52 protein-coding genes (2 of these 52 only partly in view) are annotated in these 57,505 nt (G+C 60.8%); 21 read left to right on the top strand and 31 right to left on the bottom strand.

Features of this window, described 5'->3' with window-relative positions; all coding sequences use genetic code 11:
- A protein-coding gene (locus tag AC1RS8_RS20510) for a S41 family peptidase (protein WP_489339973.1) crosses the window boundary here: on the top strand, window positions 1-115 show its final stretch. It extends 1,319 nt beyond the left edge of the window; only the last 115 of its 1,434 coding nucleotides appear in the window; its start codon lies beyond the left edge, outside the window; the stop codon is at window positions 113-115.
- A gap of 61 nt (window positions 116-176) precedes the next feature.
- On the opposite strand, the gene AC1RS8_RS20515 is transcribed toward AC1RS8_RS20510, so the two are convergent.
- Complete coding sequence (locus tag AC1RS8_RS20515) at window positions 177-1,064, bottom strand: LysR family transcriptional regulator (RefSeq protein WP_349737029.1); 888 nt, start codon at window positions 1,062-1,064, stop codon at window positions 177-179.
- Window positions 1,065-1,223: 159 nt separating this feature from the next.
- Here AC1RS8_RS20515 and AC1RS8_RS20520 point away from each other — a divergent pair, with 159 nt between their 5' ends.
- The gene (locus AC1RS8_RS20520; protein ID WP_008018228.1) at window positions 1,224-1,868 is read left to right on the top strand and encodes a hydrolase; all 645 of its coding nucleotides are present in this window, start codon (window positions 1,224-1,226) and stop codon (window positions 1,866-1,868) included.
- A 134-nt stretch (window positions 1,869-2,002) separates the two neighbouring features.
- On the opposite strand, the gene AC1RS8_RS20525 is transcribed toward AC1RS8_RS20520, so the two are convergent.
- On the bottom strand, window positions 2,003-3,301 hold the full coding sequence (locus tag AC1RS8_RS20525; RefSeq protein WP_489339974.1) for a mechanosensitive ion channel family protein: 1,299 nt from the start codon (window positions 3,299-3,301) through the stop codon (window positions 2,003-2,005).
- A 192-nt stretch (window positions 3,302-3,493) separates the two neighbouring features.
- Between AC1RS8_RS20525 and AC1RS8_RS20530 the strand changes: the two genes are divergently transcribed.
- Complete coding sequence (locus AC1RS8_RS20530; RefSeq protein ID WP_489339975.1) at window positions 3,494-4,834, top strand: DEAD/DEAH box helicase; 1,341 nt, start codon at window positions 3,494-3,496, stop codon at window positions 4,832-4,834.
- A 128-nt stretch (window positions 4,835-4,962) separates the two neighbouring features.
- Here the strand turns inward: AC1RS8_RS20530 and AC1RS8_RS20535 are convergent, their stop codons facing one another.
- The gene (locus tag AC1RS8_RS20535) at window positions 4,963-5,697 is read right to left on the bottom strand and encodes a DUF899 domain-containing protein (RefSeq protein WP_489339976.1); all 735 of its coding nucleotides are present in this window, start codon (window positions 5,695-5,697) and stop codon (window positions 4,963-4,965) included.
- Window positions 5,698-5,887: 190 nt separating this feature from the next.
- Between AC1RS8_RS20535 and AC1RS8_RS20540 the strand changes: the two genes are divergently transcribed.
- Window positions 5,888-6,280: a transcriptional regulator gene (locus tag AC1RS8_RS20540; RefSeq protein WP_090453744.1), complete on the top strand. Its 393-nt coding sequence runs from the start codon at window positions 5,888-5,890 to the stop codon at window positions 6,278-6,280.
- Window positions 6,281-6,340: 60 nt separating this feature from the next.
- Here the strand turns inward: AC1RS8_RS20540 and AC1RS8_RS20545 are convergent, their stop codons facing one another.
- The 3 genes from AC1RS8_RS20545 to AC1RS8_RS20555 form a co-directional block, all read right to left on the bottom strand.
- The gene (locus AC1RS8_RS20545) at window positions 6,341-7,210 is read right to left on the bottom strand and encodes a DUF6279 family lipoprotein (protein WP_218496968.1); all 870 of its coding nucleotides are present in this window, start codon (window positions 7,208-7,210) and stop codon (window positions 6,341-6,343) included.
- A 77-nt stretch (window positions 7,211-7,287) separates the two neighbouring features.
- Window positions 7,288-8,010 carry a TorF family putative porin gene (locus AC1RS8_RS20550; RefSeq protein ID WP_489339977.1) on the bottom strand — a complete coding sequence of 241 codons (723 nt, stop codon included), beginning with the start codon at window positions 8,008-8,010 and terminating at the stop codon, window positions 7,288-7,290.
- A gap of 207 nt (window positions 8,011-8,217) precedes the next feature.
- Window positions 8,218-8,406 (bottom strand): PFL_1563 family small protein, encoded by a 189-nt coding sequence (locus AC1RS8_RS20555; RefSeq protein WP_015096330.1) that lies wholly within the window; start codon window positions 8,404-8,406, stop codon window positions 8,218-8,220.
- A gap of 351 nt (window positions 8,407-8,757) precedes the next feature.
- Between AC1RS8_RS20555 and AC1RS8_RS20560 the strand changes: the two genes are divergently transcribed.
- Complete coding sequence (locus tag AC1RS8_RS20560) at window positions 8,758-9,594, top strand: CvfB family protein (protein WP_008018234.1); 837 nt, start codon at window positions 8,758-8,760, stop codon at window positions 9,592-9,594.
- 196 nt (window positions 9,595-9,790) lie between these two features.
- Window positions 9,791-10,723 carry a DMT family transporter gene (locus AC1RS8_RS20565; RefSeq protein ID WP_489339978.1) on the top strand — a complete coding sequence of 311 codons (933 nt, stop codon included), beginning with the start codon at window positions 9,791-9,793 and terminating at the stop codon, window positions 10,721-10,723.
- Here the strand turns inward: AC1RS8_RS20565 and AC1RS8_RS20570 are convergent.
- A complete protein-coding gene (locus AC1RS8_RS20570; RefSeq protein WP_489339979.1) occupies window positions 10,668-11,849 on the bottom strand; it encodes an MFS transporter in 1,182 nt (393 codons plus the stop codon). The genes AC1RS8_RS20565 and AC1RS8_RS20570 overlap by 56 nt on opposite strands.
- Window positions 11,850-11,953: 104 nt before the next feature.
- On the opposite strand from AC1RS8_RS20570, the gene ptrR reads away from it, so the two are divergent.
- Together ptrR and AC1RS8_RS20580 are read left to right on the top strand one after the other, a co-directional pair.
- Complete coding sequence (gene ptrR, locus AC1RS8_RS20575) at window positions 11,954-12,847, top strand: putrescine utilization regulator PtrR (RefSeq protein ID WP_057715962.1); 894 nt, start codon at window positions 11,954-11,956, stop codon at window positions 12,845-12,847.
- A gap of 135 nt (window positions 12,848-12,982) precedes the next feature.
- A complete protein-coding gene (locus AC1RS8_RS20580) occupies window positions 12,983-13,111 on the top strand; it encodes a PA1414 family protein (protein WP_007972508.1) in 129 nt (42 codons plus the stop codon).
- An 87-nt stretch (window positions 13,112-13,198) separates the two neighbouring features.
- On the opposite strand, the gene AC1RS8_RS20585 is transcribed toward AC1RS8_RS20580, so the two are convergent.
- From AC1RS8_RS20585 to speB, 6 genes are all read right to left on the bottom strand, one after another.
- Complete coding sequence (locus AC1RS8_RS20585; protein ID WP_057715961.1) at window positions 13,199-13,450, bottom strand: phosphopantetheine-binding protein; 252 nt, start codon at window positions 13,448-13,450, stop codon at window positions 13,199-13,201.
- Between the two features lie 70 nt (window positions 13,451-13,520).
- Window positions 13,521-14,246 (bottom strand): MBL fold metallo-hydrolase, encoded by a 726-nt coding sequence (locus tag AC1RS8_RS20590; protein WP_489339981.1) that lies wholly within the window; start codon window positions 14,244-14,246, stop codon window positions 13,521-13,523.
- Between the two features lie 84 nt (window positions 14,247-14,330).
- Entirely contained in the window at window positions 14,331-15,710 is a 1,380-nt protein-coding gene (locus AC1RS8_RS20595; protein ID WP_057715959.1) for a sodium:solute symporter family protein, read from the bottom strand.
- 172 nt (window positions 15,711-15,882) lie between these two features.
- Window positions 15,883-17,394 carry a purine-cytosine permease family protein gene (locus tag AC1RS8_RS20600; protein WP_489339982.1) on the bottom strand — a complete coding sequence of 504 codons (1,512 nt, stop codon included), beginning with the start codon at window positions 17,392-17,394 and terminating at the stop codon, window positions 15,883-15,885.
- Window positions 17,395-17,449: 55 nt separating this feature from the next.
- Entirely contained in the window at window positions 17,450-17,872 is a 423-nt protein-coding gene (locus AC1RS8_RS20605; RefSeq protein WP_090453759.1) for a YybH family protein, read from the bottom strand.
- Between the two features lie 9 nt (window positions 17,873-17,881).
- Window positions 17,882-18,832: an agmatinase gene (speB, locus tag AC1RS8_RS20610; RefSeq protein ID WP_007984912.1), complete on the bottom strand. Its 951-nt coding sequence runs from the start codon at window positions 18,830-18,832 to the stop codon at window positions 17,882-17,884.
- Between the two features lie 351 nt (window positions 18,833-19,183).
- Between speB and AC1RS8_RS20615 the strand changes: the two genes are divergently transcribed.
- Both AC1RS8_RS20615 and AC1RS8_RS20620 read left to right on the top strand, forming a co-directional pair.
- Complete coding sequence (locus AC1RS8_RS20615) at window positions 19,184-20,077, top strand: LysR family transcriptional regulator (protein WP_007972518.1); 894 nt, start codon at window positions 19,184-19,186, stop codon at window positions 20,075-20,077.
- A gap of 5 nt (window positions 20,078-20,082) precedes the next feature.
- Window positions 20,083-20,679, top strand: coding sequence for a tRNA-uridine aminocarboxypropyltransferase (locus tag AC1RS8_RS20620; protein ID WP_489339983.1), 597 nt, complete (start codon window positions 20,083-20,085; stop codon window positions 20,677-20,679).
- A gap of 126 nt (window positions 20,680-20,805) precedes the next feature.
- On the opposite strand, the gene AC1RS8_RS20625 is transcribed toward AC1RS8_RS20620, so the two are convergent.
- The 3 genes from AC1RS8_RS20625 to AC1RS8_RS20635 are packed head-to-tail and all read right to left on the bottom strand — an operon-like array spanning window position 20,806 to window position 25,705.
- On the bottom strand, window positions 20,806-22,161 hold the full coding sequence (locus AC1RS8_RS20625; protein WP_407516790.1) for an HlyD family type I secretion periplasmic adaptor subunit: 1,356 nt from the start codon (window positions 22,159-22,161) through the stop codon (window positions 20,806-20,808).
- A gap of 9 nt (window positions 22,162-22,170) precedes the next feature.
- Window positions 22,171-24,330 (bottom strand): type I secretion system permease/ATPase, encoded by a 2,160-nt coding sequence (locus AC1RS8_RS20630; RefSeq protein ID WP_489339984.1) that lies wholly within the window; start codon window positions 24,328-24,330, stop codon window positions 22,171-22,173.
- 16 nt (window positions 24,331-24,346) lie between these two features.
- Window positions 24,347-25,705 (bottom strand): TolC family outer membrane protein, encoded by a 1,359-nt coding sequence (locus AC1RS8_RS20635; RefSeq protein ID WP_057716654.1) that lies wholly within the window; start codon window positions 25,703-25,705, stop codon window positions 24,347-24,349.
- A 587-nt stretch (window positions 25,706-26,292) separates the two neighbouring features.
- Between AC1RS8_RS20635 and AC1RS8_RS20640 the strand changes: the two genes are divergently transcribed.
- The gene (locus AC1RS8_RS20640) at window positions 26,293-34,959 is read left to right on the top strand and encodes a retention module-containing protein (RefSeq protein WP_489339985.1); all 8,667 of its coding nucleotides are present in this window, start codon (window positions 26,293-26,295) and stop codon (window positions 34,957-34,959) included.
- 82 nt (window positions 34,960-35,041) lie between these two features.
- Here AC1RS8_RS20640 and lapD read toward each other — a convergent pair whose 3' ends face one another.
- From lapD to AC1RS8_RS20660, 4 genes are all read right to left on the bottom strand, one after another.
- A complete protein-coding gene (lapD, locus tag AC1RS8_RS20645) occupies window positions 35,042-36,988 on the bottom strand; it encodes a cyclic di-GMP receptor LapD (protein WP_489339986.1) in 1,947 nt (648 codons plus the stop codon).
- A 22-nt stretch (window positions 36,989-37,010) separates the two neighbouring features.
- Window positions 37,011-37,718 carry a cysteine protease LapG gene (gene lapG, locus AC1RS8_RS20650; RefSeq protein WP_489339987.1) on the bottom strand — a complete coding sequence of 236 codons (708 nt, stop codon included), beginning with the start codon at window positions 37,716-37,718 and terminating at the stop codon, window positions 37,011-37,013.
- 256 nt (window positions 37,719-37,974) lie between these two features.
- Window positions 37,975-38,370 (bottom strand): YbaN family protein, encoded by a 396-nt coding sequence (locus AC1RS8_RS20655; RefSeq protein ID WP_057715950.1) that lies wholly within the window; start codon window positions 38,368-38,370, stop codon window positions 37,975-37,977.
- Window positions 38,371-38,380: 10 nt separating this feature from the next.
- Complete coding sequence (locus tag AC1RS8_RS20660) at window positions 38,381-38,968, bottom strand: UPF0149 family protein (RefSeq protein ID WP_057715949.1); 588 nt, start codon at window positions 38,966-38,968, stop codon at window positions 38,381-38,383.
- A gap of 427 nt (window positions 38,969-39,395) precedes the next feature.
- Here AC1RS8_RS20660 and recQ point away from each other — a divergent pair, with 427 nt between their 5' ends.
- The 4 genes from recQ (at window position 39,396) to AC1RS8_RS20680 (ending at window position 43,772) form a co-directional block, all read left to right on the top strand.
- Window positions 39,396-41,522 (top strand): DNA helicase RecQ, encoded by a 2,127-nt coding sequence (gene recQ, locus AC1RS8_RS20665; protein ID WP_057715948.1) that lies wholly within the window; start codon window positions 39,396-39,398, stop codon window positions 41,520-41,522.
- 119 nt (window positions 41,523-41,641) lie between these two features.
- Window positions 41,642-42,076 carry a MarR family transcriptional regulator gene (locus AC1RS8_RS20670; protein ID WP_007984163.1) on the top strand — a complete coding sequence of 145 codons (435 nt, stop codon included), beginning with the start codon at window positions 41,642-41,644 and terminating at the stop codon, window positions 42,074-42,076.
- 127 nt (window positions 42,077-42,203) lie between these two features.
- On the top strand, window positions 42,204-43,451 hold the full coding sequence (locus AC1RS8_RS20675) for a type IV pilus assembly protein FimV (RefSeq protein ID WP_489339988.1): 1,248 nt from the start codon (window positions 42,204-42,206) through the stop codon (window positions 43,449-43,451).
- Between the two features lie 33 nt (window positions 43,452-43,484).
- On the top strand, window positions 43,485-43,772 hold the full coding sequence (locus AC1RS8_RS20680) for an Rdx family protein (protein WP_489339989.1): 288 nt from the start codon (window positions 43,485-43,487) through the stop codon (window positions 43,770-43,772).
- Here AC1RS8_RS20680 and AC1RS8_RS20685 read toward each other — a convergent pair.
- Window positions 43,766-44,659, bottom strand: coding sequence for a DMT family transporter (locus tag AC1RS8_RS20685; RefSeq protein ID WP_150813390.1), 894 nt, complete (start codon window positions 44,657-44,659; stop codon window positions 43,766-43,768). The genes AC1RS8_RS20680 and AC1RS8_RS20685 overlap by 7 nt on opposite strands.
- A 77-nt stretch (window positions 44,660-44,736) precedes the next feature.
- Entirely contained in the window at window positions 44,737-45,495 is a 759-nt protein-coding gene (locus tag AC1RS8_RS20690; RefSeq protein ID WP_489339990.1) for a helix-turn-helix transcriptional regulator, read from the bottom strand.
- A gap of 134 nt (window positions 45,496-45,629) precedes the next feature.
- Here AC1RS8_RS20690 and AC1RS8_RS20695 point away from each other — a divergent pair, with 134 nt between their 5' ends.
- Window positions 45,630-46,445 carry a UDP-2,3-diacylglucosamine diphosphatase gene (locus AC1RS8_RS20695; protein WP_057715943.1) on the top strand — a complete coding sequence of 272 codons (816 nt, stop codon included), beginning with the start codon at window positions 45,630-45,632 and terminating at the stop codon, window positions 46,443-46,445.
- 147 nt (window positions 46,446-46,592) lie between these two features.
- Here the strand turns inward: AC1RS8_RS20695 and AC1RS8_RS20700 are convergent, their stop codons facing one another.
- Both AC1RS8_RS20700 and AC1RS8_RS20705 read right to left on the bottom strand, forming a co-directional pair.
- Entirely contained in the window at window positions 46,593-47,183 is a 591-nt protein-coding gene (locus AC1RS8_RS20700) for an HD domain-containing protein (protein WP_489339991.1), read from the bottom strand.
- 27 nt (window positions 47,184-47,210) lie between these two features.
- The gene (locus AC1RS8_RS20705; protein WP_218497011.1) at window positions 47,211-47,522 is read right to left on the bottom strand and encodes an Mpo1-like protein; all 312 of its coding nucleotides are present in this window, start codon (window positions 47,520-47,522) and stop codon (window positions 47,211-47,213) included.
- A 159-nt stretch (window positions 47,523-47,681) separates the two neighbouring features.
- On the opposite strand from AC1RS8_RS20705, the gene AC1RS8_RS20710 reads away from it, so the two are divergent.
- Window positions 47,682-48,743: an AraC family transcriptional regulator gene (locus AC1RS8_RS20710; RefSeq protein ID WP_079246791.1), complete on the top strand. Its 1,062-nt coding sequence runs from the start codon at window positions 47,682-47,684 to the stop codon at window positions 48,741-48,743.
- Here AC1RS8_RS20710 and AC1RS8_RS20715 read toward each other — a convergent pair.
- Entirely contained in the window at window positions 48,700-50,154 is a 1,455-nt protein-coding gene (locus AC1RS8_RS20715) for a TrkH family potassium uptake protein (protein ID WP_057715939.1), read from the bottom strand. The two genes, AC1RS8_RS20710 and AC1RS8_RS20715, sit on opposite strands and share 44 nt — an antisense overlap.
- Before the next feature lie 121 nt (window positions 50,155-50,275).
- On the opposite strand from AC1RS8_RS20715, the gene AC1RS8_RS20720 reads away from it, so the two are divergent.
- The gene (locus tag AC1RS8_RS20720) at window positions 50,276-50,842 is read left to right on the top strand and encodes an NAD(P)H nitroreductase (protein ID WP_090453776.1); all 567 of its coding nucleotides are present in this window, start codon (window positions 50,276-50,278) and stop codon (window positions 50,840-50,842) included.
- 138 nt (window positions 50,843-50,980) lie between these two features.
- Here the strand turns inward: AC1RS8_RS20720 and AC1RS8_RS20725 are convergent, their stop codons facing one another.
- From AC1RS8_RS20725 to AC1RS8_RS20750, 6 genes are all read right to left on the bottom strand, one after another.
- Window positions 50,981-52,324 carry a sensor histidine kinase gene (locus AC1RS8_RS20725; protein ID WP_218497013.1) on the bottom strand — a complete coding sequence of 448 codons (1,344 nt, stop codon included), beginning with the start codon at window positions 52,322-52,324 and terminating at the stop codon, window positions 50,981-50,983.
- Between the two features lie 175 nt (window positions 52,325-52,499).
- Window positions 52,500-52,949, bottom strand: a complete 450-nt coding sequence (locus AC1RS8_RS20730) for a Spy/CpxP family protein refolding chaperone (protein ID WP_090453778.1) — start codon at window positions 52,947-52,949, stop codon at window positions 52,500-52,502.
- A gap of 248 nt (window positions 52,950-53,197) precedes the next feature.
- Window positions 53,198-53,875 (bottom strand): response regulator transcription factor, encoded by a 678-nt coding sequence (locus tag AC1RS8_RS20735; protein ID WP_007984138.1) that lies wholly within the window; start codon window positions 53,873-53,875, stop codon window positions 53,198-53,200.
- A 7-nt stretch (window positions 53,876-53,882) separates the two neighbouring features.
- Window positions 53,883-54,296 (bottom strand): SH3 domain-containing protein, encoded by a 414-nt coding sequence (locus AC1RS8_RS20740; protein WP_057715935.1) that lies wholly within the window; start codon window positions 54,294-54,296, stop codon window positions 53,883-53,885.
- Window positions 54,297-54,418: 122 nt separating this feature from the next.
- Window positions 54,419-54,718: a YciI family protein gene (locus AC1RS8_RS20745; protein ID WP_057715934.1), complete on the bottom strand. Its 300-nt coding sequence runs from the start codon at window positions 54,716-54,718 to the stop codon at window positions 54,419-54,421.
- A 1-nt stretch (window position 54,719) separates the two neighbouring features.
- Complete coding sequence (locus tag AC1RS8_RS20750; protein WP_090453780.1) at window positions 54,720-55,316, bottom strand: septation protein A; 597 nt, start codon at window positions 55,314-55,316, stop codon at window positions 54,720-54,722.
- 87 nt (window positions 55,317-55,403) lie between these two features.
- Here AC1RS8_RS20750 and AC1RS8_RS20755 point away from each other — a divergent pair, with 87 nt between their 5' ends.
- The 3 genes in view from AC1RS8_RS20755 to AC1RS8_RS20765 are tightly spaced (at most 13 nt apart) and all read left to right on the top strand, a layout consistent with a single transcriptional unit that may run on beyond the window.
- A complete protein-coding gene (locus tag AC1RS8_RS20755; protein ID WP_102669768.1) occupies window positions 55,404-56,267 on the top strand; it encodes a PHP domain-containing protein in 864 nt (287 codons plus the stop codon).
- 13 nt (window positions 56,268-56,280) lie between these two features.
- Complete coding sequence (locus tag AC1RS8_RS20760) at window positions 56,281-56,910, top strand: L-threonylcarbamoyladenylate synthase (protein WP_032829738.1); 630 nt, start codon at window positions 56,281-56,283, stop codon at window positions 56,908-56,910.
- Window positions 56,911-57,505: the 5' portion of a segregation and condensation protein A gene (locus AC1RS8_RS20765; RefSeq protein WP_007984128.1), read on the top strand. Its footprint extends 224 nt past the window's final position; 595 of the gene's 819 nt are visible here — the first part of the coding sequence; it begins with the start codon at window positions 56,911-56,913; its stop codon lies off the right edge, out of view.

Genomic DNA, 57,505 nt, shown 5'->3' on the forward strand with positions numbered 1-57,505 from the left:
GGTATGGAGAGGCCGAGCTCGAGGAAACAATCAAAGTTATGATCCGCCATTTGTTTTTAATGGCGATATAAACGATACACCTGCAGTTCAAGAATGGGTGCTTGATCATTTTTGATCGGAACGGCGCCATTTCTGAGTCACGTCGCAACACGCCAACCTTGTGGGATGCCCAAAAGTCATTTGGGCGCCAATTGATCCACCAGAAACTCGATAAACGCCCGGGTCTTCTGCGGCACCCGCCGTGCCGACGAATACACCGCGTTGATGGTGATCGCCGGGGCCTGCCATTCGCACAGCACCGGCACCAGGCGCCCGGCTGCCAGCGCATCCTCGACGATGAAGTCGGGCAGCAGGGCGATGCCCATGCCGGCTTCGGCGGCCTGGGCGAGCAAGTCGCCGTTGTTGGCGTGCAGTGGGCCGGTGACGTTTACCCGCTGGGTTTCCTTGCCATTGCACAGTTGCAGGCTGACTCCACTCTGTAGATAGCCGTAGTTCAGGCATTGATGGGCGCGCAGATCCTGTGGAGTCTGCGGAACGCCCGCGCGCTCGAGATAAGCAGGGGATGCCACCATGATGCGCGGTGCGGGCGCCAGTTGCCGGGCGATCATCGTCGAGTCCGGCATGCTGGCGATGCGGATCGTCACGTCAAACCCACCCCTCACTGGATCGACTTGCTGGTCGCTGAGCACCAGTTGCAGCTCGATGTTCGGGTGCAATTCATGAAACAGTGGAATCAACGGCCCCAACCGCCGAAGACCGAACGACATCGGTGCATTGACCCGCAACACACCGCGTAACTCGCCGATGCCGTCACGGGCGCGTTGCTCGGCCTCGTCCAGCGCCGCCAACACTTCCCGTGCTGCTTCGAAATACTCGGCCCCAGCCTCGGTCAGGTGCAGGCTGCGGGTGGTGCGTTGCAGCAATTGCACGCCGATGGCTTCTTCCAGTGCCTGAATCTGTTTACTGACTTTCGAGCGTGGCACGTCCATGGCCCTGGCGGCCGCGGCGAAGCCGTTCTCGCCGACCGTGACGACGAAGGCACGCATGCATTCAACGCGATCCATATTGTCCCTATTTTGGAATCAATGATTCTCGATTTTAGGTAATTGTCCCTTTTATAGCTAGCCCCTAAAGTGACATCCAAGCCGACAGCAAAGCCTCTTGCGGCAACGTCGACTAACCCTGAATTCATTCGAAAATATCGACATCAAAAGGAACGCGCCATGTCTATTCGTGAACTGCTCAACCCAACCAACTCCGCCCTGATCCTGATCGACCACCAGCCGCAAATGGCATTCGGCGTTCAGTCCATCGACCGTCAGACCCTGAAGAACAACACCGTCGGCCTCGCCAAGGCGGCGAAGATTTTCAACGTACCGACCATCTACACCTCGGTCGAAACCGAAAGTTTCAGCGGTTACATCTGGCCGGAATTGTTGGCTGTGCACCCGGATCAAAAGCCGATCGAACGCACTTCGATGAACTCCTGGGAAGACAAGGCATTGGTAGACGCGGTGAAAGCCACTGGGCGCAAGAAGCTGATCATTGCCGCGCTGTGGACCGAGGTCTGCCTGACCTTCCCGGCACTGGAAGCCCTGGCTGAAGGCTACGAGGTGTACATCGTCACCGACGCCTCCGGCGGCACCAGCAAGGAAGCCCACGACATGTCGGTGCAACGGATGATTCAGGCCGGCGCGGTACCGGTGACCTGGCAGCAAGTGTTGCTCGAATACCAGCGTGACTGGGCGCACAAGGATACTTATGAGGCGGTGATGGAGCTGGTGCTGGAGCACAGCGGCGCGTACGGCATGGGCGTGGATTACGCCTACACCATGGTGCACAAGGCACCGCAGCGGCAGGTCAAGTAACCCGCAAATTCTGAAAACGATGTAACCCCTGTGGGAGCGGGCTTGCTCGCGAAAACGGAGTATCATTCGACATCAATGTTGAATGACCCACCGCATTCGCGAGCAAGCCCGCTCCCACATTTGTTTTTGTGGTGTTACATCAGGCGTTTTTCGGCTTCGGGAATGTGGCTTGCCCCCAGCACTGCCGGCAGCAACCCGGCCCGTAAATCCGTACCACTCGGCTGCTGATACAGGCTCAACCCGAACTCCGGCAGCACCGCCAGCAGGTAGTCGAAAATATCCCCCTGAATCCGCTCGTAATCGGCCCACGCCGTGGTGCGGGTAAAACAGTAGATCTCCAGCGGAATACCCTGGGCCGTGGTCTGCATCTGGCGCACCATGCAGGTCATGTTCGGCTGGATCTCCGGGTGACTCTTCAGGTAGGCCAGCGCATAGGCGCGGAACGTGCCGATGTTGGTCATCCGCCGGCGGTTGGCCGACATGGCCGCGACGTTGCCCTGGGCTTCGTTCCAGGCCTTGAGTTCGGCCTGTTTGCGGGTCATGTAGTCGGTGAGCAAGTGCACCTGGGAAAGTTTCAACTCCTCGTCGTCACGCAGAAAGCGTACGCCGCTGGCATCGATGAACAGGCTGCGCTTGATCCGGCGGCCGCCGGAAGCCTGCATGCCGCGCCAGTTCTTGAACGACTCGGACATCAGGCGCCAGGTCGGGATCGAGACGATAGTCTTGTCGAAGTTCTGCACCTTGACCGTGTGCAAGGTGATGTCCACCACATCGCCGTCGGCACCCACCTGGGGCATCTCGATCCAGTCGCCGACCCGCAGCATGTCGTTGCTGGTCAATTGCACGCTGGCGACGAACGACAGCAGCGTGTCCTTGTAGACCAACAGAATCACCGCCGACATGGCACCCAGGCCCGACAACAGCAACAGCGGCGAGCGGTCGATCAGCGTAGCGACGATGATGATCGCGCCAAACACGTACAACACCAAATTCGCCAGTTGCACATAGCCCTTGATCGAGCGGGTGCGGGCGTGTTCGGTGCGGGCGTAGATATCCAGCAGGGCATTGAGCAGGGCGCTGACCGCCAGCAGCAGAAACAGGAAGGTGAAGGACAGTGCGACATTGCCGAGGAAATTCAGGCCGGTTTTGCTCAGGTCCGGCACCAGATTGAGGCCGAACTGGATCACCAGCGAAGGCGTGATCTGGGCCAGGCGATGGAACACCTTGTTCTGTAGAAAATCATTGACCCAGTGCAGGGCCGGCTGGCGACTGAGCATTTTTGCCGCGTGCAGAATGAGGTAGCGCGCCACCCGTCCGAGGAACAGCGCAATTGCCAACAGCAGCAACAGCGACAGGCTGGAGTGCACGAGCGGGTGCTGGTCGAGGGCACCCCAAAGGTCCAGGACGTTGGTCCAGAGCTGTTTGATATCCATGGTCGAAAACGATTCTTCTGTAAGGCGCGAGAGGGGATTAGAGCATTTAAGACGCTTTGTATTACGTTTCGGGAAAAATCAGGCAACAAAAAACCAACTGTTTACCGCCATTTGTATAAAGAAACTCGGCCTGAGCGCTCGAAACCGTTACCCTATGCAGCTGTTTTTTTGCATTTCTTCGAGGTAGCACCCGTGTTTTCCCAATTCGCCCTGCACGAACGCCTGCTCAAAGCCGTGGCCGAGCTGAAATTTGTCGAGCCAACGCCTGTGCAAGCCGCGGCCATCCCGCTGGCGCTCCAGGGGCGTGACCTGCGGGTGACGGCGCAAACCGGTAGCGGTAAAACCGCTGCATTCGTTTTGCCCATCCTCAACCGTCTGATCGGCCCGGCGAAAATCCGCGTCAGCATCAAGACCCTGATCCTGCTGCCAACCCGTGAACTGGCCCAGCAGACCCTGAAAGAAGTTGAACGCTTCTCGCAGTTCACCTTCATCAAGTCCGGCCTGATCACCGGCGGTGAAGACTTCAAGGTCCAGGCCGCCATGCTGCGCAAGGTGCCGGACATCCTGATCGGTACGCCGGGCCGGATGATCGAGCAACTCAACGCCGGCAACCTCGACTTGAAAGAAGTTGAAGTGCTGGTGCTCGACGAAGCCGACCGCATGCTCGACATGGGCTTCGCCGACGACGTGCAGCGTCTGGTCGACGAGTGCACCAACCGTCAGCAGACCATGCTGTTCTCCGCCACCACCGGTGGTTCCGGCCTGCGCGAGATGATCGCCAAAGTTCTGAACAACCCTGAGCACTTGCAGCTCAACGCGGTCAGCCAGCTGAACGAAACCACCCGTCAGCAAATCATCACCGCTGACCACAACCAGCACAAAGAACAAATCGTCAACTGGCTGCTGGCCAACGAGACCTACCAGAAGGCCATCGTCTTCACCAACACCCGAGCCATGGCCGACCGTATCTACGGCCGCCTGGTGGCGCAGGAATACAAAGCGTTCGTGCTGCACGGCGAGAAAGACCAGAAGGATCGCAAACTGGCGATCGACCGCCTTAAGCAGGGCGGCGTGAAAATCCTCGTGGCCACCGACGTCGCCGCTCGCGGTCTGGACGTAGATGGCCTGGACCTGGTGATCAACTTCGACATGCCGCGCAGCGGCGACGAATACGTGCACCGTATCGGTCGTACCGGTCGCGCCGGTAACGATGGCCTGGCGATTTCACTGATCTGCCATGGCGACTGGAACCTGATGTCGAGCATCGAACGCTACCTCAAGCAGAGCTTCGAGCGCCGCACCATCAAGGAAGTCAAAGGCACCTACGGCGGACCTAAAAAGGTCAAGGCCTCGGGCAAGGCCGTCGGCGTGAAGAAGAAAAAGACCGACGCCAAGGGTGACAAGAAGAAAACTGCCACCAAGACCCCGACCAAGCGCAAGAGCGCGAACCGGCCGAAGAGCGATTCCCTGGTCAGCAAGGACGGCATGGCCCCGCTCAAGCGCCGCAAGCCGGAAGCACCGGCGGCTGAATAAAGTACCGTAGCGAGCCTCAAAAAAAACCGGACCCATGTCCGGTTTTTTTATGCCCACAAATCGCAAGCTCTACACGAACCCTGTGGGACCAGGCTTGCCCGCGAAGGCCGCGCCTCGGTCCTGCAGAATCATCCCCCATGGCAACAGCTAGAGTTGGCTTTTTCCTCATACCGATCATGATGCCGCACCCACTCCATGATTTCCTCCTCGTTGCGACCCTTGGGCGTCAGGTCGAGGTAGTTGTAGGCGCCGACCAGCATGTCCAGGCCCCGGGCATAGGTGGAGTAGGTATGGAAAATTTCGCCGGCGTCATTGCGATAAAACACGCTGAGACCGGGGAGTTCCTCCTCGGCGCCGTCGGTTTTTTCGTAGTTGTATGTAGCCTTTCCGGCGGCGACGTCTTCGGCTCGGGCGGTGACGCCAAAGTCGTAGTTGAAATCGCAGCCTTCGGACGATACCCAGTCGAACTTCCAGCCCATGCGCCGTTTGAACGCCTGGAATTCGGCGAACGGTGCGTGGGAAACCGCTACCACGGCCACGTCATGGTGGGTCAGGTGCTGGTTGGCGCCGTCGATGTGATCGCTCAGGTACGAGCAACCGGGGCAGCCCTCATCCCAGCCCTCGGCGAACATGAAGTGGTAGATGACCAACTGGCTGCGCCCCCCGAACAGGTCCGCCAGTTTCAGTTCGCCGTCGGGTCCCTGGAAGTGGTAGTCCTTGTCGATTTTCACCCAGGGCAGGGCGCGGCGTTCGGCGCTGAGTCTGTCCCTTTCCCTGGTGAAGGCTTTTTCGTGGGCCAGGTGCTCTTTGCGGGCGGCGACCCATTCTTCCCGCGATACGACGGGATGGTTCTGAATGTTCATGTTGTTTTCTCCTGCGTGGGGCGGGGAGGTGACTTACACAGCCTAGTCGTTTGGCTTGCATGGATTTCGACATGCCGCCGGTCGGTCGTCTGCAAACGCCCGGCTGAACGGTGGCCGGGCGTACCGGTCACAACCTGTAAGGCCCGTTCAATTGCACGGGCATCAATCGAACGGACGCCGGAGGTTCAGGATGACGACTTACAACTGGGACTTGATTGAGCGCTTGCTGCATGAAGTGCAAAACAGCGCGGGCCACAGCTTCACGCCGCGGCCTTACGCCGAACAGCATGCCGCGCAGAAGGCCGCGGAAGGCGAGCCGATTGAAAATCTTGATCACTTGAAAACGGTGGCTGGAGAGTACGAAAAGTTACTGTTGGCGCGTGGCTATATCGCGCCGCGACCTGAAGACGAAGGTGGCACGGGCACCAATTACATTCTGACGGCGCGGGGTTCGCGTTTGTTGAGCCTGATCGACAGCAGTATTCCCGGCAATGATCACCCGCGGCAGGTGCTGGACGAGCAGGAGGATGCGCTGGATGAGATGACGTTTGATGAGGTAGCGTCAAAAGCGCAGATTGCCTGATGTTGTGTGATCCCCTGTGGGAGCGAGCAGGCTCGCTCCCACATGCGTCTTGTGTTGCAGTCAGTCTTGTTTCGCCGCTTTCAGGCACTTCAAGTCGTTGAAGTCCTTCCTCACACCTTCAATTTTCTTCAGCAAACGTGCCCGCTGGCTCGGCGTACTTTCAGCCATCAGATCCACGAACAGTGAACGCGCCTGGGCTTCGGTGTTGGCAAAGGCCTGACGATAGGCGGGTGTCCACAACTTCTCACGATTGACCAGAAGTGTCTCGATTCGTTGTGGGAATTGTGGACTCTGGCGTTGGGCAACGGCCGCGCTGAACTGCTTCTGCCAATGGACCCGGTTGGCAAGCCACTGGGTGTTCTGCTCGCCCAGGGCGCTGGACCATGTGGCTACCCGCTGTTGCTGGGTGGTGCTCAGTGGCCCGAGCCAGTCATTCAGGCGCTTCTCCATGCGCGCGCCGCGCTCCTTGATCTGCTGGTCGAGGGAGGGTTTGAGGTATTCCTCCTGGCGTTTGCGCCGGTCCTTGGCGAAGGCGTCGTTCATTTCGGCGACTTGCTTGTCATCCAGCCTTTGCAGCAACTCGATGGCCGACGGGGTGATTTCTCGCGCGGTCTCTGCGATCGCCTGTTCGGCTTCGTGGGCGCGGGCCTGCAAGGCGGCATCGGTGACCTGGTTGGTAGCGACCATGGTTTGCAGGCGGTCCAGCCAGTCGAGATAGCCGGGCAGTTGGGTGGTGCAGTGCCAGCTCAGGTGTTCCTTCAGGCGTTCATCCAGCCAGATTTTCTGCTCGCCGTTCATGTCCAGGTAGTCGCTGAGCGTCCAGGGGATGATCACATCGAGATTGCGGTAGGCCAGGCCCACGCGGCTGCACGCGCCGAGGGCGAGGGTAACGGTCAACACAACGGCGAAATGTTTGAACCAGCGGGACATGGGCGATTCCTTGCGAAAGCCAGTCTTCGGGGGCTGATTCTCATGTGAACCAGGGAGGAGCCCGGCAGTTCAGCCGATCAATAGAACGCGTGTTCGGCCTTGAGCGTCACCAGCCCGTCGCACTGGCTGTTGTGTCCGGCATAGGCCGAGCAACCGCTGCCGCTCAGGCTGGAGTCACTGTAGATCAGGTCAAGGTCGATGCCCATGAACGGGCGGGACAATTTCAGCGACCAATCGGTAAAACTGCCTACATACCCGCCATCCACCGCCACTGGCGTATTGAATTGGTGGGTGGTGTATTTCAGGCTGATGCCGACACCGAACGGTTGATTGCCGCGCAAGTCAGCGAACAGGGTGTTGTTCTGTTTGTCCGGGTCATTGCTGAAGGCGATGCCGAAACGGCTGCCGAGCAAGGTCAGGCCGCCGAACAGTTCCTGGCTGTCAGGGGTCGTGACTTCGGGGTAGCTGTAGCGGATCAAGCCCACTTCGTAGCCGAGGGTTTGGTCGAAGGGTTGTTTAAAACCCATGTAGGAGTCGATCTCGAGGTCTTTCCCCGGGCTGATGCCCATGCTGGGCGACCATTGGCCCACGTAGAAACCGCTGTCGTGGCTCAGGTCCAGACCACCGTGAAACGAGCCGACGGCCGAGGGTTTGACCAGGCCCTGGGCCATGCTGCGGGTGGGGGTGGTGCCAAGCTTGAGGTCGAAGCCCCCCAGCTCACGCTGAAAGATTTGTGCCTGTGCTACGGAGCATGCCAGCAGGCTGCCGAGCAATGCCGAAAGGTAGAAAGATTTGAGCATGCGTCACTCCATGAACTGCGAGGGCAGGCTGGTGAACCCGCTGAAACGCTTGATCCAGACGTGTGCAAGGATACCGGCGAATAATCGGCAATAAAGGCCGTTCGTCGATTTCTACGGGATTTGAGGGAGTGCCGGAGGAGTAACGAGGGTTCCAGTCCAAGCGCTTCGAAGCTCAAAGCGCTTTGGGACCAGGTGACGCGAGGGGGATTACTTTTTGCCCAGGGTGATCTGCTTGGACGGGCCGAACGTCTGGCCGCTGACGCCTTTGGCAATTTGCTGGATTTCACCGCCGGACTTGAGGAACGCAGCGATCTGGCTGTTGATCGATTCGCTGGTTTCGACGGCTGGAGCTGGCTTTGCTTTGCTGGTGGATGCTTTTACGCGCATGGCGGCCATTAACCTGTAGAAAATTAACTTGGCCAGGCATCGTACAGGAGTTGCCTGATAATTGCTTGGCAAATATCCCCTCGGCATATTCGTGAGGTCGGGGTAATTAGTCCCCGGCCAATATTCGAAATATGCACCTAAGCCGCTGTTTTAACTAATAACATTGCCTGGAAAAATACCGCATCACGCTTGCCTGGGCATGGCGTAAATGCCCGGAACGGCCTGACGAGCGGACGGGGTGCGATGAAAACCCGGGAAAATTAAGGGCTTCAGGGAGATTTTCTCGCGCCACCGGGCCGGCTGCCGAACGCGGCGCTTAAAACCGGGTAGAATGCCGCCCACGCAATGAGGGTATTGGACATGGCTTTAGTCGGGCGTTACAACAGTTTGCAAGTGGTTAAACACACTAACTTCGGTTTATATCTGGACGGTGGCGCGGATGGCGAAATCCTTCTGCCTAATCGTTATATTCCAAAAGATATTCCTACCGAAGATGAAGACTGGCTCAACGTTTTTGTTTATCTGGACAGCGATGACAAACTCATCGCAACTACTGAAAAGCCGAAAGTTCAAGTCGGTGAATTCGCCAGTTTGAAAGTTGTTGAAGTCAACAGCATCGGCGTATTCCTGGACTGGGGGTTGCCGAAAGACCTGTTGTTGCCGTTCTCCGAAGAGAAGCGCCAGATGACGGCGGGCGAGTATGTGGTGGTGCACGTCTATCTCGACAAGCACACCCGTCGCATCACCGCGACCGCGCGCCTGGACCGCTACCTGGACAAGACCCCGGCCAACTACACCGCGGGCCAGGAAGTGGATCTGCTGGTGGCCGAAGCCACGGACATGGGCTTCAAGGCCATCATCAACAACAAGCATTGGGGCCTGATCCACAAGAACGAAATCTTCAAGTTCATGCGCGCCGGTAAAGAAGAAAAGGGCTTCATCAAGGAAGTTCGCGCCGACGGCAAGATCAGCCTGAGCCTGCAACCGGTTGGCCAGGAAGCGGCCACCAGCCTGAACTCGAAGATCCTCGCCAAGTTGCGCGAAAACAACGGCAGCCTGGCGGTGAGCGACAAGAGCGATCCGGCGTTGATCAGCAGTCTGTTCGGTGTCAGCAAGGGCAACTTCAAGAAGGCCATCGGTGCGTTGTACAAGAATGGCCAGATTGTCATTCATGCCGATCGCATCGAACTCAGTTGATGCGCTGACAAGACAGAGGGTCAGGATGGCGCAAGCAGAGAAGTAGAGGTCTCTGGCAGGCGGCATTTTCTGGCCTTCTGGTTAATAATCGACAACATGATTCTTCGCCCCGGTGTTTTCTTTTCAACGAGAAGGCCGGGGCTTTGTTTTTTTTCTGCCGAGTCTTTGCCATGGATTGTGTCTTCGAGGTGTTCCGGTGAGCGCCACCCGGCGCAGCGCCGACGGGTTTGCCCTGCAAGTGATGGTCGGGTTGTGCCTGATCTGGGGCGTGCAGCAGGTGATGATCAAGTGGGCGGCGGCCGATATCGCGCCGGTGATGCAGGCGGCCGGACGTTCCGGTATGTCGGCGTTGCTGGTCGGGCTGCTGATCTGCTGGAAGGGCGGCTGGAACCAGGTGGGTACGACCTGGCGCGGCGGTCTGCTGGCCGGTGCCTTGTTCGGCCTGGAGTTCTTCTTCATTTCCGAAGGCCTGCAACTGACCACGGCGGCGCATATGTCGGTGTTCCTCTACACCGCGCCGATCTTCACCGCATTGGGGGTGCACTGGTTGCTGCCCAGTGAGCGATTGCGGCCCTTGCAATGGCTGGGGATTGTCCTGGCGTTTATCGGGATTGCCATCGCGTTTGCCGGCGGGGTGTCCTGGGACAACCTTGATTACCGCATGTTGATGGGCGATGCCTTGGGTGTGCTGGCGGGTGCCGCCTGGGGCGCGACCACGGTGGTGGTGCGCGCCTCGCGCCTGTCGGAAGCACCGGTGACCCTGACGCTGTTCTATCAGTTGATTGTCGGCTTCTTCGGCTTGTTGTTGATTGCGCTGCTCAGCGGCCAGATCACCCATGTCAGCCTGACCCATGTGGCGGTGGCCAGTGTGCTGTTTCAGGGCGTGGTCGTGTCGTTCTTCAGTTACCTGGTCTGGTTCTGGCTACTGCGCCGTTACCTGGCGGCCAACCTTGCGGTGTTTTCGTTCATGACGCCGTTGTTCGGCGTCACCTTCGGTGTGGTACTGCTCGGCGAGGAACTGAGCCTGAACTTCGTCATCGGTGCCGTTCTGGTATTGGCGGGCATCACGTTTGTCAGCGCCGAGCAGTGGTTGCGCCGTCGTTTGCGCAAAGCCCTCGGGCAGCAGTGACCGGCGCGAGCAATAGACCGCCGGCGATCAACAAGCCGCAGCCGGCGACCACCAGTGCCGGCTGTAAACCGCCACTGAAATGACTACTCAGCGCCGCCAGCAATGGCCCGCTGAGCTGGCCCACGGCAAAGCAGGCTGTCAGCAGGCCGGCATTGCGCTGGGTGGCATGGGGCGCCAGTTCCCGGGAGCGTTGCATCACCAGTTGCATGCAGGCCAGGAACGGCGTGCCGCACAGGATCACACCCAACGCCAGGCCTGGACCGTTGCCCAGCAGGCAGGCGAACACGCCAGCGGCTTGCAGCCATAACGTCGCCATCAGCCAGTGACCCGTGGCGCCAGGTTTTTGCCGACGCAGACTCACCAGCACCACACCGGTTGCCGCAGCGAGGCCAAAGCATGGCCAGAACAGGTCGGCCTGCCATTGGCCATGGAATTGCGCGTTGGCCATTTGCGACAAAAAGGTCGCGGGAATGATGTAGCCCAATCCGTACAAGGCATAGATCCAGCCCAGGCGAGCGATGCCTTGATTGCCCGAGGCGCTGGCGCTGGGTGCAGCAGTCGCGGTGACACTCGGTTGTGGCAGGAACGGCAGGATCCCCAGCAGCATCGCCAGCCCCGTGGCGGCGTACACCAGCCACAAGGTGGCAGAAGTCTGGCCCAGCAGATTCGAGCCCAGGGCCAACAGACCTGTCAGAAAAATTCCCAAACCGGGTCCGGCGAAGACCAGGGCTCCGAGCCGAGGACGACCGGCCGCTGCCGCGAGGGGTTGGCTCAGGGCGGTAATCATCACCAACACCCAGGCGCTGGCCACGCCGGTGCCGAAGCGCAGCAACAGGTGCGACCAGAAACCATTGGCCCAGAACGACGCCAGGGTCAGCAGCATGCACAGCCACAATCCGCCGAACAAGCGTCGGCGCACTTGTGCCGGACGCCGGGAAAACATGGCATCCACTGCACCGATGAAATAACCGAGGTAGTTGGCGGCGGCGATCAGCCCGGCGGCAGTCAGGTCGATCTGGCCTTCGCTGAGCAGGTGCGGCAATTGTGGTGTCAGGGCAAAGCGGCCGATGCCCATGGCCATCATCAGGGCAACGAAGCTGGCGGATAAGCGGATCAGGGGAGACATGGTCTGGAGTCCGTCTGGAGGATCAATGACCGTCAGGCTAGGACTGATTGACTTTCTTTAAAAATGAATAATAGTGAGTAACTTGTTCTTTTTTGGAGAATGTCGTGGAGTTCAGCCAATTGCGCATCTTCCAGGCGGTGGCAGAGGAAGGATCCATAACCCGTGCCGCCGAACGGCTACATCGAGTTCCGTCGAACCTGTCGACCCGGCTCAAACAGCTGGAAGAGCAATTGGGTGTCGAACTGTTCCTGCGCGAACGTCAGCGCTTGCAGTTGTCGCCTGCGGGAAAAGTCCTGCTGGACTACACCGCCAGGCTGTTTGCCTTGCGCGATGAAGCCAGCGCGGCGGTGCAGGGCGGGCAACCGGCGGGAGACTTCGTGCTCGGCACCATGTACAGCACGGCGGCGATTCACCTTCCGGGGCTATTGGCGCATTACCACCGTTTGTATCCGGCGGTGAACCTGCAAGTACAATCCGGCCCCAGCGGTGAACTGCTCGAAGGCCTGCTCACCGGTCGACTCGATGCGGCGCTGGTGGATGGCCCGCTGGAACTGGCCGGACTCGACGGGGTGCCCTTGTGCGACGAGCGCCTGGTGCTGATCAGCGAGGCCGACCATCCGCCCGTGCGCAGCGCGCTGGATGTGCAAGGTCGTTCGGTGTTCACCTTTCGCCAGGGCTGCTCCTACCGCATGCGCCTGGAAGCCTGGTTCGCCCATGATCATGCGGCCATGGGCCGGGCGATGGAGATCGAGTCCTATCCGGGAATGTTGGCGTGTGTAATTGCCGGTTCCGGTGTGGCGCTGATGTCGGAGTCGATGCTCGCCAGTCTGCCGGGCCGTGAGAGTGTGGCCGTACATCCTTTGGCCGAACCGTTCGCCAGTGCTACTACCTGGCTGATGTGGCGCAAGGGCATGGTCGGGGCCAACCTGAATGCCTGGATCGAGCAGCAACAGGTGGTTTTTCCACCGGCACATGTACGGGCGCAGGACATTGCCTGAACGCAGGCTGATTTTGATGGATTCAGTAACAGATCATTGTGACTTTGCGCGAGCATTGCGTAGGACTTCGGACTATTATCTGTACGAAGGGGCTACAGTACTTTGGCCGCTCGGCACTACCCTGAAGGGGGCATCATGAAAGAGAAAATCCAAAACTGGCTGCATGACTTGGGCGTTGCTCTCGGTTTGATCGAGCCGCCTCTGCAACCCGTGCCTGTTCGTACTGACGACGAACAACGTCGGCGCCAGCAGCGGCGCCGGTAATGGCAGATAGCATCTGACAGGTGAAAGGTTTTCCCGTGGCGAGGGAGCAAGCTCCCTTGCCGCTTCGTGTACGTTTGATTACCAGACTTAGTACCGCCCGATCTCCAGCAAGAACCGGCTTAAATCATTCACCGTCCTGGCGGTCTTGAGCATCCGGTCTTCTTCCACGGTAAACGCCGTGACACCCAGCTCATCTTCCAGATGGAAGATCAGTTCTTCGATATCTTTTTTATCCAATCCCAACTGCGCCAGGCTGGCGTTGTCGTCGAAGTCATCCCGGCCTTCCAGCAGGCGACTGATGTAGCGATGTACGACAGCACGAAGGGCAGCTTCTTTCATGATCGTTCTTCGACGAGGTGGGTGCAGTTCTCCCTGCCGATGCAGTTCCTGCCGTTGAGTACAGCAGGCTTTAGCCGTGTGAGCGCTGCCATTGGTCGATCATGCTACTCAAATGCTCCCCGGAAAAACTGCCGAAGTGCCCGCCATGCACTGTGCGGATCGATAGCGTGTGCAAACGTTGCAGGCTGCGGGCGTAGTCATCGAGATTGGAGTGGTAGGCGTCTTCGATTAGCGGACCGTCGTAGATGATGTCGCCGCTGAACAAGGTCTCTGTGGCGGCTTCGTACAGGCAGATGCCACCGGGCGAGTGTCCCGGTGTGTGCACGACCTGCAACACCCGATTGCCCAGGTCCAGCACATCGCCATCTTCGACAAACCCCGTGGCCGGTGCGGCCTTGACCCGGTATTCGGCGTAGCACAGCGGGCAATCCGGGTGCGCCTCGAACATGTCGTCGCCGACAAAGGCTTTGCTCAGGTCGTTGTTGCCATCGGGTGCCGCGAGAATGTCCGCCTCGGCCGGATGCACCAGCCGTTCAGCGAATTCGTGATGACCGGCGATGTGATCGAAATGGCAGTGGCTGGCAACAGCCACCAGCGGCCGTTCGGTGATCCACGGCAGTTGCTCGCGCAGGCTGACCAGGCCCGAGCCGCTGTCCAGCAGCAGGTCTTTGTCACGGCCCTGGATGTACCAGAGGTTGCAGCGGTAGAAAGGCCGGATGTATGGCTCGTGGATCAGGCGGATGCCGTCGCTGAGCGATTTCACCTCGAACCACTGGTCACGAGAAACAATCTTCATGAACGTTTTCTCCAGACGAAAAAAAACGAGTGTGGCAACCGACGCCACACTCGTCGAAGAAAGCATCAAGTCGTTATGTTCAGCTTAGGCAGCGCTGGCCACTGCTGCCGTGCGGCGGGACATCAAGCTCACCACCACGAAACTCACCAGGCCTACACCGAGGCTGTAGTAGATCGGGGTGTTGGCGTCCAGACCGTCCTTGAACATGAACAGCAGCGCGGTGGCGAAGCCCATGCCCATGCTGGCGATAGCGCCGGCGGTGGTAGCGCGTTTCCAGAAGATCGCACCCATCAGCGGGATCAGCATGCCGCCTACCAACAGGTTGTAGGCCAGGGTCAGGGCGCTGATCACGTCGTTCACGATCAGAGCGATGCCCAGTACCACGATGCCGGTCAACAGGGTGAACAGGCGGTTGATCGCCAGGCTCGACTGTTTACCGCCACGCAGTTTCGGCAGCAGGTCTTCGGTCAGGGTGGTGGCGGCGGCCAGCAGGCCGGCGCTGGCGGTGGACATCATGGCGGCCAGTGCGGCAGCGATCACCAGACCACGGATACCGTCCGGCAGGGACAGTTTCACGATCGCAGCGAAGGCGTTGTTGACGTTGTCGAGATCCGGGATCAGTACGTGTGCAGCCATGCCGATCAGGGCGCAGGCCAGGCCGTAGAGGATGCAGTAGATACCGGCAGCGGTACCGGCAACCTGAGCCACTTTGGCGGTCTTGACGGTGAACACCCGTTGCCAGATGTCCTGACCGATCAGGATGCCGAAGAAGTAGATCATGAAGTAGGTGATGATGGTGTCCCAGCCGATGGTGGTGAAGCTGAAGCTCGCCGCCGGCAGTTTCATTACCAACTCATCCCAACCGCCAACGCGGTACAGGCAGATCGGCAACAGGATGAACATCAGGCCGACAGTCTTGATCACGAACTGAACGATGTCGGTCAGGGTCAGGGACCACATGCCGCCAATGGCCGAGTAGATCACCACGACGCCACCGCCGAGCAGGACCGAGATCCAGAACGGCAGGCCGAACAGCACTTGCAGCACGGTGCCGATTGCCAGGATCGAGGTCACGCCGATCATCAGCGCGTAGGCCAGCATGATCACCGCGCTCGCGGAGCGGGCCATCGGGTTGTAGCGTTTTTCCAGGACCTGGGTAACGGTGTAGATCTTCAGTTTCAGCAGCGGTTTGGCGAGGAACAGGTTCAGCGCCACGATCCCGCAACCCAGTGCGGCACACAGCCAGAAGCCGGAGATGCCATGCACGTAGCCCAGACGCACGGTGCCCACGGTGGACGCACCGCCCAGGACGGTGGCAGCCATGGTGCCCATGTACAGGCTTGGGCCGAGGTTACGACCAGCGACCAAAAAGTCTTCGTTGGTCTTGGCCTTGCGCATGCCGTAGTAGCCGAGTATCAGCATCGCGGCGGCGTAGATGAGTACGACGAATAAATCCAAAGCCATTGTGGCGTGTCTCCGATTGTCTTTTTTATGTGAGGCTGAAAATCAATCCCTGTGGGAGCGTTGCTTGCCTGCGAAGGGAGCGCCGCGGTCCGCCAGGCAGACCGCGTTATCGTTCATCGCGGGCATGCCACGCTCCCACAGGTAATGTGTTGACCACAGGTAGTGCGTTGAATCAGGCGGCTTGACGCATCGCCGGTTTAGCGAGCGAATCCGTGTTCTTGCTGCGAGGGTCGTTCGGACCGAACACTGCGCTCGACTCCGGGAACAGGCTCAGCAGAATCAGGTACACCAGCGAGGCCAGGCCCAGGGTCACCGGCAGGCTGATGTCGATACCACCCGCCATTTCGCCCAGCGGCCCGACAAACTGACCCGGCAGGTTCACGAAGCACAGGCCAACGGCCGCGCTCGGGATCCAGGCACCGAGGCCACGCCAGTTCCAGCCGTGGGTGAACCAGTAGCGGCCACCTTTCTCGCCACGGGTGAACACTTGCAGGTCATCCGGGCAGTAGAAGCCGCGACGCACCAGCAGGCCGATGATCATGATCACCATCCACGGGGTGGTGCAGGTGATGATCAGCACGGCGAAGGTCGACACGCTCTGCACCAGGTTGGCCGCGAAGCGCCCGATGAAGATAAAGGCAATCGACATCACACCGATCAGCAACGTGGCCTTGACCCGCGACAGCACCCGAGGGAACACGCTGGACATGTCCAGGCCTGTGCCGTACAGCGAAGTGGTGCCGGTGGACATGCCGCCGATGACCGCGATCAGGCACACCGGCAGGAAGAACCAGCTCGGCGATACCGCCAGCAGACCGCCGACATAGTTGTTGGCCGCGATGTAGTCCGGTGCCTTGACCGCTACGATAGTGGCGGTGACGAGGCCGAACAGGAACGGAATCAGCGTGGCGAGTTGCGCGGCAATCACCGACACCATGATCCGGCCTTTGGGCGTATCACGGGGGATGTAGCGCGACCAGTCACCGAGGAACGCACCGAAGGAGATCGGGTTGCTCATGGCCACCAATGCTGCCCCGATGAACGCAGCCCAGAATCCGGCCTGGCCCATGGCTACGGTGCCGGCGTACTGACTGTCGAATGCAGGGGCGAAAGCGAAAACGCCCAGCAGGAACAGCAGGCTGGCTGCCCACACCGCAATGCGGTTGACCCACAGCATGAAGCGGAAACCATAGATGCACACGGTCAATACCAGCAGCGCGAACAGACCGTAGGCCAGGCCCAGGGTCAGATCGGTTTCCGGTAGATCGATCAGGCGTTTGGCACCGCCCACCAGCGCATCGCCCGAACTCCAGACGGAGAGCGAGAAAAACGCGATAGCGGTCAGCAGCGACAGGAACGAACCGACGATTCGCCCGTGCACGCCGAAGTGCGCACCGGAAGAGACGGCGTTGTTGGTGCCGTTGATGGGGCCGAACAGGCCCATCGGCGCCAGGATCAGCGCACCGAGTACCACGCCCAGCACAATCGCCCAGACGCCAGCCTGAAAGGACAGGCCGAACAGCACCGGGAAACTGCCGAGCACGGCGGTGGCAAAGGTGTTGGCGCCGCCGAAGATCAGGCGAAACAGATCGCTGGGCTTGGCGTCACGCTCATTGTCCGGGATCTGTTCGACCCCGTTTGTTTCGATGCTGCTAAGGCTTTTTTCGTTGTTTTTGTTATTCATGATCAGCTCCGATCATAAAGGCGCGCTCATCGTGCGTGAGCGTCACCTGTGTTGGCTAAGGGGGTGGCAGCCCTTCCGGCATCGCGGATAAATGTTCGTGGCAGGCCAGCCATAGGCCTTGTTGTTCTTGGCCAGACGCTTGTTTCTTGAAAACAATCGTCTCGCGCTCCTGGCTGAAGTGTTGCTCCCCTTGCATGCGCAACTCGGTGGCCACGTCATGGATGAAAATCGCCACGTCCCCCTGCAGGCTGACGAAAGCGTTGCTTGAAGTGCACGAGAGCACCTCGAAGCCATCCTCAGAGCGCCAGCCGTCCCACAACGCCTGATAGGCGTCGCGCGACAGCAGGGGCTGTTCGAGGGTGTAGAAGACGAAGCTGGCATCGGCGCTGAACGCGCCGAAGTAGGCTTCGCGATCGTTACGGGCAAAAGCGGACACCAGATCGGCGGCGGCCTTGAGAACCTGATCACGTTCGCTCATGACCGATCCTCAGCGGTGGACTACGCCAGGCAGTACGCAGAGCATTTCGTACAGCAGGTTGGCGGCCAGCAGCGAGGTGTTGCCGGTGGTGTCGTAAGCGGGCGAGACTTCTACCAAATCGCAACCGACCAGGTCGAGGCCTTGGCAGCCACGAACGATCTCGATCGCCTGAATGGTCGTCAGACCGCCGATTTCCGGGGTGCCGGTACCAGGTGCCCAAGCCGGGTCGATGCCGTCGATGTCGAAGCTCAGGTAAACAGGACCGCCGCCGACTTTTTCGCGGACTTCAGCCATCAAGGGCTCCAGCGATTTGTGCCAGCACTCTTCAGCCTGAACCACACGGAAACCCTGGTTGCGGCTCCAGTTGAAGTCGTCAGCGGTGTAGCCCTGGGCGCGCAGGCCGATCTGCACGACACGGTCCGGGTCCAGCAGGCCTTCTTCAACGGCGCGACGGAAGGTGGTGCCGTGGGCGATTTTCTCGCCGAACATGTGATCGTTCACATCGGCGTGGGCATCGATGTGCACCAGGCCGACCTTGCCGTGCTTTTTATGGATGGCACGCAGGATCGGCAGGGTGATGGTGTGGTCGCCGCCCAGGGTCAGCGGGATCACGTCGTGTTCGAGGATGTTGTCGTAGGACTCTTCAATGATCCGTACGGCATCCAGCAGGTTGAAGGTGTTGATCGCGATGTCGCCAATGTCGGCAACCGACAGCGAGTCGAACGGCGCAGCACCGGTGGCCATGTTGTACGGGCGAATCATTACCGATTCAGCGCGGATTTCGCGAGGCCCGAAGCGGGTGCCGGGGCGCAGGGAGGTACCGATGTCCAGGGGCACGCCTACGAAGGCAGCGTCCAGGCCGGCAGCGGTATTCAAATGGGGGAGTCGCATCATGGTGGCGATGCCGCCGAAGCGCGGCATTTCGTTGCCGCCCAGTGGTTGGTGAAGAATCTTGTCCACGGGTAGGGCCTCATCGTCGTTGTTTTATTTATGTCGGTTGCGCCGTTCACGGAAGGGACGGGCGCACCTTGTGGCGCCGATTCTGCGAAATGTAGTGGCCGGGAAGAATCGCTACGGGCAAATACTTAGTTCAGATTTTTCTAAACTAATGGAAGTGGCGGCGTTAGACTTCACCCCATACGCAAAACCCAATGCCGGGAACAAGCCTGGTGGGAGCGAGCTTGCTCGCGATAGCGGTGGGTCAGTCAACATTGATGTTGGCTGTTACGCCCTCATCGCGAGCAAGCTCGCTCCCACAAGGATTTGCATTGAATCGAGCATTGCGCGTCACCCCGAGATCGGAGCATTTCCATGGCCAACGCTTTACCCGACCTGAAACTATTGCGCATCTTCGTCAGCGTGGTGCGCCATCAGGGGTTCGCCAACGCCCAGCAGGAGCTCAATCTCTCGACGTCGGCCATCAGCACCTACATGAGCCAGCTCGAAGCAGCCCTTGGCCTGGTGCTGTGCCATCGCGGCCGTGGCGGTTTCAGCCTGACCAGCAAGGGTGAGCTGTTCCATCAGGAAACCCTGCGTCTGTTGGGCGAACTCGAAGGCTTCGAGCAGTACGCCGCCGCCCTCAAGGGCGAATTGCGCGGTACCTTGAACCTGGGGGTGATCGACTCCACCGTCAGCGACAAGGCCCTGCCGTTCGCCGAAGCCATCGGTGCCTACAGCCAGGAACACCCGGCCGTGCACTTGCACCTGTCGGTGATGAGCCCTTACGAATTGCAACTCGGCGTGCAGGACAACCGTCTCGACCTGGCCATCGGTGCGTTTTCCACGCGCATGAGCGGCCTGGTGTACATGCCGCTGTACCGTGAACAACACTGGTTGTATTGCAGCACGCGGCATCCGCTGTTCAACGAGCGGCGCATTCCCGAGCAAGTCATCACCCAGCAGCGCATGGTCGGTCGTGGCTACTGGAGCCAGGCCGAACTGGCGCGCCACGGTTTCAAGCACAGTGCCGCGACGGTAGAAAGTATGGAGGCCCAGTTGATCTTGGTGCTGTCCGGCGCCTACATCGGTTACCTGCCGGAGCATTACGCCCAGGCCTGGGCCGACAAGGGTGACTTGCGGGTGCTGCTGCCGGCGACCTTCGGTTATCAAGCGCCGTTCTCGATGATCGTGCGACGGGGCCGTAGCCGCGAGCCGCTGATCCAGACATTCCGCGACTTGCTTAAAGCCCAACTGAATCAGGCGTAGAGACGATGTCCAGAATCCAATGTCAGCGTTGTCTGCGCCCGCAAACTCATTGCCTGTGCCCGCTGATTCCCAGCCTCGACAGCCGCACCCGGGTGCTGTTGTTGCAGCATCCGAGCGAAGTGAATCATGCGTTGAACACCGCGCGTCTGGCGGCGCTTGGGTTGACGAATGCCGAGTTGATCGTCGGCGAGGTGTTTGAGGATTTGCCAGCGCTGTTGAATCAGCCGGGATATCGGGCGCGGTTGCTGTTTCCCGGCGAAGATGCCCAACCGATGCAGGCTTGTGCCGCGACAGACGAACCCTTGCTGCTGGTGGTCCCGGACGGTACCTGGCGCAAGGCACGCAAGATGCTGCACCTCAATCCGCTGCTGGCGGCGTTGCCGAGGGTGACGCTGGCCGAGGGCGGTGTGTCCCGCTATCGGTTGCGCAAGGCACCGGGACCGGGGGCGTTGTCGACGGTGGAGGCGATTGTGCAGGCGCTGGAAACTCTTGAGGCGCCGACTTCGTTTGCGCCGTTGTTAAGGCCATTCGAAGCGTTGATCGAGGGGCAGATTGCGGCGATGGGGGAGGAGGTTTACCAGCGTAATCATTCTGAACAATGATTGGTGGTCTTGCCGGCCTCATCGCGAGCAAGCTCGCTCCCACAGGTTCAGTGGCGTTCGCAGATTTGTGTACGACACGGACACTGTGGGAGCGAGCTTGCTCGCGATGCAGATTCGGGATACTGCCTACCGCTCCCGCATCGCCTCGGTCCGCGCCTTCAACACCGGCTTGAGCAGATAATCCAGCACCGTTTTCTCCCCGGTAATAATGTCCACCGTCGCCACCATCCCCGGGATGATCAGCAGCGGTTTCACATCCCCGCCCAAATGGTTTTTGTCGGTACGCACCTGAATCAGATAGAAGCTGTTGCCCTTGTCGTCGGTGATGGTGTCAGCGCCGATCAACTCCAGCTTGGCGCTCAGGCCGCCGTAAATGGTGTAGTCGTAGGCACTGAACTTGACCATGGCTTTCTGGCCCGGATGCAGGAATGCAACGTCCTGTGGGCGTACCTTGGCTTCGATCAGCAAGTTGTCTTCCAGCGGCACGATTTCCACCATGTCACTGCCGGGCTGGACCACGCCGCCGATGGTGTTGACCTTCAACACCTTGATGATGCCGTGCACTGGCGAGACCACGGTGGTGCGGGTCACGCGGTCGTCGATGGCGATGCTCGAGGCCGTGATTTTCGACAGGTCAGTGCGTTTCTCGTTCAGCTCTTTGGCGGCCTCCGAGCGGAAGGTTTGCTCCGACTCGTCGATCTTGCTTTTGATTTCGTTGATCGCCGATTCCGCCCGGGGAATCGCCAGTGTGGTGGCGTTCAATGAGCCGCGAATCTCCACCGCGCTGCGTTTGAGCCGCAGGATTTCCACCGGTGACACCGCCCCCGTGCCCACCAGCGGCGCGGACATGTTCATCTCTTGTTGCAACAACGCCAGGCTTGAACTGAATTGACCCTGTTTCGAGCGGAACTCCGCTAACTCCTGGGTTTTTTGCCGAAGTTGTTCGCTCAGGGTGCGCTGCTCGCTGGCCAGTCGCCGTTGCCGCTGTTCGTACAACGAACGCTCGTCTTCAGCCACTTGCGGGGCTTTGGCGATCACTTCTTCCGACAGCTTGAACGGCCGGCCTTCGGCTTCGGCCGAAAGCCGTTCGACCTGCGCGGTCAAGGCAAAGCGATCGGCTTCGCTTTCGCCCTTGTTCGACAGGTAGCGGGTGTCATCCAGGCGCAGCAAGGTGTCGCCCTTGTTCACCATCTGTCCTTCACGGACGAAAATTTCAGTGACGATGCCGCCCTCCAGGTTCTGGATCACCTGGACCTTGCTTGACGGAATCGCCTTGCCTTCGCCCATGGTCACTTCCTGCAACACGGCGAATTTGGCCCAGACCAGTGCGCAGACCAACAGCGCGGCCGCCAGCCACACGGTGATCCGCGACCAGCGCGGTGAGTCCTGCAAGGAGGCGCCGGCGGTTTCCGGCATGTACTCGGTTTCGGCACTTTTGTTGAAACTGTCGAAGTAGCCACGGGAACCTTGATCGGCAGACATGGGCGACTCCTAGACGGCCGCAGAGCCGACACGGCCCTTGCGCAGTGCATCGATGACCGCGTCTTTCGGACCGTCGGCGACGATCCGTCCGTTGTCCAGTACCACCAGCCGGTCCACCAGGCTCAGCATCGAGGTGCGGTGGGTCACCAGCAGGATGGTTTTGCCCTGGACCCATCCGTGAAGTTTTTGCCGCAGGACGTCTTCGCTGCTGTTGTCCATGGCGCTGGTGGGTTCGTCGAGCAGCATGATGGGCGGGTCGAGCAACATCGCCCGGGCCATCAATACGGCCTGGCGCTGGCCGCCGGACAACAGTTGCCCGCGTTCACCCACGGGCCGGTCGAAGCCTTGCGGGTGTTGCCGGGCCAGTTCGGTAACGCCGGTCATCTCTGCCACTTCGAGCATGCGTGAGTCGCTGATATAGCGCGCGCCGAGGGTCAGGTTGTCGCGCAGGCTGCCGGCCAAAAGCGGCAGGTCGTGGGCGACGTAACCGATTTGATGGCGCAGGTCGGCGACGTCCAGTTGCCGCAGGTCCAGACCATCGAGCAGCAACTGTCCTTCATCCGGTTCGTAGAAGCCCATCACCAGTCGCGCCAGGGTACTTTTGCCTGAGCCGCTGCGGCCGATGATGCCGATGCGCTCGCCGGGTTTCACACTGAAGCTGGCATTGGCCAGGGCAGGCGCACTTTGGCCGTTGTAGTGGAAGGTTACGCCGACAACATCCAGTGCGCCTTGCAGTTGGGTGCGCTCCAGTGGCCGTTGTCTGGCGTCGCGCTCCTGGGGCAGACCCATCAGCGCATCGGTGCTTTTCATGGTCAGTTGCGCTTGCTGGTAGCGGGTGATCAGGCCGGCGATCTGACCCAGTGGTGCAAGTACCCGGCTACCGAGCATGTAACTGGCCACCAGGGCTCCGACGCTGAGGTTGCCGGCGATGATGCTGTAGACCCCGGCGACGATGATTGCCATGCCGGACAGTTGCTGGATGAACAACGTGCCGTTAGTGGCCAGGGCCGAGAGGTTGCGCGCGTGGCTGTCGAGGCGGGTGAGGGCGCCGTGGGTGCTTTCCCATTTGTGCTGGCGTTCGCTTTCGGCGCTGCAGGCCTTGAGGGTTTCCAGGCCGCTGAGGGTTTCGATCAGCAGTGCCTGGCGTTCGGCGCCCAGGCTGAGGCTTTTTTGCACGGTATCGCGCAGGCGCACCTGGATCACCATGGCGAAGATGATGGTGATGGGAAACGCCAGCATCGGGATCACCACCAGCCAGCCACCGAGCAGGCCGATCACCAGCAGCATCAGCAGGCAGAAGGGCAGGTCGATCAGGCTGGTGAGGGTCACGGCGGTGAGAAATTCCCGCAGGCCCTGGAAGTCATGAATGCTTTGGGCGAAGCCACCGATGGTCGCCGGCCGTGCTTTCATCGCCATGCCGGTGATGCGCTCGAACAGGGTGGCCGACAGGATCACATCGGTTTTCTTGCCGGCGGTATCCAGCAAGTGCGCGCGCACAACTCGCAGCACCAGTTCGAAAGCCGTGCCGATCAGCAAACCGATCGCCAGCACCCACAAGGTCGAAGTGGCCTGGTTCGGCACCACGCGATCGTAGGTCTGCATCACGAACAGCGGCACCATCAGTCCCAGCAGGTTGATCAGGAAGCTCGCCAGGATCGCATCGCTGTACAGCCATTTCGACAGCTTCAGCGTATCGCGAAACCAGGCCTGGACCCGAGGCACCAGCGGCGATCGCAAGTCTTCGAGTTCGTGACGCGGCCGGGCAAACAATGCCTGGCCACTGTAGTGTTCGCCCAGCTCCTCTGGGCTGAGCCATTGTTCACCGCCGTCGGCTTCGCTGGGCAGGATCAGCACCTTGCCGTCCTCGCCATAACGACGCAGCACAGCCGTGCGGCCGTTGTTGAGCAGCAGCAGCACGGGCAGGTTGAGCGAGGAGATGTCTTTGAGGTCGCGGCGCAGCAAGCGCGCCTGCAAACCGGCCCGGGCCGCTGCACGGGGCAGCAGGTCCAGGCTCAGGCGTTGGTGTGCCATGGGGAGCCCGGCACTGAGGCTGGCGCGACTGACCGTCGCGCCGTGGAGTTTGCAGAGGATCAACAGACCGTCCAGAAGCGGGTCATCGAAGCTCAGGCGCGGATCGACACCGGTGTTGCCGGGTTCCATGCTGGTCATTGAACCCTCCCGTGCACTACTTCATGTCAGGTAGACGAGCTTCGTTTTTCACTTCGGTCTGGGCGATCGCGTCGGCGGGCAGTACGACCCGTTGCTTGCTCAGCAACTGGCCCATGTTCGCCAGGACACGGTACATCGAGAACTCTTCGGTGTAGCGCACTTCGGTGTAGCGACGGTTGGCGTTGTAGAGCTCGTTTTCACTGTCGAGCAGGTCCAGCAGGGTCCGTTGGCCGAGGCCGAACTGATCCTGGTAGGCGACGCGCACGCGCTTACTGGTGTCGGCGTATTCACGGGCGGTCGGGGTTTGTTTCTTGGCGTTGACCATGGCGTTCCAGGCCAGGTGAATGTTCTCGTTGAGCTGGCGCAGGGCATTGTTGCGGATGTCCATGGCCTGGTTGATCTTGTGCGAGTCGGAGGCCAGGCGCGCCTTGTCGCTGCCGCCGCGGAACAGGTTGTAGTTCATCACCACGCCGACCCGCCATTCGTTGTCGTGACCTTCCTCACCCTGCAGGTTGTTGTTCGCGCCCACCGCCGCTTCGGCGTCGAAGCGAGGGTAGAACGGCGACTTGGCGACTTCGTACTGGCTTTCGGCCGATTGCACGTCGGCCTGGGCGGATTTCAGGTAAGGGTTGTTTTCCACCATGCTCTGCTGGGCTTCGGGCAGGGTAGTGGGGACTTCGCCGCGAATCGACGGCGGGGTTTCGAGTTCATCGGGCATGCGTCCCACAACGGCATAGAAGTTCGACTCGGCATCGGCCAAATCGACTTCGGCGGTGTCGAGGTTGTTTTCCGCCAGTGCCCGGCGAGCGCTGGACTGGTCGGCATCGGCGTTGCTGCCCACGCCGCGCTGGGTGCGCAGGCCGATCTGGTCGTTGACCCGCAAGTGCGCTTGCAGGTTGTTCTTGGCCAGGGTCACCAGTTCGCGGCGCTTGAGGACTTCGAGGTAAACCTCGGTGGTGCGCAGGGCCAGATCCTGAGCCGTACCCTGAGCGTAATAGGCTCGCGAGTTGACCACGCCTTTGGTGCGTTCGACCTCATTGGAAGTGTTGAACCCGTCGAAGAGCATTTGCCGCAGGCGCAATTCCGACTGGGTGTAGTTGAGAATTTCGGTGTGGTGATTGCCGAACGCCCGAGTATTGGTGTTATCGCTGTACCCGCGCCCGTAGGCGGCGTTCAAATCAACCGATGGATAAAAGCCCCCTTTGGCGACCTTCACGTCCTCATCCGCCGACAGTCGGCTGTCCACCCGGGATGCCAGTTCCGGGTGGGTCGCAATGGTGCTCTGGATCGCTTCGGTCAGCGTTATGGCCTGCGCTTGGGACGAGCAGGCCATGGCCAAAAGAACCGCGCTGCAGACGGGGGTTAATAGGCGCATGTACATCTCCCTGATTCCTGATGGTGCTTGTCTGTCGCCAATTATTTGACGAAATTTACCGGTAAAGTTGTTTCACATCTTTAACAAAAGAGCTAAGAACATTCTGGAGCGTAGCCAAGAAATTTTTTTCATAACGGATATGCCAAAAAAAACTTATGCGCTCTGCAAAATCCAGCACATTGTTCAATTAGAAAGCCCTTGTTTTATGGGCTCTAGGGCGCTCATCAGGGTTTTAGGAAAGTTCCAATCCACTTATCGAAATAGAGCGGAGAAGTGCTGGAGGGGAGGGATGCGAGCGATCTTGTGGCGACGGTTTTTTGTCACTTGAGTGCTTCGAGATCGTTACGCATCGCTCACAGGCAACGTTGTTGCGAACAGGGATCCGATGCCATTGATTGCAGAGGGATTTTCCCGAAATCGTAAACAGCGCCGTGAGCGACTGGCTGGGCGAGATCGTTGCCGGGGCCACGGCTTACTCAAGTAAACCGGCACCCGGAACACGATCCGCCAGACAACCCGCTCGGGCCATGAGCACGTTCTTCGCGCAATCAAGGTGCCGACAGCGGTTGGCGGCGGAGGAAGTGCACATGGCAACGCTCATCGGAATCGTCAGTAAGGTCATCGGTCAGGTGTTCGCGATTGCGAGCGACGGCACCCGGCGTGCTTTGGTCGAGGGGGACCGGCTGTTCGCTGGCGACCGACTGAGCACCGGCGCTGAAGGCGCGGTGGCGGTACATCTGCAAAATGGCCAGGAACTGACCCTCGGGCGCGACAGCAGCATGCAGATGACGCCGCAGTTGCTCGCCAATCAGATTCCCCATATCGACTCACCCGAAGCGGTGACTCCGAGCGAAGCGCAACTGACCGATGTCGAACAGCTGCAAAAAGCCATTGCGGCGGGCGACGACCCGACCCAAACCGCTGAAGCCACCGCTGCCGGGCCTGCCATGACTACCGGAGTACCGGGCGGCATCCCGGGCAGTGGCCATAGTTTTGTCATGCTCGAAGAAGTGGGCGGGCGAGTCGATCCGGTCATCGGCTTCCCCACTGCCGGGTTCAATGGCATTCCCGAATTTCCCGAAGAGCGCCTTAACGTTAATCCGGACATCGCTGTAGCGGACGAAGCCCCTGTGGTGCCGCCGCAGGTGCCGAACAATCCGGTCACCTTCGTCGGCCTGTCGGAGCAGAACGGCGAGCGGACTGTCAATGAAGCCAACCTGGCCGACGGTTCGGCGAGGAACGAAGTTTCGCTGACGCGAAGCGGCACCTTCACCATCAATGCGCCAGACGGGCTGACCAGCCTCAGCATCGGCGCAATCAACTTGATCAGCGGCGGTGTGGCGGCAGGTTTTCCGCAGTCGATCACCTCACCTCTGGGCAGTACCTTGACCATCACCGGTTACGACCCGGCCACGGGCGTGGTCAGTTACAGCTACACCCTCAACCGTGCCGAAACCCACGCAAGCGGCGAGGGTGCCAATAGTCTTGCCGAACACGTCACCGTGGTGGCCAGCGACAGCAATGGCGACAGCGTTACCGGTACGCTGGATATCAGCATCATCGACGACGTGCCGCAAGCAGTCGATGACAACAATGGCACCGCCTCGGAAACCCTGCTGACCCTCAACGGCAACGTGCTGAGCAACGACGTGCAGGGCGCGGACCGGGTGACGCTCGGTGAAAACAGCGGGCCGATCACCCCCGGTACCTTCACTGGCACCTACGGCACCCTGGTGCTGAATGCCAACGGCACTTACACCTACACCCTCAACACCAGCGATGCCGACTTCCAGGCGTTGCACGGCGGCGGCAATGGCACCGAAACCTTCGCCTATACGCTGACAGACGCCGATGGCGACACCAGTACCGCCAACCTGGTACTGCAGATCCACAACAACGATGACCCGATCACGATTGGCGGTTTGAATACCGGGGGCGGTGAGTTGACCGTCTTCGAGAAAAACCTCAGCGACGGCAGTGCACCGGACGCCACTGCCCTGACCCAGAACGGCACCTTCACCGTCGCCGCCCTCGACGGCGTGACGACCCTGACTGTCGGCGGAGTCGCCGTGGTCACCGCTGGCGTGGCCGCCGGCTTCCCGCAATCGATCACCACTCCATTGGGCAGCACCCTGACCATCACCGGGTTCAACGCGGTGACCGGCGTGGTCAACTACAGCTACACGCTGGTCGATAACGAAGCCCATCCAACTGCCAACGGCGCCAACACATTACCCGAGCAGTTCGCCGTGACCGTGGTCGACGACAACGGCACCACTGCCACCGGTTCTCTCGACGTGAACATCGTCGACGACCTGCCCAGCGCTGTGGGCGACAGCAATGGCACCGCCTCGGAAACCCTGCTGACCCTCAACGGCAACGTGCTGAGCAACGACGTGCAAGGCGCAGACCGCGTGCCGCTCGGCGAAAACAGCGGGCCGATCACCCCCGGCACCTTCACCGGCACCTACGGCACTTTGGTGCTGAATGCCAACGGCACTTACACCTACACCCTCAACACCAGCGATACCGACTTCAAGGCGTTGCACGGCGGCGGCAATGGCACGGAAACCTTCGCCTATACGCTGACAGACGCCGATGGCGACAGCAGCACCGCCAACCTGGTGCTGCAAATCCACAACAACGATGACCCGATCACGATTGGCGGTTTGAATACCGGGGACGGTGAGTTGACCGTCTTCGAGAAAAATCTCAGCGACGGCAGCGCACCGGACGCCACTGCCCTGACCCAGAGCGGTACTTTCACCGTCACTGCGCTGGATGGCGTAACCACCCTGACCGTGGGCGGTATCGCCGTGGTCACCGCTGGCGTGGCCGCCGGTTTCCCGCAATCGATCACTACGCCGCTGGGCAGCACCCTGACCATCACCGGGTTCAATGCGGTAACCGGCGTGGTCAGTTACAGCTACACGCTGGTCGATAACGAAGCCCACCCAACTGCCAACGGCGCCAACACATTGCCCGAGCAGTTCGCCGTGACCGTGGTCGACGACAACGGCACCACTGCCACCGGTTCACTGGACGTGAACATCGTTGACGACCTGCCCAGCGCCGTGGGCGACAACAATGGCACCGCCTCGGAAACCCTGCTCACGCTCAACGGCAACGTGCTGAGCAACGACGTGCAAGGTGCTGACCGCGTGACGCTCGGCGAAAACGCCGGCCCGATCACCCCCGGCACCTTCACCGGCACCTACGGCACTTTGGTGCTGAATGCCAACGGCACTTACACCTACACCCTCAACACCAGCGATGCGGATTTCAAAGCCCTGCACGGCGGTGGTGACGGCACCGAAACCTTCACCTACACAATCACCGATTCGGACGGCGACAGCAGCACCGCCAACCTGGTACTGCAGATCCACAACAACGATGACCCGATCACGATTGGCGGTTTGAATACTGAGGGCGGCGAGTTGACCGTCTTCGAGAAAAACCTCAGCGACGGCAGTGCACCGGATGCCACTGCCCTGACCCAGAACGGCACCTTCACCGTCGCCGCCCTCGACGGCGTGACGACCCTGACTGTCGGCGGTATCGCCGTGGTCACCGCTGGCGTGGCCGCCGGCTTCCCGCAATCGATCACCACCCCGCTGGGCAGCACCCTGACCATCACCGGGTTCAACGCGGCGACCGGCGTGGTCAGCTACAGCTACACCCTGAACGATAACGAAGCACACCCGACCGCCGCCGGCGCCAACACCCTGCCTGAGCAGTTCGCCGTGACCGTGGTCGACGACAACGGCACGACCGCCACCGGTTCTCTCGACGTGAACATCGTCGACGATCTGCCCAACGCCGTGGGCGACAACAATGGCACCGCCTCGGAAACTCTGCTGACGCTCAACGGCAATGTGCTGACCAACGACGTGCAAGGCGCCGATCGGGTAACGGTTGGGGAGAGTAGCGGGCCGATCACCCCTGGCACCTTCACCGGCACCTACGGCACCCTGGTACTGAATGCCAATGGCACATACACCTACACCCTCAACACCAGCGATGCCGACTTCAAGGCGTTGCACGGCGGTGGCGACGGCACCGAAACCTTCACCTACACAATCACCGATTCGGACGGCGACAGCAGCACCGCCAACCTGGTGCTCAACGTCTACAACAACGACGATCCGGTGACCCTCAACGGCCTCAACGTGTATGGCGGTGAGCTGACGGTCTACGAAAAAAATCTCGGCGACGGCAGTAACCCCAACGCGTCGGCCCTGACCCAGAGCGGGGCGTTTACCATCACCGCCCTCGATGGCTTGCAAACCCTGACCGTCGGCGGCATCGCCGTGGTCACCGCTGGCGTGGCCGCCGGCTTCCCGCAATCGATCACCACTCCGCTGGGCAGCACCCTGACCATTACCGGGTTCAACGCCGCCACTGGCGTGGTGAGTTACAGCTACACCCTGAACGACAATGAAGCGCACCCGACCGCCAACGGCGCCAACAGCCTGACCGAGAACTTCAACGTCGTCGCTACCGACAGCGATGGCGACAGTGCAACCGGGCAGATCAACGTCAACATCGTCGATGACTTGCCGAAGGGCGTGGACGACAGCAATGCATCAACGGCTTCGGAAACCCTGCTGACCCTCAACGGCAACGTGCTGACCAACGACGTGCAAGGCGCCGACCGCGTGCCGCTAGGCGAAAACGCCGGCCCGATTACTCCCGGTACCTTCACCGGCACCTACGGCACCCTGGTGCTGAATGCCAACGGCACTTACACCTACACCCTCAACACCAGCGATGCCGACTTCAAAGCCCTGCACGGTGGTGGCGACGGCACCGAAACCTTCACCTACACAATCACCGATTCGGACGGCGACAGCCGTACTGCCTACCTGGTGCTCAACGTCTCCAACAACGACAATCCGGTGACCCTCGACGGCCTCAACGTGTATGGCGGTGAGCTGACGGTCTACGAAAAAAATCTCGGCGACGGCAGCAACCCCAACGCGTCGGCCCTGACCCAGAGCGGCACCTTCACCGTCACTGCACTCGACGGTGTAACGACCCTGACTGTCGGCGGCATCGCCGTGGTCACCGCTGGCGTGGCCGCCGGCTTCCCGCAATCGATCACCACCCCGCTGGGCAGCACCCTGACCATTACCGGGTTCAACGCGGCGAGCGGGGTGGTCAGTTACAGCTACACCCTCAACGACAATGAAGCGCACCCGACCGCCAACGGTGCCAACACCCTGCCTGAGCAGTTCGCCGTGACCGTGGTCGATGACAACGGCACGACCGCCACGGGCAGCCTCGATGTGAACATCGTCGACGACCTGCCGAAAGGCGTGTACGACAGCAATGCATCAACGGCTTCGGAAACCCTGCTGACCCTCAACGGCAACGTGCTGAGCAACGACGTGCAAGGTGCTGACCGGGTAACGATCGGCGAAAACGCCGGCCCTATCACCCCCGGCACCTTCACCGGCACCTACGGCACTCTGGTGCTGAATGCCAACGGCACTTACACCTACACCCTGAACACCAGCGATGCCGACTTCCAGGCATTGCACGGCGGTGGCGACGGCACCGAAACCTTCACCTACACAATTACCGATTCGGACGGCGACAGCAGCACCGCCAACCTGGTGCTCAACGTCTACAACAACGACGATCCGGTGACCCTCGACGGCCTCAACGTGTATGGCGGTGAGCTGACGGTCTACGAAAAAAATCTCAGCGACGGCAGCAACCCCAACGCATCGGCCCTGACCCAGAGCGGCACCTTCACCGTCACCGCACTGGACGGCGTGACGACCCTGACCGTGGGCGGCATCACTGTCGTCAGCGGAGGCGTGGCCGCCAGCTTCCCGCAAACGGCCGTTACGCTACTGGGCAGCACCCTGACCATCACCGATTACAACCCGGCGACCGGGGTAATCAGCTACAGCTACACCCTCAACGATAACGAAGCCCATCCAACCGCCAACGGCGCCAACAGCCTGACCGAGAACTTCAACGTCGTCGCTACCGACAGCAATGGCGACACGGCGACCGGGCAGATCAACGTCAACATCATCGATGACTTGCCGAGCGCCAAACCTGACTCGTCGTCGGTAGTGGAGGGCGGCACCGTCAACATCAGTGTGCTGGGCAATGACGCCAGCGGCGCCGATGGTCCGGCGACGGTGGTCGGCGTGCGTGCCGGCGGCAACACCTCGACCTCGGCCATCGGCGGACTGGGTAACCAGATCAACGGCACCTATGGCTACCTGACCCTCGATGCCAACGGCAACGCGGTGTATCACAGCAACCAGGATTCCGTCGGCGATCCGGGCGCCACTGACACGTTCACCTACACCGTGCGTGATGCCGATGGCGATGAAAGCACCACCACCATCACCATCGACGTCGCCAGCAGCACGATCAAGGCCAACCCCGATAGCGACGTGACGGTCTACGAAAAAGCCCTCGACCTGAGCAAGGACGGGCTGGACCTGGTCGCCGGTACGGTCACCGGCAGCGACCCGGGCAACACTGGCGAAACCGCGTCCGGGACCCTGGTCGGTTCGGTCTCGGGTGCCAGCGGCGCGCTCACCTACACCCTGGTCGGCAGCGCGACAGGCACCTACGGAAAGATCCTGATCAACCCCAACGGCAGCTATACCTACACCCTGACCTCGGCTCCGAAAACCTTGCCGAATGCCAACGACGGGCCGAACAGCCTGAGTGAAAGCTTCACCTACAAAGCGACCGATGCGCTGGGCAACAGCAGCACCAGCACCATCGTGGTCAACATTGTCGATGACGTGCCCAAGGCGGTGGCAACGGATCGCTCGGTGGCGGCGGTGGAGATCGATTCCAATCTGCTGATCGTGCTCGACGTCTCCGGCAGCATGGCCGACCCATCCGGCGTGTCGGGCCTGTCGCGCCTGGCCCTGGCCAAGCAGGCCATCAGTGCCTTGCTGGATAAATACGATGACCTCGGCGATGTGAAAGTGCAGCTCGTCACCTTCAGCAGCAGCGCTACCGACATGACCTCTGTGTGGGTCGATGTCGCGACCGCCAAGACACTGCTGGCCGGCCTCACCGCGAACGGCGGGACCAACTACGACGCGGCCGTGGTGACCATGCAGGCCGCGTTCAACACCTCGGGCAAACTGACCGGTGCGCAAAACGTCGGCTACTTCTTCTCCGACGGCAAGCCCACCACCGGCCAGGAAATCGGCACCGCCGACGAAACCGCGCTGAAAGCCTTCCTCGATGCCAACAACATCAAGAACTACGCGATCGGCCTGGGCAGTGGCGTGAGCAACGCCAACCTCGATCCGCTGGCCTACGACGGCATCAGCCACACCAACACCAATGCGGTGGTGGTCACTGACCTCAACCAACTCAACTCGGTGCTGTCCGGCACCGTGGTCGGCTCACCGGTCACCGGTTCGTTGCTGGGTGAGGGCGGCACGTTCGGCGCTGATGGCGGTTTCATCAAATCCATCGTGGTCGACGGCACTACCTACACTTACGATCCAAACGCCCTCAGCGGCCAGGGTTCGTTGACGTCAAGCGGTGGCACCAACCACGGCACCTTCAACACCGTGAACAACACGGTGAGCATCGCCACCAACAACGGCGGCACGTTGGTGATCAACCTCGACACTGGCGATTACAACTACACCTCGCAGAAAACCACTGCGGTGGTGATCACCGAGAACATCGGTTTCACCGCCAGCGACAACGATGGCGACCTCGCCAGCTCGACGCTGACCGTGAAAGTGATCCCCAACGCGCCTCCGGTGGCGGTGGACGACCACGTCATCACCAACGTGCTCTCGGGCACCATCGTGGTGCCGGGCGAACTGTTGCTGGCCAACGACACCGACCCCAATGGCGACCAACTTTCGGCGACACCGACCTCGTTCAACACCGGCTGGGTCGTGAAAGGCGCGGACTTCACCGGCACCGGCGCGATCAGCTTCGCCGGCGAAAACAACAACCCCGGCAACCAGAATCTGGCCAACGTGCGCAACGCCTTTGCGGCCAACGCGGCGACCATGACGGCGCTGCTGGTGGTCAGTGGCTATCTTGGCGCAGCGAACAACTCCAATGGCAACAATGAAGACTTCATCACGGTCAAGCTGAATCAAGGAGAGACACTCAACCTCAATCACAACCTGGATGCCGGGCACATCACGATGGAGTATTCGCTCAACGGTGGGGCGTTCGTAAGCATCGCCGATGGTGACACCATCACCGCAGGCGCCGATGGCACTTACCAGATCCACGTGACCAACATCGCCAACTCCAGTGGCGGCAATAAGAATGGGGCAGAAAATTACGAACTGACCATGTCCGTCAACTACGCCGGAGCACACGAAGTCACTACGGACTACCACGGCACCTACACCGCCAACGACAACCACGGCGGCAGCGACTCGGCCAACCTGACCATCAGCTATCAGGACGGCCATACCCTCACCGGTACCAGCGGGGATGACGTACTGGTGGCGGGCGCGGGCAACAACATCATCAATGCCGGCGACGGCAACGATGTGCTCACTGCCGGTTCCGGCAACAACGAGCTGCATGGTGGCGCCGGCAATGATCTGCTCTTCAGCGGCCAGGGCAATGACATCCTTGATGGCGGCACGGGTATCGACACGGCCAGTTACGCCCACGCCACGGCTGGGGTGACGGTCGGCCTCAGCCTGTCGGGTGGGCAAAACACTCTCGGTGCCGGCACTGACACCCTGACCGGTATCGAAAACCTCATCGGCTCGAACTTCAACGACACCCTGACCGGCGACAACACTAACAACACGATCAATGGCGGTCTTGGCAACGACATCCTCAGTGGCGGGGGCGGCGATGACTTGCTGATTGGTGGCCTGGGCAATAACACCCTGACCGGGGGGGCGGGGGGCGATACCTTCCAGTGGTTCAAGGGCAACAGTGGCCATGACGTGATCACTGACTTCACGCCCGGCACCGACAAACTCGACCTGTCGCAACTGCTACAAGGGGAAAGCGGCACCACGGCTTCGCTGGATGATTACCTGCACTTCACCGTCACCGGCAGCGGGCCGTCGACAGTGACCAGCATCGACGTCAGCGCCATGGCCGGTGCCGCGCCGAACCAGACCATTGACCTGGCCGGCGTCGACCTCGCCAGTCAATACGGTGTAACGCCAGGCGCGGGTGGGGTGATCGCGGGTGGGCATGACACGGGGACCATTATCAACGGCATGCTCAACGATCATTCGTTGAAGGTGGATACCGTGTGACCTGAAAACCCGCTAAAGAACCCGCCATCCCTGTGAAGGGGAGGCGGGTTCTTTGTTGCCCGGGACAATGGTCGATGCCCGGTCAGTGGTTGGAAAACCTGGGCGCCCCGATCAATTGACCCATGGCCCCGAATATCCCCAACTCACTGATGACCTCCAGTTCCCCACGCGTCTCGACCATTTCCGCAATCAGCGGCAAATCTATGCTGTGGGTCGCGCGAAAGATCGCGTCGATGAACAGCCGTTTGTCAGGCTGCTCGTCGATGTTGCGAATGTAGGCTCCATCGATTTTCAGGTACGCCAAGCCCAATTGGGTCAGGTTGCCGATCTGGCTGAAGCGCCCTCCAAAGTGTTGCAGGCCGACTCGATAACCGGTCTTGAGCAATGTGCTGCAAAGGTTCTGCAGCACTTCGGGGGATGGCAACTGGCGCTCGTCGATTTCCAGGGTCAACAGCGGCGCCAGTTCGGGAAGGGATTCGAGCAGGTCGAGAATTGTTCGCCATTGCACCGGGTCGCGCAGGGTGCTCCCGGACAGGCTCAATGCCAAGGGGCTGCGGTTGACCACCAGCTCGTCCAGCGTGGCTTCGAGCATCGCCAGGTCGAACCGTCCCGACCAGCCGAGACGCTCGATCCACGGCAGGAAATGCCCTGCGGCAATCGCTTCGCCCTGCGGGTCGAGCAGGCGTGCGAGTACTTTGTGATGCAGCATCTGGCGGGTGTCGGCGCATTGCACGACGGGCTGAAAGTACAGCAGCACTTTGCCATGGGTCAGGGCGTCGTCGATCCAGGTGCGCCAGTCGTGCTGGGAGTGATTGGGTGCGGTGTCACGATGGCTCAAATGAACCCAGGGGCGTTCGGGATGCTGCCGGGACTCCGTCAGCGCCTGATCAAGGCGCAGGAGAACGGTGCTGATCGGCTCACCGGGGCGGTAGGCGACAACGCCCAGATGGGCGACCGGCATGCAATCGCTGGCGCCGGTCAGGCGCAGGTTCTCCAGGCTGACGCTGACATCGGCGGCCAGGCGCGCGGCACTTTCAGCATCCAGACCCGGTGTCAGCAGGCTGAATTCGCCGCCACGGTTGCGCGCCGCCAGCCAGGTTCGACGCTCCGGCAATTGAGTCAGGCGCTTGAGCAATTCGCCGACGGCAGTGATCAGCGCATCAGTCCGTTGGCCACCCAGGCGCTGGTTGAGGCCGTTCAGGTCGTTGATTCGCAACATCAGCAAATGGCCGTCACGGCTCTGTTCGCACACGCGTAAATGGTCGGCCAGTTGCTCGTCGAGCAGGCGTCGGTTGGCCAGGCCGGTGAGGCTGTCCAGATAGGATTCGGCCCGCAGTTTTTCGCTGCGTGCAGCCTCCTCGACGAACAGCGCCTTGAGCTTCTCGACCATCTGGTTCATCGCCAGCACGACCCGTTTCAATTCCGGTGTGCGCGGCAGTTTCGGCAGACTGAGAAACTCGCGTTTGCTGATGGCCTCGGCTTGTCGGACCATGCTGTCGAGTGGGCGAAATTGCCGGCGCAGCATCCATCCTCCAATCACGGCGCTGAACAGCCCGCACAGTAGCAGCCAGATCAGGCTGCCAAGGGTGCTTTCCCAGAGCTTGGCCAGGGCGAATTGCGGATTGCTCAGCACTTCGACCCGTGCCAGTTGTTCCCAGCCGCGCATGATCAGGGCATCGCCGCCTTCCGGGCGCAGGTCGACCAGGTTGACGAACCAGTCAGGTACACCGCCGATTTTTGTCGGTGCGGAGCGTTGCACCAGGGTTTGCTGATCCTTGAGCCTGATGACGCGGATGCTGCTGAAATAGCCGCTGTCGAAAATCGAACTGACCATCAGTTCCATCATTGCCGGGTCATCGACCTGTGCCGTCAGCGACAGCCCCAGCGCGGTGGCCGCGTCCTGGGCGTGGGCGCGCAGTTGGCTGAGCGTTTGTTCGCGGGAGCTTTCCAGGCTGGCAAAAAAACTGCCGCTGAACGCCACCAGCAGGAACAGGCAGATTGCCAGGAACAACTGTTTACGCAGTGTCATGCTTCGCTCCTTGCCAAGGCGGTTAGCCGTCGCCGATGTCGAACCCTTCGGCCTGCATCTTTTTCAACACGTCCTGCCAGCGCGACAGCTTTTTCGAGTCGCTGCTGCGCTGGCCGCCGTTTTTGCCCGGCAGGTACAGGCCTTCGGCATTGAAGGCGTACACCGGCAGCAAGTCTTTGCGTTGGGAGGCGGGGCGGATATCGCCGATCAGGTTGTCCAGCACCAGTGGTTCGCTCGTGGGGGTGCTGTAGAACGTCAACACCATGTGCGCCTGGTTCTGGCTCAAGGCCTTGACGTAGGTGATGCGCAGTTTTTCGCTGGGAATACCAAGCCGGCGCAGGCTGAAATACTTCGCCAGAGCATAGTCCTCGCAATCGGCGGCGCCCTTGATCAGGGCTTCGACGGGCGTGGCCCAGTAATCGGTCTGTTGCCAGATGCGCGTGTCGTCCTGGAAGTTCAGCTGTTGATCGAAGAAGCGGTTCACCGCGTTGAGCTGCTCGCGTTCGGGGGCGCCGCGTGCACTTTGCAGCATTTGACTCCAGGCCTCGATCCGAGCTCGCGCCGGTCCAAGGGGGCCGTAGCGTTTTTCAACGGTTTGCAGGATCTGCGCAAAATCCCAGTCGGCCCGGACCCCGTTGCATACAGTCAGTACCAAACCAGCCAGCAGCAACCAGCCGCCGAGCCGAAGTCGGAGCGTTGGCCATCCTGGACTACGCAGACTGCGGGCCATGTCTGGCTGCTCGAGTGTAGGTTTGTGAAGTTTAGGTGGAGTTTTGGGCGCGGTAGGTCAGGTCGTCGGCCGAAGGACGCTCGCTGAGTTTTTTGTGGCGAGGGGGCTTGTCGGAACGCCGCACCGCCCCGTTCGGTGGCGAAGCCGCCGTGAACCGGTGAGCGCGATCTATCTGGTGATCTGCGGTGAATGGCTTTAGGGCTGCTGCGCAACCCAACGGGGGCAAGCCCCCTCGCCACAATGGTCGCGGGAGACTTCAGGATTTGCGCAGGGTTTTCTGCTTGAGGATGTAAATCGTCACCAGCACCGCGCTAGTCAGCATGAAACACCGTGCCCAGTACAGCGGTACCAGGTAGCAGGAGAACAGGATACTCGGCCACATCAGGCCAATGGCGTAGACCTTGCCCTTGAGCGGAATGCCGTTGCCGTTGAGGTAATCGCGAATCCACGGGCCAAGCCGTGGATGCTCGACTAGCCATTGATAAAAGCGCGGCGAACTGCGGGCGAAGCAGGCGGCCGCCAGCAGCAGGAAAGGGGTGGTGGGCAATACCGGCAGGAAAATCCCGATCACCCCCAGCGCCACGCTTAGCCAGCCGATGGCCAGCAGCACGTAGCGCAACATCAGGGGGCGGTTGCCTATGGGGTTGTCCATAGGCAGAACCTTAGTGGTGGCGGGGCTTGAGAATCGCCGGTTTTTCGTCTGGCGCGTTGCACAGCAGGTACAGCGCGGTCAGGGCCTCCGGGATCTGTACGATCATGTCGTCCATCAGGTTGGCATCTTTGGCGATGTCTTCGAACTCCGGCTGCTCGTCGAACAGGCCCGAACCGACCATGATCGGCAGCAGCATTTCGCTGACTTCGTCTTCGGCGCTTTCGAACCAGGCCGCTTCGCGCAGGAATACGCCTTCCATGAAGCCGATGCACCAGCCGCGCAGGTCGGAATCGTCCGGCTCGTCGCCCAGGTCCAGGTCGCATGGCAGTTCGAATTCTTCATCGGAGGCCAGCTGGCGAGCGATGTGGGCCTTGAGGCCGATCAGGGTGGCTTCGATCTCTTCGCGCTGGGCTTCGCTGCTGTAATGCGGCTCCTCGGCGAAAAGTGCATCGATCCACTCACGATCAGGAACGACTTCGGAACAGATCGACAGCGCGGTGAGGTAGCCGTGGGCGGCCACGTAGTCCAGCGCCTCGTCATGCAGTTCATCAGCGTCGAGGAAGACTTGCAGGCGGGTTAGTTGCTCAGCGAAGGACATTAAAGGACTACCTTGGGGAATGTTCGATGCGGGAATTCTAGGCCTTCTTGAGCACTTGGGCCAGCCGCACGGCATATTTGCCCGTTTGTGGGAGCTGCTCCCCTTGCAGTTCGGTCAAGCGCTACCCCTGTGGGAGCGAGCTTGCTCGCGATAGCGGTGGTTCAGGCGAAATCAATGTTGACTGTGATGGCCTCATCGCGAGCAAGCTCGCTCCCACAGTTTTTATGTACATCGGGTTTGTCGGTGTCTTCTCAGCGGTGCCCTTTGCCGGACGGGGCTCGGGTATACTCGCGCGTTTTGTGATGCCCTGCTGGCGTCACGGCTGAAATGTGAAGCGTCATGCAATGCGCACTTACGATTTATCGGTGCAGCGTCGCGGGTTCTGAACCAGCCTTGCAGGGATGTTTCGGTGATTTTTGGAGTTTTTATGCTCGAACAGGCTCAACGCGTCCTCAAGGACATCTTCGGCTACGACAGTTTCCGTGGCCGCCAGGGTGCAATCATTGAGCGCGTGGCCAGCGGCGGCGATGCCCTGGTCCTGATGCCTACCGGCGGCGGCAAGTCCCTGTGCTTCCAGGTTCCGGCGCTGTTGCGCGAAGGCCTGGCCGTGGTGGTCTCGCCGCTGATCGCACTGATGGACGATCAAGTCGCTACCCTCGAAGAACTGGGCGTGGCCGCCGCCGCGTTGAACTCCACCCTCAGTGCCGAGCAGCAACGCGACCTCGCCGCCCGTATCCGCCGCGGTGAAGTGAAAATGCTCTATCTGGCGCCGGAACGCCTGGTCCAGCCGCGTATGTTGTCCTTCCTGCAGGGCCTGGACATCTCTCTGTTCGCCATCGACGAAGCGCACTGCGTGTCGCAATGGGGCCACGATTTCCGCCCGGAATACCTGCAACTGGGCCAGTTGGCGGAAATGTTCCCCGACGTGCCGCGCATCGCCCTGACCGCCACGGCCGACAAGCGCACCCGGGAAGAAATCGTCACCCGGCTGCACCTGCAAGACGCCGAGCGCTTCCTGTCGAGCTTCGACCGGCCGAACATCTTTTATCGCATCGTGCCCAAGGAACAGCCGCGCAAGCAGTTGCTGGCGTTCCTCGCCGAGCGCCGTAGCGATGCGGGCATCGTGTATTGCCTGTCGCGCAAGAAAGTCGAGGAAGTCGCCGCGTTCCTCAGCGAGCAAGGCTTCCCGGCGTTGCCGTACCACGCCGGGCTACCCAATGATCTGCGGGCCTACCATCAGAAGCGCTTCCTCAATGAGGAAGGCCTGATCATGGTCGCGACGGTGGCGTTCGGCATGGGCATCGACAAGCCCAACGTGCGTTTTGTCGCGCACCTCGATTTGCCGAAATCCCTAGAGGCCTATTACCAGGAAACCGGTCGTGGTGGCCGTGACGGTCTGCCGGCGGATGCCTGGATGGCCTACGGCCTGCAAGACGTGGTGATGCTCAAGCAGATGCTGCAGAACTCCGAAGGCGACGAACGCCACAAGCGTCTGGAGCAGCACAAGCTCGACGCCATGCTCTCGCTCTGTGAAGAAACCCGCTGCCGTCGGCAAACGCTGCTGGCCTACTTCGACGAAGACATGCCCGAGCCCTGCGGTCATTGCGATAACTGCGTCGACGGCGTGCAGACCTGGGATGCCACCGAGCCTGCGCGTCAGGCGCTGTCGGCGATCTACCGCACCGGTCAGCGCTACGGCGTCGGGCACCTGGTGGATGTATTGCTGGGCAAGGACAACGAGAAGGTCCGCAGCTTCGGCCATCAGCACCTGTCGGTGTATGGTGTTGGCAAGACGATGGCGGAGGGCGAATGGCGCTCGTTGTTCCGCCAACTGGTGGCCCGTGGTCTGGCGGACATCGACCTCGAGGGCTACGGTGGCCTGCGCCTGAGCGACAGCTGCCGGCCGCTGCTCAAGGGTGAAGTGACCCTGGAACTGCGCCGCGATCTCAAGGCGCAAACCGTGGCGAAAAGCAGCAAGAGCCAGGCGAGCCAGCTGGTCCGTGGCGAGGAGCGCGAACAATGGGAAGCCTTGCGCGCCCTGCGTCGCAAGCTCGCCGAAGAACATGGCGTGCCGCCGTATGTCATCTTCCCCGACTCGACCTTGCTGGAGATGCTGCGCAGCCAGCCGACCTCGCTGGCGGAAATGGCCACGGTCAGCGGCGTCGGCGCGCGCAAGCTGGAGCGTTACGGCGAGGCCTTCCTCGAAGTGCTCGGCGGCCAGGTCGAAGCGCCGAAACCGGTGGCCGACGTACGTCACGAACTGATCACGCTGGCGCGGGCCGGGATGACGCCGGTGCAGATCGCCGGTCAATTGCAGTGCTCGGAAAAGAACGTCTACACCATGCTGGCCGAAGCGATCGGCAAGCAGCAGTTGTCGTTGGAGCAGGCGCTGGATCTGCCTGAAGACCTGATGGGTGAAGTCCAGGACGCCTTCCTCGACGGCGAAGGCGAGTTGCCGCCGGTTTCCGAGATCGCCGCGCTGTTCGCGGGCCGGGTGCCGGAAGGGGTGTTGTACTGCGTTCGCGCTGCCTTGCAGTCGGAGTTCGAGATTTGAGACATCCGTAGTGCTGATGTAACGATTCACTACAGATCAAGCCTTGCCTCAAGTCGAGGCTCATGCTTAGCTGACTAATAATTAGTTTTTATTTATTTCAGTCTAATCATGAGTGTTTTATGCCGTTAACCGATCAACACCGCTTTGGCATGCAATTGGCCCAGATGTCCCGTGGCTGGCGTGCCGAACTGGACCGCCGACTGGCGGGCATGGGCTTGTCCCAGGCACGCTGGCTGGTGCTGCTGCACCTGGCCCGTTTCGAAGAAGCACCGACCCAGCGTGAGCTGGCACAAAGCGTCGGCGTCGAAGGTCCGACCCTGGCCCGTTTACTCGACAGCCTGGAAAGCCAGGGCCTGGTGCAACGCCAGGCAGTGCTGGAAGACCGTCGGGCGAAGAAAATCGTGCTCTGCGCGCCAGCGCGTCCCCTGATCGAACAAATTGAAACCATTGCCACGCAACTGCGTCACGAACTGTTCGAAGGCGTCGATGAGGCGGATTTGAAGGTGTGCATGCGGGTTCACGGGCACATCCTGGGCAACCTTGAAAAGTCTTGAGGCATAACCGAACGCCAGGTTTTTGAGAGACCGCATTGGACAGACTATAAGAACTACTCGGCAATATCGTGTTCGTAACGGATGTACGAACCCGTGCGGATGGTTTCTGTAGATCTCAAGGATGCTCATGCTCAAGTGTTGGCGATTGGTTTTACGCGGTGGTTCTCTGTGGTTGCTGGCCGGGGCCGCGGTCACTTATTCGGCATGGGCGGCTGCGCTGGGCCTGGGTGAAATCACCCTGCATTCGGCGCTGAATCAACCGCTGCGTGCCGATATCGCACTGGTGGATGCTGCTGGCGTGGAGGAAAACCAGCTGTCGGTGAGCCTGGCAACGGCAGACGAGTTCAGCCGTGCCGGGGTCGACCGGGCGTTTTTTCTCAGCAACCTGAAGTTCACCCCGGTGTTGCGCGGTAATCGCAGCGTGATCGAGGTGACCTCCAACAAACCGGTGAGTGAGCCGTTCCTGAATTTCCTCGTGCAGCTCAATCAGCCTAATGGGCGATTGCTGCGTGAGTACACGTTACTGATCGATCCGCCGGGTGCGCCTGGGGTAGTTCCCGCCGCTGATGAAGCGGCATCCGGTTCCCCGGCGTCCGCATTCCCTCGTGTGAAACCGGTCGTGGCGCCGTCACCCGTGGCCAGGACGACGCCAGAAACGGACGTCGCAGTGGTTGATCCCGCTGTCGAACAACTGGCCGCCAGCGCCCTGCAAAACCACCAGTTGCAAACCACTGTCGATGAGCTCAACGCGAAGCTTCAAGACCAGGATGAGCTGATCGCCGGCCAGAAAAAACATTTGGCCGAACTGCAAACCCAACTCGCGGAGCTCAAGAAGGTAAAGGCCCAACCGGTTGCTTCCGACGTGGCGACGCCAGCCCCCGTTATTGCTGAAAACCCCGGGATTGGCTGGCTGCCGATTGCCGGTTTGTCGGCGCTGATAGCGTTGCTGGCGCTGGGCTGGTTTGTTCGCCGCCAGCAGCATCAAGCCACAGCGTCAGAGGCGCTGCCGTCGCAGCATGAACCGCTGGCTGAGCTCTTTACCGAGCCAGTGATGTGGCCCTCCGTCATGCAACCATCCACTGGGCATCGCGACGGGGTGCCGGCCAACGACGAGCTTGAACGGGTCGATAGCCATCATTCCGTCCCGGTTGCTGTTGCCATGGCGGTGGTTCCGGGTTTGGCGATATCCGGCGAATCCGCTACTGACGATGAGTACCGGCTCAACCTGGAGGAGCTGTCCATGGCGTCGAGTTGGGACGTGATCAGTCTGACCGAGAACCCGCAGCCGGCGGCTCTGGCCATGATCGAGCCTGAGTTCGAGTTGGAGATGCAACCCGTTGCGCCGTCTCGACAGCCTCCGGTCGGGCTATCATAGCGGCGTCGTCAAACTCTGGAGTCAGGTCCCATCATGGCCGTCAGCAAACCGGAAATCATCATCACCTACTGCACGCAATGCCAATGGCTGTTGCGTGCGGCCTGGCTGGCCCAGGAACTGCTCAGCACCTTTGGTGATGACCTGGGCAAAGTCTCCCTGGTGCCAGGCACCGGTGGGGTCTTTCATATCTACTGTGGCGCTGTGCAGATCTGGGAGCGCAAGGCGGACGGTGGCTTCCCCGAGGCCAAAGTGCTCAAGCAGCGGGTCCGCGACCAGATCGACCCGGACCGCGACCTGGGGCACAACGACCGCACTCAGTGAGACGCGGCCTCGGCTGCAACGGCTTTCTTGCTTGTGCCACTTGAGAACCGGCTGGAGACCACAATCGCCACAATGATCAGCGCACCCCCCAGCAACATGCGCAGGGTCGGGTTTTCGTTGAACAGCAGCCAGGCGACGGTGATGCCGTAGACCGGCTCCAGGGCGAACACCACGGCGGCAGTGCGTGCCTTGATCACCGCGAGGCTGGCGACGAACAGGCTGTGGGCGACACCGGTACAGAACACACCGAGCAGGCCGATCCACAGCCAGTCGATGGCGCGCACTTCGCTCAATTGAGGCGCCGCCACCGGCAGCAGGCACAGGGCAACCACCACGTTCTGGCACAGCGCCGCCTGTACCGGCGGAACTCGCCCGGAGCTGGCACGGTTGGTCAGTGACAGCAGGGCGAACAGCAATCCGGAACCCACGGCCCACAGCAGGCCGGTGGTGGCGCCGCTGGCGAGGTCAAAATCGGGCGTGACCAGCACCAGGCCGACACTCACCAGCAGCACCAGCACGATCTCATTGGCGCGGATGCGCTCGCGGAAGATCAACCCTTCGAGGATCACGGTAAAGGCCGGGAAACTGGCGAAACCGAGCGTCGCAATCGCCACGCCTGCGACTTTCACCGCAATGAAGAAGCTCACCCAGTGTCCGGCCAGCAACAAGCCGCTGAGCAACAGGCGACGCCAGTCCATGGCCTCGAGTTTCTGCCAGCGCGTCTGGCTGGCGAACCGTGCAAAAAACGCCAGCGCGAGTACGGCGAAAGCGGCACGGCCGAAAACGATGATCGCCGGGGACGCAGCGGCCAGTTTGCCGAACACACCGGTCAGGCCGAACATCAATGCGCCTATATGCAAGGCGCCAAGGGCGGTACGGGGAGTCATTGCAATCCTTAACGACAAACGAACAGAGGCCTCATTGAAGCGCGTAATGGCCCATCAAGTCTGTCGGCAAACTCGCGTTATTTGTCGCCAGCCTCGCGCCGCAGTTTTCCGGGGGATGTCCCGAACTCGCGCAGCACCGCCGCCGCAAAGGCACTCTGGGAGCTGTAGCCGACGCGGCTGGCAATCTCGCCGATGGGCAACGCCGAATTGCGCAGCAAGCCCACCGCGATGTGCAGGCGTCGGCTGCGGATGTAGTCCATCGGCGTCTGCCCGCATTCGGCCACGAACCGCGCATGCAAACGGGCACTGGAAAGGCCGGCGACCCGGGCCAGGTCGGCCACTTGCAACGGGTACGCCGCGTACTGATCGATGTGTGCGTTCAGCGCCGCATAGGGCAGGCGCCGACCGCCGACGGCCTCGGGCCTGGCGTTGTTGAGACTGGCCAGCAAAAGCACCGCGCCTTGTTGAGCGATCAGCGGATCATCGACCGGACTGTTCGCCAGCCAACTGACCAATTGGCTTTGCCCGGCGTCCAGAGGCAGGCGCCCGGCGTTGTCGAGCAGGCGTCGGCTGGAGTCGGCGTGATCGCCCAACGACTGGGCAACCCATTGTTCGCTGGGGACATCCAGCACCAGGCAACGGCTGCCATTGGTGCTGCCACACGCGTGATGCGCTCCGGAGGGCACCACCACGAAACTCTGCTGGACCACCTGGCTGCCACGGCCGTCGACCTCGAAATCCAGGGCGCCCGAGAGCCCGAACACCAGTTGCGCGTGTTCGTGGCTATGGACGATCAGGTCGTGGCTGTATTGGCGAAGCGTGAGGATCGGTCTCATCGCGGGTCTCCCGGTTCAGGGCGTCAGTCTACACCGAGCGGGCCAACAAGCGCTGTCACAGGACTGACTTGACGCTGTCATGGACCATTAACCGGGCCGGGGCAGACTTGGCAAAACTTGTCAGAGGGTTGCCCATGACCAGCGCCGAGCTCGCCAAACCCACCCGTAAGCAACGCGTACGGACTTTATGGATTTCCGACGTGCATTTGGGCACCCGGGATTGCCAGGCTGAACACCTGTCGCAGTTTCTCAAGAGCTACCACGCAGACAAGATCTACCTGGTCGGCGACATCATCGACGGCTGGAAACTGCGCGGCGGCATGTACTGGCCGCAAGCGCACACCAACGTCATCCGCCGCCTGTTGACCATGAGCAAGCGTGGCACCGAGGTGATCTACGTCACCGGCAACCACGACGAATTCCTGCGCCGCTATTCGAAGCTGATCCTGGGCAACATCCAGTTGGTCGACGAAGCCGTGCACGTCACCGCCGACGGCCGGCACCTGCTGGTGATACACGGCGACCAGTTCGATGTGATCACCCGTTACCATCGCTGGCTGGCGTTTCTCGGTGACTCGGCCTACGAATTCACCCTGACCCTCAACCGCTGGCTCAATCATTGGCGCGCGCGATATGGCTACGGCTACTGGTCGCTGTCGGCCTACCTCAAGCACAAGGTGAAAACCGCGGTCAGCTTCATCAGCGACTTCGAAGAAGCCATCGCCCATGAATGCGTCAAGCGCGAGCTGCACGGAGTGGTGTGCGGGCACATTCACCATGCCGAGATTCGCAAGGTCGGCGAGGTGGACTACCTCAATTGCGGCGACTGGGTGGAATCGTGCACCGCGCTGATCGAGCACTGGGATGGCTCGATCGAGTTGTATCGCCTGGCGGATGCCCAGGCGCGCGAGGCACAGATGAAGGCGGGCAGGGTTGCGGAGTTGGCCTGATAATCATTCGGTGTTTGTACTGGCCTCTTCGCGGGCAAGCCCGCTCCCACAGGGTTAACTGGCGGTCACAAGTGCTGCGTTCACCTTCGCCCATTGTGGGAGCGGGCTTGCCCGCGAATGGAGCGCGAAGCGGTCCCGCTGGATCTGTCAGGCTGGCGAATGTTCTTCCATCGCCGCCTTGTAGATCGAATTCCTGGGGTGCGCAAACAGGCGCTCCATCATCGGCTCGAAAAAGCTCAACGGCAGCGTCTCGTACGCCGGATCAAACGCCGCCGCATCGTATTTGGCGCAGAACTCGACGGTCGCCTGGTACTGCGGATGGTCCTTGAATTGCTCGCGCAAGTGCCGATCCATACCCAAGTGATGGAAGAAGTAGTAGCCCTGGAAAATCCCGTGCTTTTCCACCATCCACAAGTTCTCGGTGCTGACGAACGGCTTGAGGATCGCCGCCGCGATGTCCGGGTGATTGTAGGTGCCCAGGGTGTCGCCGATATCGTGGAGCAGGGCGCAGACCACGTACTCCTCGTCGCGACCATCGCGCCAGGCGCGGGTGGCGGTTTGCAGGGAGTGGGTCAGGCGATCCACCGGGAAGCCGCCAAAATCCCCCTCCAGCAACTTCAGGTGCGCCACGATCCTTGTCGGCAATTGTCGCGCATAGGCACTGAAGTCCGCGGCGATGATCGCCCAGTCTTCCTGTGTGCCGTCCTTCATGTGGGTGAAGCGGGCATTGGCATTCATCGGTAACTCTCTTGTGACGCAAGTCAGCTAGAACGGAACGCGCCCCAGGACCATGTCCCGGTACATGACAAAATCGCCGAGCAGGCTATAGAAGGGGTGTTGGAACGTTGCCGGGCGGTTCTTCTCGAAGAAGAAATGCCCTACCCAGGCAAAGCTGTAGCCTGCCAGCGGCAGGGTCCACAACAGAATCCATGCTCCGCGACCAATGGTCAGCGTCAGAATCAAGATAACCAGGGTCGTGCCGATAAAGTGTAAACGGCGGCAGGTACTGTTGCTGTGCTCACTGAGGTAGTAAGGATAGAACTCAGCGAAGCTGTTGAATCGTTTGACGTTTTCCACGACAGCGATCTCTGTGGTTATTGTTCTTGCTGCAAGTTGTTCTGCGGGTAGCTTATTTGAGTCTAGAGTGATCAATGGCATCAGCCACTGACAATAGGCGCCACTTTAGTATCCTTCGGTCAATAGCCGTAGCATGCGGCCACCATGTAAGAAAACGCCATGAGCGAACGAACGACTTCTGCAAGCTGGGCGATGGGGATTGTCAAAGCGCTGGAGATGGACGGCCTGGATTGCCGGGCTCTGTTCAAGCAGTTGGGGCTCGACTACGCGGCACTGGATGATCCGGACGCACGCTTCCCCCAGGATTCCATGACCCGGTTGTGGCAACGGGCGGTCGAGCTATCCGGCAACCCGGCCATCGGCCTGAACATGGGCAAGGTGCTGCGACCGGCGCAGTTTCATGTGGCCGGTTACGCCTTGATGTCCAGCCGGACCCTGGCCGAAGGCTTTCAGCGTCTGGTGCGCTATCAGCGGATCATCGCCGAAAGTGCCGACCTGAGTTTCCAGCTACTGGAAGAAGGCTACGGGCTGATTCTGACGGTGCATGGCGATCATCTGCCGCCGACCCGGCAAAGCGCCGAAGCTTCAATGGCCTGTGCCTTGGCGCTGTGTGGCTGGTTGACCGGGCGTACGTTGCAACCGCGCAAAGTGTTGTTGCAAGGTACCGAGCCGGTCAATCTGGAACCCTATAAACAAGCTTTCCATGCACCGCTGGTGTTCAACGCGCCTTACGATGCGCTGATTTTCGAACCCGCCGATATGGAAGCGCCGCTGCCGACGGCCAACGAGGCCATGGCGTTGCTGCATGACCGCTTTGCCGGCGAGTACCTGGCGCGTTTTTCCGAAAGCCGGGTGACCCACAAGGCGCGGCAGGTGTTGTGCCGCCTGTTGCCCCAAGGCGAACCCAAGCGCGATACCGTGGCGCAGACGCTGCATCTGTCCCAGCGCACCTTGCAGCGGCGCTTGCAGGAAGAGGGTACGAGTTTTCAGGCGCTGCTGGACGATACCCGGCGCGAACTGGCCGAACAGTACCTGGCACGACCGAACATGACCTTGCTGGAAATTGCCTACTTGCTGGGGTTTGCCGATCCGAGCAACTTCTTCCGTGCTTTCCGGCGCTGGTTCGATGCCACACCCGGCGAGTACCGGATGCGGCTGATGCAAGCACCTGATGCGGTCAATGACGCCAAAATGCCGGAATACACAGCACAAACACCGTAATGATCTCCAGTCGGCCCAACAGCATGCCGAACGAGAGAATCCACTTGGCGGCATCCGGCAGGGTGGCGAAGTTGCCCGCCGGGCCGATGGTTTCGCCGAGCCCCGGGCCGACGCCGGACACGGTACTGGCCGCGCCGGTGAGGGCGGTCATCCAGTCCACGCCGAGCAGCGACAGCAGCAGCGCGATCACACAGATGGTGATTGCAAAGAAGAACGAAAAGGTAAGGATCGACCGCACGATTTCTTCGTCGAGGCGGTGACCGTTGTACTTCTGCTTGATCACCGCCCGCGGGTGAATCAGCTGGTTAAGGTTGGCCTTGAGCAGGATATAGGCCACCTGGAAGCGGAAAATCTTGATCCCGCCCGCGGTCGAGCCGGAACAACCGCCGATAAACCCCAGGTAGAAAAACAGCATCAGCGAGAAATTGCCCCAGAGGCTGTAGTCCCCCAGCGCGAAACCGGTCGTCGTCACCACCGATGTCACGTTCAGCGCCACATGCCGCAACGCTTCCAGCCAATGCAGCTGGGTAGTCCACCAATACCAGGTGCCGAGCACCAGCCAGGTCACCAGCAGCATGCCGAGCAGGCCTTGAACCTGTTCGTCCTTGATCAGCGCCCGACGGTTTCCACGCAACGTGGCCACATACAGGGTGAACGGCAGGGCACCGAGAATCATGATGACGATCGCTACCCAATGCACCGCCGGTTGCGGCCACTTGGCCAAAGACTGGTCGGAGGTCGAGAAGCCGCCGGTGGAAATGGCCGACATCGCATGGTTGATGGCGTCGAACGGGCTCATCCCGGCCCACCAGAACGCCAGGCTGCCGACAATGGTAATGCCGACGTAGGCCGCCACGATCAGCCGCGCGACCATGTGTGAGCGGGGCATGACCTTTTCCGAGCGGTCCGACGATTCGGTCTGGAACAGCCGCATGCCGCCGATGCGCAACAGCGGCAGGATCGCCACCGCCATGCCGATGAAGCCGATGCCGCCGATCCAGTGCAGCAACGAGCGCCACATCAGGATGCCGGGGGACATGTTGTCCAGGCCGTTGAGCACGGTTGCGCCAGTGGCGGTGATGCCGGACATGCTTTCGAAGAATGAATCGGTGTAGCTGATGTGCTGGGTCAGCAGGAATGGCAGCGCGGCGAAGATGCACACCACCAGCCAACTGCTGACGGTCAGCAGGTACATGTCCCGGGGGCGCAGGTGAACATGTTCGGGGCGCCCTGGAATCACCAGCGCCAAACCGGCGACAAAGGTGATCATGCTGGCCCAGAGGAACGATGGCAGATCGCTGGTGCGCTCGAAAATGACCAGTGTGGCCATGGGCACGACCATGGAGATCGCCAGCGTGATCAGGAAGATGCCGATGATGAAACCAATGATCCGTAAGGTCGGCAACGCCATGAGGTCCGCTCGGCTGATAGTGGAAAGGGCGCCATTCTACCTGCGGGGCAGGGCATGTAAACCGGCACTGCTGCGACAGTTACAGCTAGAATAGCCGCACAAATTTTTCAGGAGGTGGCCGATGCAGGCTCTCGACGCTTTGCTCAACCGTGTTTCCGTTCCACGACTGATTGACCCTGCACCCACTGCCGAGCAGCGCGAGGTGCTGTTTGGCGCCGCCATGCGCGCCCCGGATCACGGTCACTTGCAGCCTTGGCGTTTCCTGACGGTGGAAGGCGCGGCACGTGAGCAGATGGGCGAGTTGCTGGCCGAGGCGGCGAAACTGCAAGACAGCGAAGTCGGCGAAGCGGCCATCGACAAGGCGCGCAATAATCCACTGCGTGCACCACTGGTGGTGGTGGTGATTGCGCGGTTGCAGGATCACGTCAAATATCCGAAGTCCGAGCAATTGCTGGCGGCAGGCTGTGCGGCCCACGGGATTTTGCTGGCGGCGTATGCGCAGGGCATTGGTGCGGTGTGGCGTACCGGTGACCTGGCCTACTCGCCGCATGTGGCTAAGGGTTTGGGCCTGGCGGAAGGGGAAGAGGTGATTGCTTTCCTGTATCTGGGCACACCGCAGAAAGAACCGCGCGTGGCCGAGAAAGTTGACCTGGCCGAGTTCGTCAGCGCCTGGCCGGGCAAAGTCTGACACCGCAAAACCTGTGGGAGCGAGCTTGCTCGCGATAGCGGCCGGTCAGTCAATTTGATTGTTGAGAGTGCCGCCGTCATCGCGAGCAAGCTCACTCCCACAGTAGATCCAGGTAGCTCACATCAAAGGGTGTCCGTTTCAGGGCTGTACGACAGCCCCCGGCACCAACGGCAATTCCAGGCTGGCAATGAACCCGCCTTCCGGGTGATTGGCCAGCACCAGGCTGCCGCCATGTCGCTCCGCCGCGCGCCGGGCGATAGCCAGGCCCAGGCCGTGTCCGGCCGCAGTCTGCCCCGGCGCCCGATAGAATGGCTCACCGAGCTGACTCATGTATTCGGCACTGACACCGGGCCCATGATCGCGCACAGTCACGACGATCCGCTCACCCTGACGCAGCGCCTGCATTTCGATCGGTAGGCCACCCACCGGATTGAAACGCTGTGCATTGCGCAGCAGATTGTCGACGGCCCGTTCGATCATGGTCGGCCAGCCCTTCAGATTCAGTTGCGATTCGGCTTCGAGGTGGACCAGTTGCTCGGGTGAACCGAGTTGCGCATCCTTTTGCAGGGTATAGAGCAAGGCGTTCAGGTCCACCTCTTCCGCACTGGCGTTATCGGAGTCGACCCGCGCCAGTACCAGGATTTCGCTGATCAGCGCTTCCAGTCGGTCGCACTCGCGAGTCAGGCGCGGCCACAGCTGTTCCCGTTCTTGCGGGGTGGCCCGTTCGGCCAGTGCCAGCGCGATACGCAGGCGGGCGAGGGGCGAGCGCAGTTCATGGGACACATCCCGCAGCAGTTGCCGCTGACTGCCAATCAGGCTTTGCAGGCGCGCGCCCATGCGGTTGAAGTCGTTGGCCAGGACGCCGAACTCATCGCGACGGTTGGCCAGCTTGACCAGGCTGTTCTGTTGATACGTGGTTTGTCCCAGGTCATGCACCGCGCCGCGCAGACGGCTGAGCGGGCGAGTGATGGAGAAGGTCACCAGCAGGCTGAACAGGGTCAGCACCACCAGGGCGATCCCCAGCGCACTGAGCGGCCAGAGCAGGCTCTCGCGGTGCCAAGCGTCCAGTTCCGGGTGCGCAATGCGGTAGATGAACAGGTAGGTGTCACCGGTTTTTTCGCTGGTGAACTCATCGGTCAGACGCCGCCACGGCAGGCGCCGGTCCTCATTGTTCTGGCGCGCTTCAAAGGCCGCCGCACGTTTGGGGAAAGTGCCGCGCACCAGCGGATCGCCGCTTTCGTTAAGCACCTGAACGTCGATGTGATACTGGCGTTTGCGTTGCTGGAGAATGTCCTGGGCGGCGTCTTCACCCTGGCTTTCGTAGGTTTGCGTCCACTCTTCGGCCAGCGTGTTGAGGCCCGGGTGGCGGCTGAGAATCCATGCGTCCTGGTTGAGCATGTGCCCGAGCAGGATGGAAAGCCCTGCAACCAGGGCGATGGCCAGCCAGAAGCTGGCCAGGATACGCCAGAACAATGAACGCACAGGAAATCCTCAAACGATCACAAATCCATGTGGGAGCGAGCTTGCTCGCGATGGCGGTCTTTCAGTCACGTTGATGTTGAACGTGCTGACGCTATCGCGAGCAAGCTCGCTCCCACAGTGAATTGTGTGGTGTCAGACCCAACGGTGCTCAGCCGTCGGGTCCGTGGTCAGCGCATTATTGCGCCTTTTGCGGTTGTTGCGCTTTCCAGGCCTTGAACTCGGCCCACTCGGCGCGACGTTCAGCCTGTTTTTTCTGGATCTCGTCGAATTTCTTCTGTTGATCCGGTTTCAGCAAGGCGCGCACATCCGCTTCCGCTTTCTTGTGGTTAGCGGCCATCTCGTCCTTCATGGCTTTCTGGTCGGCTGGCGAGAGTTTCTCCAGGTACTTATCGACCAGTTGCTTACGCTCGTGCATCTGCTCGCCCATGATCTTGCGGATCTGCTCGCGCTGTTCGCGGCTCAGGTCCAGTTCACTGTACGGGCCTTTGCCGTGCATGCCGTGCATCTGACCGCCGTGGCGCGAGCCGTCCATCGACCCACCCATGGGGCCCGTGCCTTCAGGCATGGCCATGGCAACGGTCGGCAGGGCAGCAGCGAACATCAGAGCGATAAGAGTCTTGCGCATGGTGTATCTCCTTGTCTCGTTCCCGGTACGTTCCGGATGAGTACAGATTACGCAGTTCAAGGTCAGCGGCGGTCAGCGGTACGTAAAGCTTGGGTAAAGATGATTTTGCGCCGACCTGACAAAACGTCCAGGTGCCTGACTGTAGGAGCGAGCTCGCTCGCGATGGAGTTGAACGATTACGCGTGCTGTCTGGAAAAGCGCGTTGACTGTGAGACCATCGCGAGCAATCGAGCGTCGACCGGCTGCTCCTACAGGCTGTAGTAGTAACCGCGGCTGCGCAGGGCCACGATGCGCGGTCGACCATCGGGGTGTGGGCCGATCTTCTTGCGCAGGTTGCTGACGTGCATGTCCAGGCTGCGGTCGTACAGGGTCAGCTTGCGGCCGAGGGCGATCTGCGCCAGTTCCTGTTTGTCCAGGGGCTCGCCCGGTTGCTTGAGCAAGGCTTCCAGCAGGCGGCTTTCGGAGACGGTGAGGGTGAATTCCTGTTCGTCGATGCTGACCACGCCGCGCACCGGGCTGAAACACAGGTCGCCCAGTTCCATCTGGCTGGACACCGCCGCCGGGTGGCTACGGCGCAGGACTGCGCGCAAGCGGGCGGTCAGTTCCCGTGGGTCGCAGGGCTTGGCCAGGTAATCGTCGGCGCCGAGTTCCAGGCCGAGGATACGGTCCAGCGGTTCGCCCCGGGCCGAGAGCATCAGTACGGGCAAGTCCGGGTGATCGCTGCGCAACTGCTTGAGCAGTTCCAGGCCGCTGCCATCGGGCAACATCACATCCAGCACCACGGCCGCCGGGGCGGTTTCAGCCAGCGCGCGGCGTGCGCTCTGGCCGTCGTGACAGGCCCGAACCTGAAACCCTTCCTGGCTCAGCCAACTGCTCAGGAGCTCACACAGCTCCTGGTCATCATCAATAAGTAACAGCTCGCTCATGACTCACTCAATTTAGCCATTGTCGACGTTTTCGACTTGCTCCACTGGCGAAGATACCGCAGAGCAGAGCCAATAGCGCTACCCCGGCGCCAATGACGAACCATTGTTGCTGGTCGGTCAGCAGGCGCGGCAGCGGACTGCTGGCCTGGGCTTCCTTGAGTTGCAGCTTCAAACGCTGGTTCTCCTGGCGCAACCGGGCCAGGAGCGGGCTTTCGCGTTCGCCATCGGCAGTTTGCAATTGTTTGTTCAGTTCTTCCCGTTGCCGTTCGCTTTCTTTCAAGCGTTGCTGCAGCTCGGTGATCTGGCTTCCGGCGCTCAAGGAAAGCGGCGTCGAGTTGCCCCCCTCGGCGTTTTCTTCACCGTGGGCGGGCGCCACGATCGACAACGTGACCAACATCAGGCACAACGGACCCTTGCGCATGGCGACTCCTGGTTCCAATACGAGTATTGGGAAAGTTGTCGGCCGGCAAACGAGAATAATGAGCGATTGAGAGCGCGATGAACCGATATGGTTCACCGCGTGGGGGCATTGCGAGAAGAAAGTTACGGCAGGACTTGCTTGAACGGCTTCACCAGAACGTTGGCGTAGACGCCTGCGGCGATGTACGGATCAGCGTCGGCCCAGGCCTGGGCGGCGCTCAGGGAATCGAATTCGGCGACGATCAGGCTGCCGGTGAAACCCGCCGCGCCCGGATCATTGCTGTCGATCGCCGGATGTGGGCCGGCCAGTACGATGCGACCTTCGCCCTTGAGCACTTGCAGGCGCTCGAGGTGTGCAGGCCGAGCGGCCAGGCGGGCTTCCAGGGAATTGGCGACGTCTGTGGCAATGATTGCGTAAAGCATGTCAGTCCTCGGTTTTTGGCGTTGTGGTGTCGGCATCGTGCAGATGACGGGACAGGTAGATGCCCTGGCCGATCAGGAACAGCAAAGTCATGCCCAGGCTGCCGAAGACCTTGAAGTCGACCCAGTAGCTCTGGAAGGTGAACGCGACAAACAGGTTGGCGGCACCGCAAAACAGGAAGAAGGCGATCCAGGCGATGTTCAGGCGCGTCCAGACCGGCTCCGGCAAGCTCAGCGCGTGGCCCATGATGCGTTTGATCAGCAGGCTGTCACCGACGAAGTGGCTGCCGATGAACGCAAGGGCGAACAGCCAGTTGACCACCGGTGCTTTCCACTTAAGGAACGTCTCGCTGTGGAACGCGAGCGTCAGACTGCCGAAGACCAGGCAGGCGATCAGGGTCAGCCACTGGCTCTTCTCCAGCTTGCGCTGCTTGATGAACAGTGTGCCGTAGACCACCAGTGAACTGACGATCAGCATCGCGGTGGCGCTGTAAATACCGCCTACAGTGATCTCATGACCGGCGATGTCGACGACCTGTGGGTCGATTTTGAAGACGATGAAAAACAGCAGTAGCGGGATGAAATCGATGAATTGTTTCACAGTGGCAGCCAGAAGCAGGATGTGGCGGCATAATAACAAACATATGGGCGCGCGATAGCGCCAGCTGATTTGAGGTTACAAAGCCCTGTGAATGTTGATTTGCACTGCCATAGCACGGCCTCCGATGGCGCCCTGGCGCCTGCGGTTCTGGTGGCGCGGGCGTTCGAGAAAGGCGTGCGAGTCCTGGCCTTGACCGATCACGACACCCTCGAGGGCCTCGACGAGGCCCGGCACGCGGCTACCGCGCTGGGGATGCAACTGGTCAACGGCGTCGAATTGTCCTGCACCTGGGGCGGCGCGACCATTCATATCCTGGGCTACGGTTTTGACGTGAACGCCGCGCCGTTGGTCGAGGCCATCGCCAGATTGCATGATGGCCGCTGGCTACGCTCCGAGGAAATCAGCCGCAAACTGGCGCTCAAAGGCATGCCGGGGGCGCTTGAAGGCGCCCGGGAGATCCAGCAGGAGCTGGGCGACAGCGGTAACGCGCCGGCCCGCCCGCATTTCGCCGACTGGATGGTGCGTGAAGGTTTCGTCAAGGATCGCGCCGAGGCGTTCCGCAAATGGCTGGGCGCCGGCAAGCTGGGCGACGTCAAGCAACACTGGCCGACCCTGGAGGAAACCGTCGAAACCCTGCGCGCGGCCAAGGCCTGGGTCAGTCTGGCACACCCATGGCACTATGATTTCACGCGCAGCAAGCGACGTCGCCTGATTGCCGACTATATTCAAGCAGGGGGCCACGCTATCGAAGTGGTCAATGGTTACCAGCCTGCCGAGCAAGTGGGCAGCCTGGCCATTCTGGCCCGCGAGTTCGGTCTGCTGGTCAGTGCCGGCAGTGATTTTCATGGCCCCGGAGGCTGGTCGGAGATCGGTGAATACCGGCCACTCCCGGAGGATCTGCCACCGCTATGGTGTCGATTCAAACATGACCCAGTTATTGCCGCCGTCTGAACAGGTAGAGAATGTGAGTCAATTTTTCCAGATTCATCCGGAAAACCCGCAAGCGCGCCTGATCAAACAGGCAGTCGAGATCATCCGCAAGGGCGGGGTGGTGATTTATCCCACGGACTCTTCCTACGCCATAGGTTGCCAGATCGGCGACAAGGTAGCCGTGGAGCGCGTTCGGCGTCTGCGGCAGCTGGATGAAAAGCACAACTTCGCGCTGATTTGCAGCGACCTGTCGCAACTGGGGCTGTTCGCCAAGATCGACACCGGCACTTTCCGCATTCTCAAGGCCCATCTGCCGGGGCCGTATACCTTCATTCTCAACGCCACCCGCGAAGTGCCGCGGCTGTTGTTGCACCCGAAGAAACGCACCATCGGCCTGCGTGTGCCGAGCCACCCGATTGCCCTGGCGCTGCTGGCTGAGCTGGGCGAACCGTTGATGAGCGTAACCCTGATCATGCCAGGCGATGAAGATCCGTTGAGCGATCCGCACGAAATGCGCCAGTTGCTCGAACATCAGGTCGATCTGATCATCGACGGCGGTTTCGGCGGGATCAAGGCGTCCACCGTGATCAGCCTCGCTGACGGCGAGCCGGAAGTCATTCGCGTTGGTTGCGGCGACCCTGCGCCGTTCATGGTCGAGGCCTAGATGTCCGCAGTAGAACCCGTCGACAGTCAGGCCGGAGCCCAGCAGGAACTGCCCTTCGCCATGGTCTATGGCCAGGCGGTCATGGAAATGCCGCTGGACCTGTACATCCCGCCGGATGCCCTCGAAGTCTTTCTCGAGGCGTTCGAAGGCCCGCTCGACCTGCTGCTGTACCTGATCCGCAAACAGAACATCAACATCCTCGACATCCCGGTGGCGGAAATCACTCGCCAGTACATGGGCTACGTCGAATTGATGCAGTCGGTGCGCCTGGAGCTGGCCGCCGAATACCTGGTGATGGCGGCGATGCTGGCCGAGATCAAGTCGCGGATGCTGTTGCCAAGGGCCGAAACCGTCGAAGACGAAGAGGAAGACCCGCGCGCCGAACTGATCCGCCGCTTGCAGGAATACGAGCGTTTCAAGGCTGCCGCCGAAGGCATCGACGGCCTGAGTCGCGTCGGCCGTGATGTGGTGGTGCCTAAGCTTGACGCCCCGGAGGCCCGGGCGCGCAAGCTGTTGCCGGATGTGCGCTTGTCAGAGCTGCTGTTGTCCATGGCCGAGGTGTTGCGCCGTGGCGACATGTTCGAAAGCCATCAGG

Source organism: Pseudomonas sp. GW821-FHT12A04 (assembly GCF_058807755.1).

Coding starts and splice junctions, on each gene's coding strand:
- AC1RS8_RS20515 (WP_349737029.1), bottom strand. CDS start 1,064: ATGGATCGCGTTGAATGCATGCGTGCCTTCGTCGTCACGGTCGGCGAG.
- AC1RS8_RS20520 (WP_008018228.1), top strand. CDS start 1,224: ATGTCTATTCGTGAACTGCTCAACCCAACCAACTCCGCCCTGATCCTG.
- AC1RS8_RS20525 (WP_489339974.1), bottom strand. CDS start 3,301: ATGGATATCAAACAGCTCTGGACCAACGTCCTGGACCTTTGGGGTGCC.
- AC1RS8_RS20535 (WP_489339976.1), bottom strand. CDS start 5,697: ATGAACATTCAGAACCATCCCGTCGTATCGCGGGAAGAATGGGTCGCC.
- AC1RS8_RS20540 (WP_090453744.1), top strand. CDS start 5,888: ATGACGACTTACAACTGGGACTTGATTGAGCGCTTGCTGCATGAAGTG.
- AC1RS8_RS20545 (WP_218496968.1), bottom strand. CDS start 7,210: ATGTCCCGCTGGTTCAAACATTTCGCCGTTGTGTTGACCGTTACCCTC.
- AC1RS8_RS20550 (WP_489339977.1), bottom strand. CDS start 8,010: ATGCTCAAATCTTTCTACCTTTCGGCATTGCTCGGCAGCCTGCTGGCA.
- AC1RS8_RS20555 (WP_015096330.1), bottom strand. CDS start 8,406: ATGGCCGCCATGCGCGTAAAAGCATCCACCAGCAAAGCAAAGCCAGCT.
- AC1RS8_RS20560 (WP_008018234.1), top strand. CDS start 8,758: ATGGCTTTAGTCGGGCGTTACAACAGTTTGCAAGTGGTTAAACACACT.
- AC1RS8_RS20570 (WP_489339979.1), bottom strand. CDS start 11,849: ATGTCTCCCCTGATCCGCTTATCCGCCAGCTTCGTTGCCCTGATGATG.
- AC1RS8_RS20580 (WP_007972508.1), top strand. CDS start 12,983: ATGAAAGAGAAAATCCAAAACTGGCTGCATGACTTGGGCGTTGCTCTC.
- AC1RS8_RS20585 (WP_057715961.1), bottom strand. CDS start 13,450: ATGAAAGAAGCTGCCCTTCGTGCTGTCGTACATCGCTACATCAGTCGC.
- AC1RS8_RS20590 (WP_489339981.1), bottom strand. CDS start 14,246: ATGAAGATTGTTTCTCGTGACCAGTGGTTCGAGGTGAAATCGCTCAGC.
- AC1RS8_RS20595 (WP_057715959.1), bottom strand. CDS start 15,710: ATGGCTTTGGATTTATTCGTCGTACTCATCTACGCCGCCGCGATGCTG.
- AC1RS8_RS20600 (WP_489339982.1), bottom strand. CDS start 17,394: ATGAATAACAAAAACAACGAAAAAAGCCTTAGCAGCATCGAAACAAAC.
- AC1RS8_RS20605 (WP_090453759.1), bottom strand. CDS start 17,872: ATGAGCGAACGTGATCAGGTTCTCAAGGCCGCCGCCGATCTGGTGTCC.
- AC1RS8_RS20615 (WP_007972518.1), top strand. CDS start 19,184: ATGGCCAACGCTTTACCCGACCTGAAACTATTGCGCATCTTCGTCAGC.
- AC1RS8_RS20620 (WP_489339983.1), top strand. CDS start 20,083: ATGTCCAGAATCCAATGTCAGCGTTGTCTGCGCCCGCAAACTCATTGC.
- AC1RS8_RS20625 (WP_407516790.1), bottom strand. CDS start 22,161: ATGTCTGCCGATCAAGGTTCCCGTGGCTACTTCGACAGTTTCAACAAA.
- AC1RS8_RS20630 (WP_489339984.1), bottom strand. CDS start 24,330: ATGACCAGCATGGAACCCGGCAACACCGGTGTCGATCCGCGCCTGAGC.
- AC1RS8_RS20635 (WP_057716654.1), bottom strand. CDS start 25,705: ATGCGCCTATTAACCCCCGTCTGCAGCGCGGTTCTTTTGGCCATGGCC.
- AC1RS8_RS20640 (WP_489339985.1), top strand. CDS start 26,293: ATGGCAACGCTCATCGGAATCGTCAGTAAGGTCATCGGTCAGGTGTTC.
- lapD (WP_489339986.1), bottom strand. CDS start 36,988: ATGACACTGCGTAAACAGTTGTTCCTGGCAATCTGCCTGTTCCTGCTG.
- lapG (WP_489339987.1), bottom strand. CDS start 37,718: ATGGCCCGCAGTCTGCGTAGTCCAGGATGGCCAACGCTCCGACTTCGG.
- AC1RS8_RS20655 (WP_057715950.1), bottom strand. CDS start 38,370: ATGGACAACCCCATAGGCAACCGCCCCCTGATGTTGCGCTACGTGCTG.
- AC1RS8_RS20660 (WP_057715949.1), bottom strand. CDS start 38,968: ATGTCCTTCGCTGAGCAACTAACCCGCCTGCAAGTCTTCCTCGACGCT.
- recQ (WP_057715948.1), top strand. CDS start 39,396: ATGCTCGAACAGGCTCAACGCGTCCTCAAGGACATCTTCGGCTACGAC.
- AC1RS8_RS20670 (WP_007984163.1), top strand. CDS start 41,642: ATGCCGTTAACCGATCAACACCGCTTTGGCATGCAATTGGCCCAGATG.
- AC1RS8_RS20675 (WP_489339988.1), top strand. CDS start 42,204: ATGCTCAAGTGTTGGCGATTGGTTTTACGCGGTGGTTCTCTGTGGTTG.
- AC1RS8_RS20680 (WP_489339989.1), top strand. CDS start 43,485: ATGGCCGTCAGCAAACCGGAAATCATCATCACCTACTGCACGCAATGC.
- AC1RS8_RS20685 (WP_150813390.1), bottom strand. CDS start 44,659: ATGACTCCCCGTACCGCCCTTGGCGCCTTGCATATAGGCGCATTGATG.
- AC1RS8_RS20690 (WP_489339990.1), bottom strand. CDS start 45,495: ATGAGACCGATCCTCACGCTTCGCCAATACAGCCACGACCTGATCGTC.
- AC1RS8_RS20695 (WP_057715943.1), top strand. CDS start 45,630: ATGACCAGCGCCGAGCTCGCCAAACCCACCCGTAAGCAACGCGTACGG.
- AC1RS8_RS20700 (WP_489339991.1), bottom strand. CDS start 47,183: ATGAATGCCAATGCCCGCTTCACCCACATGAAGGACGGCACACAGGAA.
- AC1RS8_RS20710 (WP_079246791.1), top strand. CDS start 47,682: ATGAGCGAACGAACGACTTCTGCAAGCTGGGCGATGGGGATTGTCAAA.
- AC1RS8_RS20715 (WP_057715939.1), bottom strand. CDS start 50,154: ATGGCGTTGCCGACCTTACGGATCATTGGTTTCATCATCGGCATCTTC.
- AC1RS8_RS20720 (WP_090453776.1), top strand. CDS start 50,276: ATGCAGGCTCTCGACGCTTTGCTCAACCGTGTTTCCGTTCCACGACTG.
- AC1RS8_RS20730 (WP_090453778.1), bottom strand. CDS start 52,949: ATGCGCAAGACTCTTATCGCTCTGATGTTCGCTGCTGCCCTGCCGACC.
- AC1RS8_RS20735 (WP_007984138.1), bottom strand. CDS start 53,875: ATGAGCGAGCTGTTACTTATTGATGATGACCAGGAGCTGTGTGAGCTC.
- AC1RS8_RS20740 (WP_057715935.1), bottom strand. CDS start 54,296: ATGCGCAAGGGTCCGTTGTGCCTGATGTTGGTCACGTTGTCGATCGTG.
- AC1RS8_RS20745 (WP_057715934.1), bottom strand. CDS start 54,718: ATGCTTTACGCAATCATTGCCACAGACGTCGCCAATTCCCTGGAAGCC.